This is a genomic window from Aurantimonas sp. A2-1-M11 (genome assembly GCF_036549475.1).
In the GTDB taxonomy this organism is placed as follows: domain Bacteria; phylum Pseudomonadota; class Alphaproteobacteria; order Rhizobiales; family Rhizobiaceae; genus Aurantimonas.
Genome location: NZ_JAZHLI010000013.1, coordinates 1 through 56,535, shown reverse-complemented (window position 1 = coordinate 56,535; position 56,535 = coordinate 1). Strand labels below are relative to the sequence as shown.

Genomic DNA, 56,535 nt, shown 5'->3' with positions numbered 1-56,535 from the left:
GCCGCCGACGACGCACGCCAGCCAGATCGGCCAGAGGCCCGCTCCCCAATCCACCATCAGCCCCCGCTCCGGTCCGGTTCCTGGAAGACTGTGCGGCCGGCGACGAAGGTCCGCAAGACCTGGCCCTGGAAGCGGGCGTTCTCGAAGGCGGTGTTCTTCGAGCGCGAGCGGATGCGATCCTCGCTGAACAGGAACGGCGCCTCGAGATCGACCAGGGTCATGTCGGCCACAGATCCCGGCGCGAGCGTGCCGCGGTCGATCCCCAGCAGCTTCGCCGGCGCGGCGGTCAGACACTCGATGATGCGGGGCAGGGACACGTCGCCGCAATGATGCAGGCGCAGGGCGGCCGGCAGCAGGGTCTCGAGGCCGATCGCGCCGCTCTCGGCTTCGGCGAAGGGCCGGCGCTTGCCGTCGGCGTCCTGCGGATCGTGGGAGGAGACGATGATGTCGATGGTTCCATCGGCCAGGGCCGTGACCATGGCGGCGCGGTCCTCCTCGCGGCGCAATGGCGGCGACAGGCGGAAGAAGGTGCGATATTCGCCGATGTCGTTCTCGTTGAGCGACAGATGGTTGATCGAGATGCCGGCCGTTGCGGCGGTCCCGCGGCGTTTGGCCTGCCGCATGACGGCCGCCGATTCGCCCAGCGAGACCTTGGCCGCATGGTAGCGGCAGCCGGTGAGGGCAGCGAGGCGCAAGTCCCGTTCCAGCGGGATGATCTCGGCCTCAGCGGGCGCGCCGGGCAGACCCAGCCAGGACGCCAGCAGGCCCTCGTTCATGACGCCGCTGCCGGTCAGCGCGGCATCCTGCGTCTCGTGCATCACCAAGGCGTCGAAATCGCGGGCATAGGTCATGATCCGCCGCAGCAGCACCGGATCGGAAATCGTGTGCCGGCCATCGGTGAAGGCCCGCACCCCGGCCGAGGTCAGGAGACCGATCTCGCTCATCTCCTTGCCCTTCAGGCCGCGGGTGAGGGCGGCCGCCGGGAAGACGTTAACGGCGGCCGTGTCGCGCGCCGTGCGCATCACGAACTCGGCGATCGCCACCTCGTCGACCACGGGATTGGTGTCGGGCATGGTCAGGATGGAGGTCACGCCACCGGCGGCCGCAGCGGCAGAGGCCGAGGCGATCGTCTCGCGGTGTTCGCCGCCCGGTTCGCCGATGAACACCCGTGCATCGACAAGGCCGGGCACGAGCAGGAGGCGCCGGCCGTCGACGATCTCGGCGCCGTCGGGCGCGCCCTGGTTGAGGGCATCCGCGCCGGCAGCCAAGATCCGCCCGCCCGCGACGATGACCGTGCCGGTCTCGTCCAGCGACCGGGCCGGATCGACGATCCGCACATGCTCGATGACGGTTGGCGCCGGCGTGCTCATGCCGAGACCTCCGGTCCGCCGATCAGCGCCGACATCACCGCCATGCGGACCGCGACGCCCATCTCCACCTGCTCCTCGATGACGCTCTGCGGTCCGTCGGCGATCTCTGAGGCGATCTCGACGCCGCGGTTCATCGGGCCGGGATGCATGACCAACGCATCGGGCTTGGCGTATCTGAGCTTTTCGGCGTCGAGGCCAAAATAGCGGAAATATTCGCGCACCGAGGGGACGAAGGATCCTTCCATGCGCTCGCGCTGCAGGCGCAGCATCATCACCACGTCCGCGTCCTTCAGCCCGTCCTCCATGCGCCGGAAGACCTCGACGCCCATCGATTCGATGCCGCTGGGCAGCAGGGTCGAGGGCGCCACGACACGCACCCTGGCGCCGAGCGCGTTGAGAAGGAGGATGTTGGAGCGCGCGACGCGGCTGTGCAGGACGTCGCCGCAGATCGTCACGGTGAGCCGGGCGATGCGGCCCTTGTGGCGGCGGATGGTCAGCGCATCCAGCAGCGCCTGGGTCGGATGCTCGTGGGCGCCGTCGCCGGCATTGACCACCGAGCAGGCGACCTTCTGTGCCAAGAGCGCCACCGCACCGGCCGAATGGTGCCGCACGATCAGGATATCCGGCTGCATGGCGTTCAGGGTCATCGCCGTGTCGATCAGGGTCTCGCCCTTTTTGACCGACGAATTGGCGATCGCCATGTTCATGACGTCGGCACCGAGGCGCTTGCCTGCCAGTTCGAACGACGCCTGGGTGCGGGTCGACGCCTCGAAGAAGAGGTTGATCTGGGTGCGTCCCTTGAGCGTCGACTTCTTCTTGTCGCGCCGGCGGCTGACGGCCACTTCCGCCTCGGCCAGATCGATCAGCTGTTCGATCTCGTGGGGTTTCAGGCGGGCGATACCCAGAAGGTGTCGCTGGCCGAACGGGGGGATGGGCAAGGTCGCGCTCATTAAAACGACGCCTATAGGCAATCCGCGGTTTTGCGGCAAGGATCGCGCCGATTGAAGCACAGGAGACGCGCGTGGCCGAGACGACATTCCAGACCCACGAGGTCACCAACCAGTCCTCCGACTACGCCGGTTTCAACGTGTTTCGCAGCGATCCGCTGCTGCGGCTCCTGTCTGCCGGGTTTGGTGAGCCGACGCTGCTGACGCTGGAGCGGCACGGACGATTCTGCGGCTCCTTCGAGGCCCATGACCTAGCCCGGCTCGCCAATGTCGAAACGCCGCGCCTGCGTCGCTTCGACGAGAAGGGCCGGCGCCTGGAGCTCATCGACTACCATCCGGCCTATCACGCGCTGATGCGCCGTTCGATCGCCGACGGGCTGCACGCCTCGATCTGGCAGGGGCCCGATGAAGAGGCCGGGCGGCGCCATGCCGCGCGGGCGGCGCGCTTCTACATGACGGCCGGCGTGGAGTGTGGGCATCTGTGCCCGATCACCATGACCAGCGCGTCGGTCGCGGCCCTGGCCGCAGCTCCCAGGCTGCGCGGTACCTGGCTGCCGGTCATCGCCACGCGCCAGTACGACCCGGGCGTCAAGCCACCCCTGACAAAGGCCGGAGTCACCCTCGGCATGGGCATGACCGAGAAGCAGGGCGGGACCGATGTCAGGGCCAACACGACCAATGCGGTCGATGCCGGCGACGGCCATTACCGCCTGACCGGCCACAAATGGTTCATGTCGGCGCCCATGTCGGACGGGTTCCTAGTCCTCGCCCAGGCGCCGGAGGGACCGACCTGCTTCCTCATGCCCCGCCGCCGTGAAGACGGTTCGCTGAACGGCCTTCATTTCCAGCGACTGAAGGACAAGCTCGGCAACCGGTCGAACGCCTCGTCGGAGATTGAATTCGTCGACGCCGACGCACAGCGGGTCGGAGATCCGGGCAAGGGCGTGAAGACCATCATCGAGATGGTGACGCTGACCCGGCTCGACTGCGCGCTGGCCTCGGCCGGCCTGATGCGCGGCGCCCTGGCCGAGGCGGTCCACCATGCCCGCGAACGGCGCGTGTTCGGCAAGACGCTGATCGAGCAGCCCCAGATGGTGCGAGTGCTCGCCGACATGGCGCTGGACGTCGCCGCCGCCACGGTGCTGTCCTTCCGGCTTGCGGAAGCCTTCGACCGGCGGGCAGGGGAAACGGCGTCCGATACCGATGCCGCATGGGCCCGCGTCATGACGCCGGTGACCAAGTACTGGGTCTGCAAGATGGCACCGGCGGTGACCTACGAGGCGATGGAGTGCCTCGGTGGCAATGGCTATGTCGAGGATGGACGGCTGGCCCGGGCCTATCGCGAGGCTCCGGTGAACGCGATCTGGGAGGGGTCGGGCAATGTCATGGCGCTCGATCTCGCGCGCATCCTGAAGCGCGACTCCCAGGCCTTCGACACCGTGATCGCCACGATCGAGAGCGACATGGCCGAGACCGCCGGCGGCACGCCAGGGGTGCTGCGCGCGGCCATGTCGATGGCGCTGTCGGACGAAGGCGCCTGCCGGCTGCTGGCCGAGCAGCTGGCGCTGGCCGGGGCCAGTGCGTCCATGCGCCGGCTCGGGCTGGGCCGGACCGCCGATGCCTTCACCGAAACGCGGCTCGGGGGCGTCTTCCGCCACACCTACGGCATGCTCGACCTGCGGCACGATTCCCGCCGCATCGTCGAGGACCTCTATCCGCCCATCCGCTGAGCGGCCGGCGGCAACCGAAGCTGTCTGACGGCGTTTCTGGACAGGAAGACCGAGGAGGGGACGCGTTAAGGTTAACAAGCGGTTTCGATTGCGGCGGAGGCCTCGCGACGACAGGGTCGCCGTTAACGGATCGGTAACCGTGACGAGGAGGTTTCATGCGCAGGATGGCGACGACCCTGGCACTCAGCGCCTGGACGGGATTTGCGGGCCTGTGCAGCCTGCGTCTCCTGGCGCATTCGGGCTGGCTCGACCCCCTGGCAGCCAGTCCTGCCGTCCATGGCCTCCTGCAGGAACTGGCACTCGCGCCGGAATTCTTCCTGCCCGGGCAGGCGACGCTGGTCTTCGCCGCCCTGTTCGCAGCACTGGCCACCGGACTGGTCATGGCCATCAGCGGTCTGGCATCGCCGTCCTTCCTCGCCATTCGCCGTGCCGAGCCGCTCGCCGCGGCCGTGCTCGTCGCCCTCTTTGCCTTCTATGCAGCCGCAGCCATAGCCGGTTCGCCCTTGGCAACGCTGTTCGGGGAGGGACCGGGCTTCCTCGTCTCCCTGGCGCTGACCTTCGGCGCGCTGCTGTTCGACCGCCTCGTCGAGGTCGACAACGCGGCCGACGATGCCGCCTTCGAATCGGTCCTGCGTTCCATTCACATGGCTGAGCGCGAAGCGATCATGCGGCGGCACCGCACCCCGTTTACCGACAAAGGCGAGACCCGCTGATGCGCACGCTGCTGGTGCTCTGGATCGGGCCGCTGATCGTTTTCTGGGGCTGGTATTTCCTGTCGCTGAACGATCTCGGTGGACCGCTGTTCTCGCGCGAAACCCATGACCGGGTCTTCATGGTCTACGGCACGATCCTGGGCATCGAGCCTGCGTTGATCCCCGCCATGGTGGCGCGGGCGCTGGCCGTGGACAGCCTCATCCTCGGCGCGATCGTCGCTTTCCGGCGCCGTCGCAAGATTGCCGCCTGGTGGCAGGCGCGCCGCGAGGCCCGCCTCGCTCTGGCCGACGGCCTGGCCTATGAGCGCAGCGACGAGAGCCGGTCCAGCGCCCCCTGAAGGATGAAGGACGCGGCGGCCGAATCGATCCGTTCCGCCCGCTTTCGCCGCGATACGTCGGCCTCGAGCAGCCCACGCTCGGCAGCCACCGTCGACAGCCGTTCGTCCCACAGGAGCACCGGCCGGTCGTCGAAGCGGCCGAAATTGCGCAGGAACGCCCGCGTCGCCTGGGCGCGCGGTCCTTCCGATCCGTCCATGTTCAGGGGCAGGCCGATGACGATGCCGGCGATCCGGTCGTCGTTGAGCGCCGCCACCAGCGCGTTGGCGTCCGCGGTGAACTTGGTGCGCCGCAGGACCTTTCGGGGCGTGGCAAAGCGCTGGCCGAGATCGGAGACCGCCAGACCGATGGTCTTGGTGCCGAGGTCAAGGCCGGCGATGGTCGTGCCGTGCGGCACGCCTGCGGCGAAATCATCCAGCGATACGATGGGCATCGCGCTCTCCTTGACCGTGGGGCGGGGCGGTGCAGTTAGCACGCCCAATGGCGGACCATTTGCAACGAAGTCCAGCCCGACGATCAGACGGCAAGGAGCCTTTCCATGAAGATCACCTATTTCGGCCATTCCGCATTTCGGATCGACACCGGCTCGTCGGTCATCCTGATCGACCCTTTCCTGACGGGGAACCCCCACTTCAAGGGCGATGTCGCCGGTGCCACCGAAGGGGTGACCCATATCGCCCTGACCCACGGCCACGGCGATCATGTCGGCGACACCGTCGACATCGCCAAGCGGACCGGCTGCAAGGTGATCGGCAATTTCGATCTTCTGTCCTGGCTCGGCGGCAAGGGCGTCGAGAACGGCGAGCCGGGCAATACCGGCGGCACGATCAGCTTCGACGATTTCACCGTCACCTTCACCCAGGCGTTCCACTCCTCCGGCGACATTCTGGACGACGGGTCGGTGACCTATCTCGGCATGCCGAATGGCCTGGTCTTCCATTTCCGCGACGGCCCGACCGTCTATCACATGGGCGACACCGACATTTTCGGTGACATGGCGCTGATCGAGGAACTGCACGCACCCAGGATTGCCATGGTACCCATCGGCGACCGCTTCACCATGGGCGCCGCCGTCGCCGCGCTCGCCTGCCGCCGCTATTTCAAGTTCGACACCGTCATTCCGATCCATTGGGGCACGATGCCGATCCTCGATCCCAATCCCGACAAGTTCACGGCCGCGATGGAGGGCGAGGCCGACAAGATCCGCCTGCCAGCCATCGGCGAGGCCTTCGAGGTCTGATCCCGGGACGATCACTGCGCTGCCACATATGAATGAAGCCGGTCGGGCGACGCCGTCGTCCTGCCGGCTGTCGCATGCGGCGTTGCCTCGTGCCGGACGCGCCGCTATAGCTCCGGCAATTCTTCTTGAACCAACAGGGCCGCAATGTCCGTCGATGCTTCAACCGTCCGCCGCGTCGCCCGGCTGTCCCGGATCGCCGTCACCGATGACGAGGTCGCGGCCATGGAAGGCGAGCTCAACGCCATTCTCGGCTTCGTCGAACAGCTCGGGGAAGTCGATGTCGAGGGTGTCGAACCGATGACCTCGGTCATCCCGATGGCGATGAAGAAGCGGACCGACGTGGTCACCGACGGTGCCAAGGCCGACGACATCGTTGCCAACGCACCTGCGAGCGAGGATCATTTCTTCGTCGTGCCCAAGGTCGTGGAATAGTCGCGCCATGACGGTGACGATTGCGGCAGAATCACCGCTGCATGACGAGTTGCGAGGCTTGGTCGCCCAGTTGAACGACTACCTCCGGCCGTTGTCGCCACCGCAGTTCCAGTACCAGCTCACCGCCGAACAGATGGCGGGAGAGGATTCCACGGTTTTCGTGGTGCGCAATGCCGAGGCGGTCGCAGTCGGGATGGGGGCATTGAAGATCCACGGCCCGACGACCGGTGAGGTGAAGCGCATGTACGTCGTGGCCGAGATGCGCGGGACCGGTCTGGGATGGCTGATCCTGCTATCCATCGAGGCCGAAGCCCGCCGTCTGGGTCTGGCACGGCTGGTCCTGGAGACCGGCGCCACCGCCGGCTTCGAGCCGGCCTGGGCCCTCTACGAACGATCCGGCTTCACCCGTTGCGAAGCCGTGCTCGACTACGCCGATTCCGATTACAACCGCTTTTACGAAAAGAAGCTGTCCCGATGACCGAGTTGACGTCTTTCACCATCGCCGAAGCGCGGGACAAGCTCGCGGCGAAGGAGATCTCCGCCACGGAGCTGACGCAGGCCTACAATGCCGCGATCGCGGCCGCCAATCCGCAGCTCAACGCCTATGTGGCGGTGACGCCCGACAAGGCGCTCGCCATGGCCAGGGCGTCCGACGAGCGGCTGGCGAAGGGCGAGGCCGGGGCGCTCGAAGGCATCCCGCTGGGCATCAAGGATCTCTTCGCCACCGAAGGCGTCCACACCCAGGCTGCCTCGCACATCCTCGACGGCTTCGCGCCGCGCTACGAATCGACGGTGACCGCAAACCTGTGGGCTGATGGCGCGGTGATGCTGGGCAAGCTCAACATGGACGAGTTCGCCATGGGCTCGTCCAACGAGACGTCCTATTACGGGCCGGTGAAGAACCCCTGGCGTCGCAAGGGTTCCAATGTCGATCTGGTGCCCGGCGGCTCGTCAGGCGGCTCGGCGGCTGCGGTGTCGGCGCATCTGTGCGCCGGCGCGACGGCCACCGATACCGGTGGCTCGATCCGCCAGCCCGCCGCCTTTACCGGCACGGTCGGCATCAAGCCGACCTACGGCCGCTGCTCGCGCTGGGGCACGGTGGCGTTCGCCTCGTCGCTCGACCAGGCGGGGCCCATCGCCCGCGACGTCCGCGACGCGGCGATCCTGTTGAAATCCATGGCCTCGGTCGACCCCAAGGACACCACATCCGTGGACCTGCCGGTGCCGGACTACGAGGCGGCGGTCGGCCGCTCGGTCAAGGGCCTGCGCATCGGCATTCCCAAGGAATACCGCGTCGACAACATGCCGGAGGAGATCGAGGCGCTCTGGCAGCAGGGCATCGCCTGGCTGCGCGACGCCGGTGCGGAGATCGTCGACGTCTCCCTGCCGCATACCAAATACGCACTGCCGGCTTATTACATCGTCGCCCCGGCCGAGGCCTCGTCGAATCTCGCCCGCTATGACGGCGTGCGCTACGGCCTGCGGGTGCCGGGCAAGGACGTCGCCGAGATGTACGAGAACACCCGCGCCGCCGGCTTCGGGCGCGAGGTCAAGCGGCGCATCATGATCGGCACCTATGTGCTGTCGGCCGGCTATTACGACGCCTATTACCTGCGCGCCCAGAAGGTCCGCACCCTGATCAAGCGGGACTTCGAGACGGTCTATGCCGACGGCATCGACGCGCTGCTGACGCCGGCGACGCCCTCTGCGGCCTTCGGCATCGCCGACCAGGAGATGGCCTCCGATCCGGTGAAGATGTACCTCAACGACATCTTCACGGTCACGGTGAACATGGCCGGACTGCCGGGCCTCGCCGTGCCGGCAGGTCTGACGGGCGAGGGGCTTCCCCTCGGCCTGCAGCTCATCGGCCGTCCCTTCGAGGAAGAGACGCTGTTTGCGCTCGGCAACGCCATCGAGCAGTCTGCCGGCCGGTTCGAACCAGCGAAATGGTGGTAGGCTGATGGCCGATCTTCGCAGCGCGCTCGACCGTCTGGCCGCCGGCGACTGGCATGGCGCCCATGCGGTCGTCCAGGATGATGCATCCGCCGATGCTGCCTGGATCCATGCCCATCTCCACCGGATCGAAGGCGATCTGGACAATGCCGGCTACTGGTATCGCCGGGCCGGCCGGCCACCGGCGTCCGACAGCCTCGACGTCGAGCGCGACGAAATCATCGCCGCGCTTGGCCGCTGATGGACCATCTTCGTCCGATGGACGCCGGGCCGCCATCGACCCGCTCCGTGCATTGAACCAGCCGTTTTGGCAGCACATTTGAAGTTTCTGGACACGCCCATGACCCTCGTCGACACCCGAACGCCCGATCCGAAGAACTTCATCTCCGGCGCCACCGGCGACTGGGAGATCGTGATCGGCATGGAGGTCCATGCCCAGGTTACCTCCGAAGCCAAGCTTTTCTCCGGCGCCTCGACCGATTTCGGTGGTCCGCCGAACGACCATGTCAGTCTCGTCGACGCGGCGATGCCCGGCATGCTGCCGGTGATCAACGAAGAATGCGTGCGCCAGGCGGTGCGGACCGGCCTCGGCCTCAAGGCCGAGATCAAGCATCGCTCGGTCTTCGACCGGAAGAACTATTTCTATCCGGACCTGCCGCAGGGCTACCAGATCTCGCAGTTCAAGGACCCGATCGTCGGCGAGGGCATCGTCTCGGTCTCGGTCGGTCCCGATTCGAAAGGCGCCTTCGAGGAAATCGAGATCGGCGTCGAGCGTCTGCATCTCGAACAGGACGCCGGCAAGTCGATGCACGACCAGCATCCGACGATGTCCTATGTCGACCTCAACCGCTCCGGCGTCGCGCTGATGGAGATCGTCTCCAAGCCCGACATGCGGTCGGCCGACGAGGCCAAGGCCTATCTGACCAAGCTGCGGACGATCCTGCGCTATCTCGGCACCTGCGACGGCAACATGGACGAAGGCTCCATGCGGGCCGACGTGAACGTTTCCGTGCGGCGTCCCGGCGGCGCCTTCGGCACGCGCTGCGAGATCAAGAACGTCAACTCGATCCGCTTTGTCGGACAGGCGATCGAGTCCGAGGCCCGCCGTCAGGTCGCGATCATCGAGGACGGCGGCACAATCGACCAGGAGACCCGGCTCTACGACCCGGCCAAGGGCGAGACCCGGGCGATGCGTTCCAAGGAGGAGGCGCACGATTATCGCTACTTCCCCGATCCGGACCTGCTGCCGCTGGAATTCGATCAGGCCTATATCGACGCGCTGCTGGAAGGCCTGCCGGAACTGCCGGACGACAAGAAGAACCGGCTGATCCGGGACGCCGGCCTGTCGCCCTATGACGCATCGATCCTCGTCTCCGAGAAGGCGATCGCCGACTATTACGAGGACGTCGCCAGGGGGCGCGACGCCAAGCAGGCCGCCAACTGGGTGATCAACGACCTTCTCGGTGCGCTGAACAAGGCCGGCAAGGACATCGGCGAAACGCCGGTGTCGGCCGAACAGCTCGGGGCGATTCTCGACATGATCCGTGCCGAGACGATCTCCGGCAAGATCGCCAAGGACCTGTTCGAGATCGTCTGGAACGAGGGCGGCGATCCGGAGACGATCGTCGACGAACGGGGCATGAAGCAGGTCACCGACACGGGCGCCATCGAGACGGCGGTCGACGAGGTGATCGCCGCCAATCCCGACAAGGTGGAGCAGGCGCGCGCCAAGCCGACCATGGCCGGCTGGTTCGTCGGCCAGGTGATGAAGGCGACGGGCGGCAAGGCCAACCCGCAGGCGGTCAACGCGCTGGTGAAGCAGAAGCTCGGCCTGGAATGATCTTCTTCGTTCGCACCGCCGGCGTGCAGGATCTGGAGGCGATCAGCGGTCTGCTCGGCGAGACCTGGCACGACACCTATGACGGCATCTACGGGGCCGGGCGGGTGAGCGAGATCACCCGCTCCTGGCATTCGGTGGAGGCGTTGCGTCCGCGAATTGCGCGGCTGAACTCGGAGTTCCTCGTCGCCGACGACGGGACCCGGATCGGCGGCATGGCCTATGCCGCCTCGACCGCCGGCGACGGCAAGCTGGTCGTCCTGCACCAGCTCTATGTCCGGCCGGACTGCCAGCGCCAGGGCATCGGCCGCGACCTTCTCGCCGAGATCGCCGGCTGCTTCCCGACGGCGCGCATCATGCGGCTCGAAGTGGAAGAGGCGAACGACGTGGCGGTGGCGTTCTACCGCGCCCACGGCTTCGCCAAGACCGGATCGACGGCCAATTGCGGGTCTGCCGATTCGGGCATCCCGGCCGCCGTCTACGAGAAGCCGCTCGCCGGAGCGTGAGCCGGGCAGGGTGCTGCCGGGTGCAAGGCACCGACGCCATACCGAGGTGGACATTTTGCGGCCGCGGCAGCATAACGTCCCCGCATCGACACGGACTGGAATTCCCATGAAGGAATGGCTGCTGCAGATCTTCACCTGGTGGCAAGGCCAGACGATCGGCACGAGATTCTATACTTGGCGCAAGGGCCAGAAGGTCGGCGAGGACGAGGCCGGCAATCAGTATTATCAGAACGCCGACGGCTCCAAGCGCTGGGTGATCTACAACGGCCCGGCCGAGGCCTCCATGATCGCCGGCGGCTGGCACGGGTGGATCCATCACCGGGTCGACACGCCGCCGTCGGGCGAGCAGTACACGCCGCGCGCCTGGCAGAAGCCGCACCAGCCGAACTACACCGGCACGGCGAAGGCCTATCGGCCGCAGGGCTCGCTCCTGCGCCCGTCCGAGCGCCCGCGCGTCACCGACGATTACGACGCCTGGACGCCGTAACCGCGGCGCACGCTTCGACGTCGGCCGGTTGCCGCGATGACGCCATGTCCGCCCGGATCAATCGCCTGGAAAGCGGCCGATCTCCCCGCCCTTGCCGCATTCTGACGGCACACACTGCGCGTATATGCCGGCCCGACGGGCCGGGAACGTTGAGGACGCATCCATGAACCGTCGGCTATGTGCGTCGATCCTGCTGGCCGTCACGGGCGTGGCGCTGACGCCGGCGGCGGCCCAGCAGCGCATCGCGAACCCGGTCGCGGTGTTTTCCGGTCTCGACAAGATCACCGGGCGGATCACGACCTTCGACGTCTATATCGACGAGACGGTCCAGTTCGGCGCCCTGCAGGTGACGCCCAAGGTCTGCTACACCAGCGCCGAGGGCGAAGCGGCCCGGACAGACGCCTTCGTCAAGGTCGACGAGATCACGCTTCAGCGCGATATCCGCCAGATCTTTTCCGGCTGGATGTTCGCCGCTTCTCCCGGCCTGAACGCCGTGGAGCATCCGGTCTATGACGTCTGGCTGAAGAGCTGCAAGACCGATTCGGACGTGCCGGCGCCGGCCGGATAGAAGGTCGCGTCCCGCGCCACCGCATCGGCCAGCAGCGACTGATAGGTCTCCCGGTCGATTTCGATCGCGCCGAATCGCTCCAGATGGCTGGTCAGGAACTGCGTGTCGAGCAGGCGATAGCCGCCGCGGCTGAGCCGTTCCCACAGATAGGCGAGGGCGATCTTCGAGGCGTCCGTGCGCCGCGAGAACATGCTCTCGCCGAAGAACGCCGCCCCGAGCGAGACGCCGTAGAGGCCCCCGACCAGCTCCTCGCCCTCCCACGCCTCGACGCAGTGGGCGAAACCTTCCTGAAACAGCGCCAGGGTCAGCGACCGGATCTGGCCGTTGATCCAGGTCTCCATGCGCCCCGGCGCCGCCTCGGCGCAGCCGTCGACGACCGCCGGGAAGGCGGTGTCGACGCGAATCTCGAAGGGCGCGCGGCGGATGGTCTTGCGCAGGCTGCGCGGCAGGTGGAAGCCGTCGAGCGGCAGGATGCCGCGTTCGGTCGGATCGATCCAGAAGATGCCCGGATCGTCCGCCTTTTCCGCCATGGGAAAGATGCCGCAGGCATAGGCCTTCAGCAGGATGGACGGGGTGATCTCGAAACGCTGGCCACCACGCCGTGCCATGGTCTTACCCCGCCGCGCGCTGCGCGAGGTACTTCTCCAGCCAATGGATGTCGTAGTCGCCCTTGGCGATATCGGGATTGTCGACGAGGTCCCGGAACAGCGGCAGCGTCGTCTTGATCCCGTCGACGACGATCTCGTCGAGAGCCCGCCGCAGCCGCATCATGCATTCGGTGCGGGTGCGGCCGTGCACGATCAGCTTGCCGATCAGGCTGTCGTAGAAGGGCGGGATCGAATAGCCCTGATAGACGCCAGAATCGACGCGCACGCCGAGCCCGCCGGGCATGTGGTAATGGGTGATCTGCCCCGGCGAGGGCGCGAAGGTCTCTGGATCCTCGGCATTGATCCGGCATTCGATGGCATGGCCGGCGAACTGGATGTCCGCCTGCGTCACCGACAGGCCCTGGCCGCTGGCGACGCGAATCTGCTCATGGACGAGATCGAGACCGGTGATGGCTTCCGTCACCGGATGCTCCACCTGCAGGCGGGTGTTCATCTCGATGAAATAGAACTCCTCGTTCTCGAACAGGAACTCGATCGTGCCGGCGCCGCGATAGCCGAGCTTGGCGATGGCATTGGCACAGATGCTGCCGATCCGGTCACGCTGCTCCTGGTCGAGCGCCGGCGAACTGGCCTCTTCCCAGACCTTCTGGTGGCGGCGCTGCAGCGAGCAGTCGCGCTCGCCCAGGTGGATGGCGTTGCCGGCGCCGTCGCCGAAGACCTGCACCTCGATATGGCGCGGCTTCTTGAGGTATTTCTCCAGATAGACGGCATCGTCGCCGAAGGCCGATCCGGCTTCCGAGCGGGCCGTCGACAGGGCGTTCGACAAATCCTTCGGCGTGTGCGCCACCTTCATGCCGCGTCCGCCGCCGCCGGCCGACGCCTTGACCAGCACAGGATAGCCGATCTCCTCGGCGATCCTGGCCGCCTCGTCGTCGTCGGTGACCGCGCCCGGCGAGCCCGGAACGACCGGAATGCCGAGCCGCTTGGCAGTGCGCTTGGCCTCGATCTTGTCGCCCATGATCCGGATGTGCTCGGCGGTGGGCCCGATGAAGGTGATGTTGTGGGCGTCGAGAATATCGGCGAACCGGGCATTCTCGGACAGGAAGCCGTAACCTGGATGCACCGCATCGGCGCCCGACACTTCGCAGGCCGCCACGATCTGCGGAATGTTCAGATAGCTGTCGCGGGCCGGCGGCGGCCCGATGCAGACGCTCTCGTCGGCGAGGCGCACATGCATGGCCGTGTTGTCGGCGGTCGAATGGACAGCGACCGTGGAGATGCCGAGTTCCTTGCAGGCACGCAGGACGCGCAGCGCGATCTCGCCGCGGTTGGCGATCAGGACCTTCTTGACCATGCCGCGCCCCTTACGCGATCACGACGAGAGGTTCGCCGTATTCCACAGGCTGCGCATTCTCGACCAGGATCTTGGTGACCGTGCCGGCGCGCGGCGCGGGAATCTGGTTCATCGTCTTCATCGCTTCGATGATCAGGAGCGTCTCGCCCTCGGCGACCTTCTGGCCGACTTCCACGAAGGACCTCGCGCCCGGCGCCGAGGACAGGTAGACGGTGCCGACCATGGGCGAGGGGACGGTGCCCTTCTCCGGTCCGGAGGCGACTGCCGGTGCCGCAGGCTGCTCGTGATGCGGGGCGGGCGCAGACGGGGCCGGGCCTGACGGCGCGGGGTAGTGCATCGGCTGCCCGTAGCCGCCGTAGTCCTTCTGGCGGGAAACGCGAACCCGCATCTCACCGTGCTCGACCTCGATCTCGGTCAGATCGGTGTCCTTCAGGATGCTCGCCATCTCGCGCACGAATGACGGGTCGACAGAGTGGTCTTCTTTCGACATGCAATTCCTTCGGTCTTCTCGACTCGATGCTATCACAGGCGCGCCTTGAGGGCCGCAATGGCGAGTTCGTACCCCACCGGTCCGAAGCCGGCGATCATACCGACGGCGACCGGCGCGATCAGGCTCTTGTGCCTGATCTCCTCGCGCGCGTGAATGTTGGACAGATGCACCTCGACGACAGGCTTTCCGAAGACCCGGAGAGCGTCGTGGAGGGCGAGGGACGTATGGGTATAGGCCGCGGCGTTGATGACGATGGCCACGGCGCGTTCCCGCGCCTCGTGGATCCAGTCGACCAGTTCGCCTTCGTGGTTGGACTGCCGGAACGCGATCTCGAACCCGGCCGCTGCCGCGACTTCGCGGCACCGGCCTTCGATGTCGGCGAGCGTCGTCGTGCCGTAGATCTCCGGCTCGCGGGTGCCGAGCGTGTTGAGATTGGGTCCGTTGAGGAAGTAGATCGTCGAGGTCATCGACCCTCGGTCATTTTTTGACAATCGCACACGCCTGGCGCGGCTCACAGCCCCCTATAGAGGCATCGCAGGCGCGGGGAAAGCGCCACAGGCCGCGTTTCGTTCCGTCAGCTGCTCGTCAACAGGCAATGCTGCCGCATTCGCGCACATTGGCGATGCTCGCCGTCAGGTTGTCGAGGCCGACCGCGCCCGGCACCAGTTCCCGGGAGATGACGTAGGACGGCGTCCCGTTGATGCCGAGGCCGGTGGCGAGGTCGTTCGATTCCTGCAGGGCGTCGGCGACCGCGTCCGACGTCATGGCCTCGCGCAACGCGGCCTCATCGACGCCGAGATCCTTCGCCAGCGCGATGGCGCTGGCTTCATCGGCGGTCCCGCGCGAGCCGAGCAACTGCCGGTGAAACTCGCCGTAGCGCGTCGGGGCGATCTCGCGGAAGGCGAGTGATACCCGTGCCGCCTCGTGCGACTGGGGACCGAGGACCGGGATTTCCTTCAGGACGAAGCGGATGTTGGGATCGGACGCGATGAGCGCGTCCATGTCCTGCATCGCCTGTTTGCAGTAGCCGCAATTGTAGTCGAAGAACTCGACTACGGTGATGTCCCCCTCGGGATTGCCGAGCACCGTTCCTTCGGGTGATTCGAACAGTGCCGGGCCGGCATCGGCGATGGCGGCCTTCTGGGCCGCAGCCTGGGCGGACTCCCGCTTGGCCTCGAGCGCGTCCAGTGCCTCGAGAAGCACTTCGGGATGCTCGATCAGATAGGATCGCACGATCGTCTCGATGGCGTCGGTCTGCGTCGCGTCGAAGGACGTCTGCGCCGGGGCGGGGGTGACGTCCTGCGCGGCAGCGCCGCCTACCATCAGCGGGAGGGAGCAGGCGAGGGCTGTCACGGCGGTCAGGCGTCGGATGGAGAGCACGGGCAAAGCGTCCTTCTGTTCGGTTGGATACGGAGCGCGATCAGCGGATGTCCGTCTGGATGATGTCCTGCGCGGCCATCCAGGACGGCGAGCCGGGCTTCAGCTTCTGCTGCGCGCGAATGGCGAAGATCTTGGCCTGCCGGAAGGCACCGCCATGCCAGTAGCCTTCGGCCGTGGCAAGCTCGGCGCGCCCGACCTCGCCGATCCGCCCATAGGCCATGGCGAGGAAACGATAGGCCAGCGAATTGTTCGGATCGGAGCTGAGCCCGTCGCGGATCAGCCGAATCGCCTCCTGCATCTTCGCCGGGTCGCCGCCGGTGACCAGCGCCTGGCCGATCTCGGCCTTCAGGATACCCGAGCCGGACGTATCGAGCTTGGCGGCCCTGGAATAGGCCGCGGCCGCTTCCTGCGGGCGCCCGGCATCGACGAGGATGTCGCCGCGCAATTCCTGGAACCACGGGTTCTTCGGCTGGGCGGCGATCAGCGCGTCGGTCTTCGTCAGGGCAGCGGAGGCCGAGCCGGCGAGATGGGTCGCTATGGCGTCGCCGTAGTAGGCGGCAAGGCTGCGCGGGTCGCGGGCGAACAGGCGACGCACCGCGCCGGCCCCGTCATTGTAGGCGACGATCTTGGCCCGGGCGAGATCGTGACGGGTGGCCAATTCCGCCGAATCGGAGCGGCCGTAATTCCGGCTTTCCTGTGCCAGGCGCTGCAGCGCGGCGATGCGCTCGCGCGGCATGGGGTGCGAGGAGGTGTAGCTGCCGCCGCCGCGGCCACCGAAGAGATTGCTGCGATCGAGGATCTGGAAGGTTTCCACGAGGCCGCGGCCGGACTGGCCGGTGGCGTCGAGATAGGTGAGGGCAGAGCGGTCGGCGGTCGTTTCCTCGCCGCGCTGATAGCTCAGGAGACTGCGCTGGGCGACGCCGCTGCCACCCGCCAAAAGGCCGGCGCCGGCATTGACCGCACCGCCGGCACCCGCCGCGGCGCCGGCTGCGGCCACACCGGCACCCAGCAGCCCGGCGACGACCGCGATGGCCTGGGCGCGCTCGATCTGCTGGCGCAGCCGCTGCTGGTGGCCACCGGCCAGATGGCCGATCTCGTGGGCCAGAATGCCGATGAGCTGGTTGGGGGTCTGCGTCGCGGTGATCGCGCCGGTATTGATGTAGATTCGGCGGCCCGCGACGAAGGCGTTTAAGGCGTCGGAATTGACCAGCACGATCTCGATTCCCGAGCGCGACAGCCCCGCTGCCTTGAGGAGGGGCCGGGCATAATCGGCCACCAGCGCCTCGATCTCGGCGTCGCGCACAATCGGCAGGCTGGCCTTGTCCTTCGATGCAGCCCCGGCGCCGACCGGTGCCAGCGCCACGGCAGCCGCCAGAACGATCGATGTGAAGCGGGCGGAGATCGCGCCGAGCGACATGTTCATGCTAGTCCCCTTCGATGCTGCGCCGGACGGCCGATCGCCATCCTGACGCGATACGGACCCCGTCCGGCAATCCTCACCCCAATCCGGCGAATTCGAGGCGAAACATGCGGTCCGACCTGTCCGAAACCCTCACGATGATGGCATCAAAACGGTCCGACATCGACCCGTTCCGGGCCATGGATGTCCTGGCCGAGGCGAATCGGATGATCGCGCGCGGCGACCGCGTCCTGTCGCTGGCCGTCGGGCAACCCGCCGCGCCNATCGACCCGTTCCGGGCCATGGATGTCCTGGCCGAGGCGAATCGGATGATCGCGCGCGGCGACCGCGTCCTGTCGCTGGCCGTCGGGCAACCCGCCGCGCCGGCACCGGAGGTCGCGCGGGCCGCGGCCCGCGCCATGCTGGACCACGGGCGCGTGGCCTATACCGACGCCCTCGGCCGCCAAGAACTGCGCGAGCGCATCGCCCGCCACTACGCCGATGCCTACGGCCAGACCGTTGATGCCGGGCAGGTGATGATCACCACCGGATCGTCGGCCGGGTTCAACCTGACCTTCCTTGCGGCCTTCGACCCGGGCGACCGGATCGCCCTGGCGGCGCCCGGCTATCCGGCCTATCGCAACATCCTGCGCGCCCTCGGGCTGGTGCCGGTCGAGCTCGAGGTCGACCGCAGCAGCGGCTACGTCCTCACCGCCGACCATCTGCGCGCGGCCCACGAAGAACACAGTCTCGCCGGCGTGCTGATCGCCAGCCCGGCCAACCCGACCGGTACCGTGACGCCGCGCGACGAACTGCGCCGGCTAGTCGAATATGCCGACGCGCAGGACATCCGCTTCGTCTCCGACGAGATCTATCACGGCCTCGCCTATGGCAAGGCGGAGGCGACGGCGCTGGAATTCTCCGACCGTCCGATCATCGTGAACTCCTTTTCGAAATATTACTGCATGACGGGCTGGCGGATCGGCTGGCTGATCCTGCCGCCGGGCCTGCTGCGCGCGGCCGAGCGAATCGGCCAGAGCCTCTACATATCCGCCCCCGAGCTGTCCCAGGTCGCCGCGACGGCCGTCTTCGACGCGACGGCCGAGCTCGACCGGGTGCGCGACGGCTACGTGCACAACCGCGACCTCATCGCCCGACGCCTGCCGGAGCTCGGCTTTCGCGACATCGCCCCCATCGACGGCGCCTTCTACGCCTATGCGGCTATTCCCGAGGGCGAGGCCAGTGCCACGCAATTCGCCGCGGACATCCTCCAGCGCTGCCACGTGGCCATCACCCCGGGCACCGATTTCGACACGCGGCGCGGCGAGCGCTTCGTCCGGCTGTCCTATGCCTGCGATCACGAGACGCTGGCCGAGGCCCTCGACCGGATCTCCGCGCGCCGATCCGCCTGACCATCCGTCCGCCGACACGGACGCTGGCACAGAACGCAGAACGGGCGGCCCGATGGGCCGCCCGTTGCCGTTTCATGGTCGTCGGTAACGCCGCGCTCTGCGCGGGCACACCGCAATTCTCAGAAGAAGCTCCGGCGGGCCCACCAGCCGGTGCGGCGCGGCTTGTCGGGCTTCGCTTCGGCGTCGTCGGTGCTGCTGGACGTCACCACCGGATCCGATGTGACCGGCACGGCGGGCGTGTCGTCGTTGGCCGCTGACGCCGGGGCCTCTTCGGCCTCGACGGTCTGGGCGTCCACCAGGGTGGCAGCTTCGCTGGCCATCTCGGCCGGCGCCTGCGTCTCGGTCGCTACAGCGGTGTCCGCATTGTCCGCAGCGTCATGATGAGCGGCAACAGGCTCCGCAACCGGGGTGTCGGTCGCCACGAATGCATCGGCCTGCGACCGGACCGGTGCATCGCCTGCAACCGGTGCCTGGGACGCATCGTCGTCCGGCTCCGATATCTCCGTCTTGGCGGTGGCGTGGATCGGCTGCGTGTCCGACGGCTGATCGGCTGCGGCCTCTGCCGGCTGCCGGCCCGATTCGGTCTCGCCGTTCTGGTCCTCGCGGTTGCGACGGCCACCCCGGCGACCGCGACGGCGGCGCTTGCGGCCCCGATCGCTGTCGTCGTCGGTCCGGCTGGTGCTGCGACGGGAGCCACCGGTCTCCTCGTCGCCTTCCGCATCGCCGTCATCGTCCGTATCCGACCGATCGTCGCGGGAGGACTGGCTATCGGCAACAGTCTCGTCCTCGTCGCCCGACCGCTTGCGCCGACGCCGGCGCCGGCGCCGGCCGCCGCCTTCCGAATTCTCCGACTCGCCCGCATCGTCTTCGGGGCGGGCCCTGGCAGCAGCCGGCGGTGGCGTATCGTCGGCAATCCGGTCGAGCTCGTCGGCCGAGCGGCGGGCTGCTTCCTCGTCCGCCGCGTCGTCCAGCGCGTCGCTGGCCGCCAGGGCATCCGGCAGGCCCATGTCCAGCGTCGTCTCGGGCTTCGTCGCCTCGGCGCCGTGGGCAATCGTGATCGCCTGGTGGCCGGAGCTGTCGTCCGCCTCGATGATGATCCGCAGACCGTGATGGTGCTCCAGCTCCTCGATCCGCTGGCGCTTCTCGTTCAGCACGTAGAGCGCCGTCGAGGTCGGGACCTTGACGATGAGGTCGTGATCCGCGTGCTTCTGCAGATGCTCCTCGATGGTCCGCAGCACATGCAGCGCCGAGGACGACGACGAGCGGATATGGCCGGTGCCCTCGCAGACCGGGCAGGTCTGCATGGTCGATTCGAGCACGCTGGCGCGGATCCGCTGCCGGCTCATCTCCAGAAGGCCGAAATGCGAGATGCTGCCGACCTGGATGCGGGCGCGGTCGCTCTTCAGGCACTCCTTGATCTTCTTCTCGACGGCGCGGTTGTTGCGCTTCTCGTCCATGTCGATGAAGTCGATGACGATCAGGCCGGCAAGGTCGCGCAGGCGAAGCTGCCGCGCCACCTCTTCCGCCGCTTCCATGTTCGTCTGGTAGGCAGTGTCCTCGATCGAATGCTCCTTGGTGGAGCGCCCGGAGTTCACGTCGATGGCAACCAGCGCCTCGGTCTGGTTGATGATGATGTAGCCGCCGGACTTCAGCGTGACGTGGGGCTGCACCATCTTGTCGAGCTGCGACTCGATGCCCTGCCGCACGAAGATCGGCGTCGGGTCGCGATAGGGCTGCACCACCTTGGCCTGGCTCGGCATCAGCATCCGCATGAAGTCCTTGGCTTCGCGGTAGCCGGTCTCGCCGGCGACCAGGATCTGGTCGATGTCCTTGTTGTAGAGGTCGCGGATCGATCGCTTGATCAGGCTGCCTTCCTCGTAGACGAGGGCGGGCGCGATCGAGGCGAGCGTGACGCTGCGCACCGTTTCCCACAGGCGCATCAGATATTCGTAGTCGCGCTTGACCTCGGGCTTGGTCCGGTTCGCACCGGCCGTCCGCAGGATGATGCCCATGCCGCGCGGCACGTCGAGATCGCGCACCACGTCCTTCAGACGCTTGCGATCGGCCGCACTGGTGATCTTGCGCGAGATGCCGCCGCCCCGTGCCGTGTTCGGCATCAGCACCGAATAGCGGCCTGCCAGGGACAGGTAGGTGGTCAGCGCGGCGCCCTTGTTGCCGCGCTCTTCCTTGACGACCTGCACGAGCAGGATCTGACGACGCTTGATGACTTCCTGGATCTTGTACTGGCGGCGCGGGCGGTTCTGGCGGACCGGAACCTCTTCCATGGCGTCCTCGGAGCCGATCTGGTCGATCTGCTCTTCGCCGTTCTCGTCGTCGCCGTTGCTCTCTTCGTCGCCGGGCGACCGGTTGCGACCTCGCCGACCACGACCGCCGCGGCGACCCCGCGAAGAGCGCTCGGACCCGTTGTCCTCGCCATCGTCTTCGGCTTCGCCCGAGGTCGAGATCTCGTCGGATTCGTCCCCTGCGTCTTCGCCGCGGGCGTCGCCCTCGCTGTCGTCGTCGTGATTCGACGGACCGGCTTCGTCGTCGTTCCCGTCGAGATCCGTTGTCTCGGATACGCTGTCGTCGCTGCGGGCGGCCGACTTGCTGCGCGAGCCCCGGCGCGGGCGGGGGGTCGGCTTAGGCTCGTCGGCCTCTTCCTCTTCCAGCGCGCGGGCGAGGTCTTCCTCGACCAGCGCCTGACGGTCAGCCTTGGGGATCTGGTAATAGTCGGGATGGATCTCGCTGAAGGCGAGGAAGCCGTGGCGGTTGCCGCCATATTCGACGAAGGCGGCCTGGAGCGAGGGTTCGACCCGCGTCACCTTCGCCAGATAGATATTTCCCTTGAGCTGCTTCTTGTGTTCGGATTCGAAATCGAATTCCTCGACCCGGCTACCCCGGACGACGACGACGCGCGTCTCTTCCTGGTGGGACGCGTCGATCAGCATTTTGTTTGCCATGAAAGAACTCCCGGGCGCTCGCACCGGGCCGCGGCAAGGCGTCATGCGCCTGCCTGCCGGCGGGTGGGCGCGAGCCCGTAAGGGGCGAACCCTGCAAGCCAGCATGGCCGCGACTCGACGACGCCACGCGCCCCTGACGGGGGTGCGGCGCGTATCTGAGAACGGAGGCTGGTGACAAGATTCGACCTGTAACAACTACATGGCCGCTCGGGCGGCCGACGAAACGGGCGAAATGGCGGCTTGCGAGCCGGGCACATTCGCGGCGTTGGATATTCGCCGGCAGGAAACGCCCTGCGGCGAAATGAAAATTCTGCCTGAGGCTCGGTAACTGCTTGCAGGACCGCAAACTTGCCGCGACGTCATCGCCGCAAGCATGCCGATATCCGCGGGGCACTCGTGCCTGCGATTCGGCAGCTGCATGTGATTCCGCATCACCAAGCCTCGGTACGATTTTATGATGGGCAGGCTTAATAAACAAGTGCGGCTGGGCGATTGTGGTCGCAAGGTAAGAGATCGCGCGAGGTGATGGCGCGGATGCGACAAACGCCGGGTGGCACGGGGTGCGCATGAGGAGACGGTCCGCCCGTGCCGCTTCTGACCGTGACCGCCAAAGTCTCATCATGATTGTCGCGTCATCAGGATTCGCCTATCGGCAGGTATAGATACCGTCGCAGCGGCGCGGCGAGCACAGGGGGTGGAATGGCGGGACGAGGTCGCAATCCGGGAGGGCCGCTTCTGGGCATGGCATGGTTGGCGGTCGCCGTATTCGTTCTCGTCGCTGGCTGTCTTCACCCGGCAGCAGCCGAAGAAAGGATCATCACCGCCGTCACGCAATCGGCCGCCGACGATGCCTTCACGGTCGAGTTCGACGTCATCGGCCAGCCCGACGCGCGCATTCTGCGCCTGCGCAATCCGGATCGCATCGCCGTCGACTTCCAGGACACGCTGTCGGCCGCCTCGCTCGACACGTCGCCCGACAACCCGCTCGTCGCCGGCAGCCGGCACGGCCTTGTCGCCGCGGACCGCTACCGGTTCATCTTCACGCTCAAACGATCCGCTGTCGCCGAACTCGCCCGTGCCGAAACCAGTACTGGGGAAACCCTGTCGCTGACCATAAGGGCTGCCGCGTCCGAAGCCCAAGCGGCCGCGCCGTCGCTCGCGGCGCGGCCGGGCGGGGCGCCGAAGGTGCCGGTCGACCCGGCCGCCATTTCCGCCGACAAGACGCTCAAGGTCGTTCTCGACGCCGGCCATGGCGGCGTCGACAGGGGGGCTGTGTCCGAGAGCGGCACGCTGGAGAAAGACATCAACCTGGCCATGGCCCTGGCCCTGCGCGACGCCCTGCAGGCGCGCGGCGATGTCGACGTCGTGCTCACCCGGGACGACGACACCTTCATCCCGCTGGAAGAGCGGGCCGCCATCGGCCGCCGCGAGCGCGCCGATCTGTTCATTTCTATCCACGCCGACTCGATCCGCTATGCCAATCTGCGCGGCGCGACGGTCTACACCCTGTCGGAAACCGCATCGGACGAGCTCTCCCGCGAGATCGCGGCCTCGGAAAACGCCGCGGACCGATTTGCCGGCGCGGAATGGCAGCGCGACGAGCCGACCGTGTTCGACATCCTCCTCGACCTCACCCGGCGCGAGACGGTGAGCTTTTCCGAGCATTTCGCGACATCCCTGGTTCAGGACCTGCAGCGCGAGGACATCCGGCTGATCAAGCGGCCGAAGCGGTCCGCCGGCTTCAAGGTCCTGACCGCACCGGACGTGCCGTCTGTCCTCGTCGAACTGGGCTTCCTGTCGAACCGCGAGGACGAGCGGCTGCTGACCGATCCCGCGTGGCGCAAGGACGCGGCCGCGGCCATCGCCCAGGCCGTGGTCGATTTCTTCGGGGAAAAGGTCGCCGAACCGCGCAAGCCCGGCTGATCGGGCGAGGCGCCAGTGGCCAAATGTGATAAATCCACAACGCATGCCTGCAATTGCGTGTCACACGGGCCCAGGCGTCCATGGGCTCGCCGCATTTGCGCAGCAGGAAAAGCGTGACATGGACCTTCGCTGACCGACAAATGGCGGCGGATGTTGAATATTCCCGATCGAGGCCTGCGTGGGCCGCTGCCGGGAACATGAGACCGGACCGGCGGCCGGCGTTGGACGGACGGAGTTTCGATGATCAGACTGCTCGGCTATTTCTTTGCCATCGGTGCCGTCTTCTTCCTCGTGGTGGCGGGCGGTTTCGCTTGGTACATCGAGAAGATGGGCAGCGACCTGCCGGACTATCAGGTGCTAGCTGCCTACGAGCCACCGGTCACCACGCGCGTGCACGCCGCGGACGGATCGCTGATGGCCGAATATGCCCGCCAGCGCCGCCTGTTCCTGCCAATCCAGGCCGTGCCGGATCTGGTCAAGAACGCCTTCCTGTCTGCCGAGGACAAGAATTTCTACCAGCATCCTGGCGTCGACATCGAGGGCGTTGCGCGTGCCGTGATGGTGCTGGCCAAGGGCGGCCGCATGCAGGGGGCCTCGACGATCACCCAGCAGGTCGCCAAGAACTTCCTCCTGACCAACGAGCGCACCTTCGACCGCAAGATCAAGGAAGCGATCCTGTCCCTGCGCATCGAGCAGGCCTATTCGAAGGACAAGATCCTCGAGCTCTACCTGAACGAGATCTATCTGGGTCTCGGCGCCTACGGCGTCGCTGCTGCTGCGCTGGCCTATTTCGACAAGTCCGTGAACGAACTGACAATCGAGGAGGCGGCCTACCTCGCCGCACTGCCGAAGGCGCCGGAAAACTACAATCCGTTTCGCGACACGGACCGGGCAATCGAGCGCCGGAACTGGGTCATCGACCAGATGACCGCCAACGACATCATCAGCGCCGAGGCGGCGAGCGAGGCCCAGGACAAGCCACTCGAAGTACATCCCCGGCCGACCGGTACCTATCTGGCGTCATCGGAATACTTCACCGAGGATGTGCGCCGCGAGGTCATCCAGCGTTACGGCGTCGATGCGCTCTATGAGGGCGGTCTGTCGGTCCGCACGACGCTCGACCCGGAGTTGCAGGCCGAGGCCCGCAAGGCGCTGCAGCACGGGCTGATCGAATATGACCAGGCCCGCGGCTGGCGCGGCCCGGTGACCCGGGTCGAGATCGGCAGTGACTGGGGCCAGCCGCTGGCCAAGATCGAGCCGCTGGCCGACGTGCCCGAATGGCGTCTCGCGGTCGTCCTGACGGCCGATGCCGGCCGCGTCGAGATCGGCGTCCAGCCGCCCCTGGACATCTCCGGCGCCCGCGGCGCCGAACGCGAGTTGGCGACTATCGCCACGGACGACATGAAATGGGCGCTGCGCCTCGACCTGCCGGAGCGCACGGGCAGTGTGAATTCCGCGGCAGAAGTGCTGTCGCGCGGCGACGTCGTCTATGTCGAGAAGAAGGAGGAGGGCGACGGCTACCGGCTGCGCCAGCCGCCCAAAATCCAGGGCGCGCTTGTCGCGATGGAACCCAAGACCGGCCGCGTGGTGGCCATGGTCGGCGGCTTCTCCTTTGCACAGTCGGAGTTCAACCGCGCCAGCCAAGCCTATCGCCAGCCCGGCTCCTCCTTCAAGCCGTTCGTTTATGCCGCAGCGCTCGACAATGGCTACACGCCGTCCTCGGTGGTCATGGATGCCCCGATCTCGCTGCCGGACGGCAACGGCGGGGTCTGGGAGCCGTCGAACTACGGCGGCGGCTCAGCCGGGCCCTCGACCCTGCGTCTGGGCATCGAGAAGAGCCGCAACCTGATGACCATCCGGCTCGCCAAGGACATGGGCATGGACCTTGTCGCCGAATATGCAGAGCGTTTCGGCATCTACGACAATCTGGGCAAGTACCTGCCGATGGCGCTCGGAGCGGGCGAAACGACCGTGCTGCGCATGGTGTCGGCCTACTCGGTCATCGCCAATGGTGGCCGTTCGCTGGAACCCTCGCTGATCGACCGGGTCCAGGACCGCTACGGCAAGACCATCTACAAGCACGACCAGCGCATCTGCCAGGGTTGCGACGCCGCCACCTATGACGGTCAGCCGGAGCCGGAGCTCGTCGACGAGCGCGATCAGGTGCTCGATCCGATGACCGCCTACCAGATCACGTCGATGATGGAAGGTGTCGTGCAGCGCGGCACTGCGACCCGCGTTGCCGAGCTCGGCGTGCCGATCGCCGGCAAGACCGGCACCACCAACGAGGAAAAGGATGTCTGGTTCGTCGGATTTACCCCGGATCTCGTGACCGGCGTGTTCCTGGGCTACGACAATCCCACCCCGATGGGCCGCGGGGCGACCGGCGGCGGCATGGCTGCGCCGGTGTTCATCGACTTCATGGAGGACGCGCTCAAGGGCGTGCCTCCGGTCGAGTTTAAGGTGCCCGAGGGCATGGATCTGATCGCGGTGAACCGCAAGACCGGCATGCTGTCCAGCGGCTCGGGCGGCGACGTGATCATGGAAGCCTTCAAGCCTGGTACCGGTCCGTCCGACACCTTCAGCATCATCGGTGCCGATGAGATGGCCGGCGGCTTCGGCTCGGGCGAGGTGTCTCAGGAAGCCGAGCAGGCGATCGTCCAGGGTGCCGGCGGCGGCGGCCTGTTCTAGCCAAGCCGGGGCAGGGACGTTATAGACCGTCCCCAGCTGCCGGTCGTTCCGGCCCTGTCCCGCAGCCTGCTGCCGCATGGCCGCAGGCTGCCGGTGTCAGACCCCTTCCTCAGGAAGCAGGAGATTGCGGCTTGCGCGCCGAGATCGAGAACCTTGTCGACGAAATCAAGCAGGCCATAAGCCTGCTGAGGAGGCATCTTTGACTGGGAGAAATCCCTCAAACGCCTCGACCTGCTGAACAACAAGGCGGAGGATCCCACCATCTGGGAGGATCCCGCCGAAGCGCAGAAGCTCATGCGCGAACGCCAGTTCCTGGACACCGCGATCGGTGCAGTGAACCGCCTCGAACAGTCGCTGCAGGACAATATCGAACTTATCGCCATGGGCGAGGAGGAGAAGGACGTCGAGATCGTCAGGGAAGCCGAGACCGCGATCCGCGAGATCAAGGCCGAGGCAGACAAGCGGCAGATCGAGACGCTCCTCTCCGGCGAGGCCGATTCCAACGACACCTACGTCGAGGTTCATTCCGGTGCCGGCGGCACGGAGAGCCAAGACTGGGCGGCGATGCTTTTGCGCATGTACATGCGCTGGGCCGAGCGCGCCAAGTTCAAGGTCGAGGTCCTGGAAGAGCATTCCGGTGAAGAGGCGGGCATCAAGTCCGCCACGCTGCTCCTCAAGGGGCACAATGCCTATGGCTGGATGAAGACCGAGTCCGGCGTGCACCGCCTGGTGCGGATCTCGCCCTATGACAGCCAGGCGCGGCGGCATACGTCCTTCGCCTCGGTCTGGGTGTATCCGGTGGTCGACGATTCGATCGACATCGACGTCAACGAGTCCGATGTGCGCATCGACACCTATCGGGCGTCCGGCGCTGGCGGCCAGCACGTGAACACGACCGACTCGGCGGTGCGCATCACGCATCTGGAGACCGGTATCGTCGTCCAGTGTCAGGCCGAGCGCTCACAGCACAAGAACCGGGCAACCGCCTGGAACATGTTGCGCGCCCGTCTCTACGAGGCCGAACTGGAGCGTCGCGAAAATGCGGCGAACGCCGAGGCGGCATCGAAGACGGACATCGGCTGGGGTCACCAGATCCGATCCTACGTCCTGCAGCCCTATCAGCTGGTCAAGGACCTGCGGACCGGCATCGAGAGCACCTCGCCCCAGGACGTTCTGGATGGCGAACTCGATCCGTTCATGGAGGGTGCGCTGGCGCACCGGGTCCATGGCGGCGACGCCGAGGTCGAGGACATCGACTGACGATACGAAAAGGGCCGCCGGCTATGGCGGCCCGTTTCGGTTCAGCGGTCCGGCCCAGGACCCGTCAGGAGGGTAGCCGGATCCTGTCGCGGATGCGCAGGAAGCGCATGGGATCGACGGCCTGGCCGTCGCGCCGCACTTCGTAGTGGAGATGCGGGCCGGTACTGCGGCCGGTGCTGCCCACCGCGCCGATCCGTATGCCTCGAACGATCTCCTGGCCGACCGTCACGTCGATACGCGACAGATGTCCGTAGCGCGTGGTGATGCCGTTGCCGTGGTCGATCTCGACCATGTTGCCGTAGCCGCCCGCACGACCCGCCCGGACGACCGTGCCCGGCGCGACCGCCGAGACCGCGGAACCGCTCGGGCGCGCATAGTCGATCCCCGCGTGCAGGGCGCGCTTGCCGAGGAACGGATCCTTGCGGATGCCGAAGGTGCTCGACCGCGTACTCGCCGGCATCGGCTCGGTCAGCGGGAGGCGGGTGGCGACGTCATGAAGCGTCTTGAGGGCGTCGAGCGCCGCATCGAGTTCTGCGTAGGATTCCTCGAAGTCGTAATCGACGTGCGCAGGCTCGTATGGACCGCCGACCGCGCTGCTCGCGCTCGCCGGCGGCAGGTCGATCCCGATGGCGGTGAGGGCCGAGGCAATCCGTACGCTCCGTGTCCGAGCTTTCGCGGCGAGGCTCTGCAGGTCCTCGATCTGCCGCAGCTCGGCGAGATCGATGGAGCGGCCGATGTCGCGAATCGCGGCCTCGGAGACGTCGAAGCGCGGACCGCCGTGCATGCCTGCGACCATCGGCGTTTTCGAGGTCATGCGCCAGGCGGCGGTGTCGATCGCGCTGGTGCGGATCGCGTCGACGGCAGGCGCGTCGTCTTCAACCGGATCGACCGGCACGTCGAGCGCGGTATCGATTGGGGCCGGCGAATCATCCGTTGCAGCCGAGCGGGGATTATGGGTCGGCAGCGGCACCGCTGTCGCTATGATTCCGGTCTCCTTGGCACGTTCCAGCAGCGGCTGCAGCTTGTCGTAGCGGGCGGTGAGTTCTTCCTGCTGGTCGAGGAGGACCTCCACCTTGGTCTCGACCATCTTCTCCGAGAGGAACTGTCTGCTGGTCGCCGTATCGAGTTGGGCGCGCAGCGCCGCGATGCGCTGCTCGTAGTCGCGCGTCACCTTCCACTGCCGCTCGGCATAGCGCACGGCGAGGTCCTCCTGGAGGAGGTAGTAGGAGGGGATGGCGACGCAGGTGACGGCCACGAGAGCGGCGACGGCAGCGCCGAGCATCAGCGCCTTGCGGCCGATCGTGAAGTAGCGAACCTGTTCGCCGCGCGCGATGATGATCGTATGGGGTTCGCGCCGGTCGCCGAATGTTCGCCTGTGCTTCACCGCTGCCATGACCCATCCCCGGACTTCGGAACGCGATGTCCCGTCGACGGCGCGATTACATCCCGGTAAGGTTAACATTCCTTTGATGTCCGGCTGGGAGCGCCCTGGCGAAGGCCCGGGAAGGCGCCTTCTCGGGCCGGACGACGGGCTGCTTCGAGGCGGCGTGACGCCCGGAAGCGTCAGCTCGAAAGCGACGACAGGGACCGGTAGAAGGTCGGCGTCAGGCCTGCCTCGGCACGGGCGCGGTCGTTGAACGGCGCCTTCACGTCACCCCGGAAGCTCGCCCGCACCAGTTCCTGGAACCGCTGCGCCGGATTGCGGCCCTCCCGGGCACACAGGAAGCGGAACCATTTGGCGCCGATCGCAACGTGCTTCTTCTCGTCCCGGTAGATGATCTCCAGGATGGCGGCCGTCTCGTCGTCGCCCACCTCCTGCAGCTTGGCGAGCAACGAGGGCGTGACGTCGAGGCCGCGCGCTTCCAGGATCAGGGGCACGATGGCCAGCCTCGCGCCGAGATCATGGGCAGTCACCTCGACCGCCTGCCAGAGCCCGTCATGGGCCGGCAGGGCGCCATAATGGCTGCCGAGCGTATCCAGTCGCCGCGACAGCAGGCGGAAATGCTTCGCTTCCTCCAGCGCGACGGTCATCCAGCCATCGAAGAACGACCGGGGCACGCGCTCGCTGGCAAAGCGCGCGACGATATCCAGAGCCAGGTCGATGGCATTGAGCTCGATATGGGCGAGGGCGTGGATCAGCGCGATCCGCCCGGCCTCGGAGTGGACGGAGCGGCGCTTGACCGTTCGCGGCGAGACGAGGACCGGCTCGGCAGGACGACCGGGGCGGTCGGGCAGGGCCGGATCGTGCGGCGCATGCAGGCCGAGACGCCGGCCGAACCACAGGCGGCAGGCGAGATTGGTGCGGTCGACCTTGTCGTCCAGGTCCGCCGCCAGCAGCGCCTCGATGGCGGCCTGCCGCAGCGTCGCCGGGGCGTTCGCCTCGCGTGGCTGGCTCATGCGGGGGCGGTGAGCTGGCGCGCCGCCTCGAGCACCTCTTCGGCATGGCCGGGAACCTTCACCTTGGGCCAGAGCCTGGCGATGGTCCCGTCGGATGAGACGAGCGCCGTGGTACGCTCGACCCCCATGTATTTGCGGCCGTACATGCTCTTTTCGACCCAGATGCCGAAGGCCGACAGGAGGACCTTCTCCTCGTCGGACAGGAGCCGCACCGCGAGTTCGTGCTTGTCGCGGAACTTGCCGTGCTTCTTCACCGGGTCCGGCGAGACGCCGAAGACAGGAACACCGATCGCCTCGAATTCGCCCTTCAGCCGGGTAAACTCGACAGCTTCGAGCGTGCATCCGGATGTATCGTCCTTGGGATAGAAATAGAGGACGAATGGCTGGCCCACGAGGTCGTCGGAGGCAACCATTTCGCCGCGGTCGTCGGGCAGGCGAAACGTCGGACAGGTGTCACCGGGTGCAATCGGCATCGCGTGTCATCCTTTCGGGCAAATCGTGCGTCAGGAGTGTGTGACTGGACGAATCAGCGCGCGGCTGACGGTCTGGGAGCGAAGATGCCGGATGGCAGCGGTGGGCGATAGCGTCGCCCGCGCGACGAATTGTTCAACGAGCGGCGGCCGTGTCTGGCTGGTGCCGTCCAGGGAGCGTGACACGGAATGCCTGCACCCCTCGCATGCCGCTGCCCGGGCGACGCCGGCCATGGTCCCGGGGCCGCTTGGCGCCGATGAGCATCGTCGTCCGCATCATTGCCGGCACGGCCAGCATCGCGATCTGCGCATTCCTCATCCTGGCCGGCCTCGCCGCGGCAGTCCTGTGGACCGGGCCCGGCCAGGACCTTCTGCGGCGCGAAACGGCGCGGCTGGCCTCGCACGCGCTTGGACCCGACTACATCGTCGCTCTCGGCCAGCAGACGATCGGCATCGGGTCGACCGGCAGGATCGGCCTCGGGTTCACGGATGTTGCCGTTCGCGATCGCCGAACCAACGAAGTGGTCGGCTCGGCCGGTCTGGTGCGGGCGGGCGTCAGCTTGACCCGCCTCCTGACCGGAAGCCTCGCGCTGGAGACGCTGGCGGTGGAATCGGTCCGGCTTGCACCCGGCCTCCTGGATCTGGAGAACGGCGACCGCCCGTTTGCGCCCGACGACCTCTTCCTCGGCGCCGACCGCATCTTCGTCGCGCTGGATCAGGCCGGGCTGCGCGTCCTCGACGTCTCGGATATCGAGGTCCTGGATGCCGATGGGGACACGCGGCTCGATCGCCTGACCGTGAGCCGTGTCGGCGGCGGCGCGACGGCGATCGACCTTGGCGGCCAGCTCGACAGCCGTGCAGTCGCGATGACCGGACGGGCTGCCCTGTCCACAGACGGCAGCCGCCTCGCCAGCCTGTCGCTCGAGACTGCCCCCATCGACCTGTCGTTCGGCGACCCACCGGCAGATCCTCGGGACCGTTCGGTCGCCTTCGAAGGGGAAGGCAGACTGGCCGCCGAGATCGAGACGACCGAATCCGGCCGTGTGCTGCGCGCACGCTTCGAGGCCGGCGGTGGACGAATCCTGGGGCACATGCCGGTGGACGTCCGGACAGCCCTCCTGGAACTGCGCCTCGAAGAGGGCCGAAGCACCGCCACCATATCCCAGGGACGCATCGAGACCGCTTCGGTCGTGGCCAAGTTTACCGGCGGGCTCGATCTCGTCGCCGATGCTGCCGGTCGTCACGACTTTGATCTGACGACGTCGCAGCTGAGATCGACCGCCGGCGACGCCGATGCCGCGCCGAGATCCGCCGACTTCGCGCTCGGCGGCTGGATCGACGTGGCCGATGGCGCGGCCGAGATCGAGCGTTTCCTCCTCGATACCGGTGACGGTCGGGTGAGTGGCGCCGCAATGGTGGGCGGGCTGGAGGCCGGGGATCGCATCCGCGCCGACGTCGCGCTGGACAATCTCGACGCGGCGGTCGTGAAGGCCTTCTGGCCGATCTTCCTGGCGCCGGAAGCGCGCGACTGGGTCAGCGACCGTGCGGCAGATTCCGGGCGGGTGCAAAGCGGAGCCTTCACCCTCGACATCGCTGCCGACCGCCTGCCGCAGGTCATGCAGCCCGATATCCCCCCGGCCGCCGAAGAGATGCACCTGACCCTCGCGATCGACAACGCGGCCTTCGCGACATTCGGCGGTCTGCCGAAGCTGTCGGCCGTGACGGGAGATCTGGACTTCAGGGCCGGCAAGACGCTGATCGCGGTGAAAACCGCCGAGGTTGCAGGCTTTGCCGACGTCGCTCTCCTGCCGTCCTCCATCCAGTTCGAGCGCGAAGACGAGGGTGTCATTGCTTCGCTGTCGCTGAACATCGGCGGCGAGGCCACGTCGCTCCTGGCGATCGCCGACCGCGATCCGGTCAATGCGCTGGCAAAGATCGGGTGGACGAGCGACGAGGTGTCCGGCAAGGCGACGGCCGGAGTGAATGCCCGCATACTGCTCGGCAGCCCGGGCGAGAAGTCGGTCCTGCAGAACTGGACCGTGATGGCCGATCTCGACGGGGTCGACCTGAAGCGCAAGCTCGAAGGCCGGCAGATCGGCGCGGTGACGGGGCTTGCGAGCCTGTCGCCCGGTACGGTCTTCGGCGACGTCAGCGCGACCATCGACGGCTTCCCGGTCAAGATTGCCTTCTCCGAGCCGCTGGAGCCCGATCCCGTCGGCGAGCGGTCGTTGACCATCTCGGCGTCGCTGGAAACGCAGCAACTGCAGGTGCTTGCGCCGGCGCTTGGCAACATAGTCGACGGCGCCCTGTCGGCGACGCTCGTACGCTCCGGCGAGACTTACCGCGCCGCCATCGACCTGTCGGCCGCCCGTCTGCGGATTCCTGCCACCGGCTGGAGCAAGGGCCCCGGCGTGCCGGCTTCGCTGTCATTCGATCTGTCGGCGGACGGTGATGCCATCACCCTGCGCAACGCCCGGCTGGAGGGCGAAGGGTTCCATGCCGAGGGCCGGGTGGCAGCCGACGGCAACGGCCTGAAATCGGTGACGATCGACAAGGCGGCCTTCAGCCGGGGCGACGATTTTTCCGCAAGTGTCCAGCGCCAGGGCGCCGGCTATTCGGTGGAGATCAAAGGCAAGAGTCTCGACGCGCGAGCCGGCCTCGCCCGCCTTCGCGCCAACGGCGAGGCGTCGGCCGCCGCCGGGTCGTCCCCGCTGGACCTGTCGATCGCGGTCGACCGCATCATCGGCTTCGGCGGCGAGGAATTCCGCAACGCCACCGTCGCCTATCGCCAGCCGGCGTCGGGCGCACCGGTGGCCGACATCGCGGCAATTGCCGTGGACGGCTCGCCGCTGCGGCTGGTGTTGGAGAAGCGGGGCGAGGGCCGCAATGTCGAACTCGGCACCGACAATGCCGGCGCGCTGCTGCGCTTCACCGGCCTCTATTCCAAGATGTACGGCGGCAAGGCGCGCCTCGCCATGGCCGGCAACCAGCCGAACCAGTATGGCGGCCAACTGGTACTGCATGACTTCACGCTGGTGGACGAATCGCGCCTGGCGCGGCTCGTCGGCACCACCCGCGACCGCGAAGCCAGCCTTGCCGGTGCGGTCGGCCAGGAACTGCAGACGTCGGACGCCTATTTCGACGCCGCCTCGGCGCAGCTGTCCTGGAACGGCGAACGGCTGGTGGCGGGCGACGGCATCGTGCGCGGGCCGATCTTCGGGTCGAGTTTCGAAGGCGTGATCGTCGATGGCGAAAACAGGATCGCCATCGACGGCTCGTTCATGCCGGCCTATGGGGTGAACCGGCTGTTCGGCGCGATCCCCTTCTTCGGCGGCATTCTCGGCAATGGCCAGGAGGGCGGCCTGATCGGCATCACCTACCGGCTTGCCGGCCCGCTCGCCGACCCGACGCTGTCGGTCAATCCGATCTCCGCCATCGCGCCCGGCATCTTCCGCCGGATCTTCGAATACTGACACCGCGGGCGAAGGGAGCGTCCAGGCTCATCCGCCGGCTGGGCGCACCAGCACATGCTTCTTGCGCCCGACCGACAGCTTGACGACACCCTGCACCAACGCGTCGGTGCCGACGGTCAGGCGCTCGTCCGTCACCGGCGCATCGTTGACCCGCACTGCGCCGCCCTTGACGTGGCGGCGCGCTTCGCCGTTCGACCCGGCAAGTCCGGCCGACACCAGCAGCGAGAGAAGGCCGATACCGTCCGCCACCGAGGCCGCCGGGACCTCGATGGTCGGCAGGCTCTCGGCCAGGGCGCCTTCCTCGAAGGTCTTGCGCGCGGTCTCGGCCGCCGCCTCGGCCGTTTCGCGGCCGTGCAGCATCGTCGTCACCTCGTTGGCGAGGATCTTCTTGGCGTCGTTGATCTCTGACCCGCCCAGCGCTTCCAACCGCGCGATCTCGTCCATCGGCAGGGTGGTGTAGAGTTTCAGGAAGCGACCGACATCGGCATCCTCGGTGTTGCGCCAGTACTGCCAGAAATCATAGGCGCTGAGCATGTCGTCGTTGAGCCAGATCGCGCCGGAGGCGGTCTTGCCCATCTTCGCGCCCGAGGACGTGGTCAGCAGCGGCGAGGTCAGGGCGTAGAGCTCCGCGCCCTCCATGCGCCGGCCGAGATCGATGCCGTTGACGATGTTGCCCCACTGGTCCGACCCGCCCATCTGCAGCCGGCAGCCCGTCAGCTTGTAGAGCTCGACATAGTCGTAGGCCTGCAGGATCATGTAGTTAAATTCGAGGAAGGAAAGCGACTGCTCGCGATCGAGCCGCAGCTTGACCGAATCGAAGGACAGCATCCGGTTGACGGAGAAATGCCGGCCCACATCGCGCAGGAACGGGACATATTGCAGCCCGAGCAGCCAGTCGGCATTGTCGACCATCACCGCGTCGGTGGGCCCGTCGCCGAAGCGGATATAGGGCTGGAACGAGCGCTTGATGCCGGCGAGATTGGCCGCGATCGTGTCCTGCGTCTGCAGCTTGCGTGCCTCGTCCTTGAAGGACGGATCGCCGATCATGCCGGTCCCGCCACCCATCAGCGCGATCGGCCGGTGCCCGGTCTGCTGCATCCAGTGCAGCATCATGATCTGCATCAGCGACCCGACATGCAGGCTGGCGGCCGTGGGGTCGAAACCGATATAGCCGGTGACGGTCTCGGTGCGGAACAACGCGTCGAGGCCGTTGTCGTCCGATGTCTGGTGGATGAAGCCGCGCTCGGCGAGCGTCGCCATGAACTCGGACTTGAAGCGGGTCATGGAATGATGATCCTGTCGTTTCGTCGCTGGAGCGCCGGGCGCTCCGCAAGGTGTGGGGTGCGGTTTATCAGCCCTGCGCGAGATTTCCAGTTGTGGAGCCGAATTTGCGCCAACCGAAGCTGCGCCGCGCCATCGGCCTGATGAGCGGCACCTCGCTGGACGGCATCGACGTGGCGCTGGTCGACACCGATGGAGACGCGCAGGTCGATCGCGGACCAGCCCGTGTCTACGCCTATGACGCCGCCTTCCGGGACCGTCTGGCCGCTGCCCTGGAATCGGCCAAGGGGATCCGTCAGCGGGCCGAGCGTCCCGGCGACATCGCGGCGCTGGAGGTCGAACTGACGCGCCGCCATGCTGATGCGGTGGACCGCTTCCTGCACGATTGCGCCATCGACAGGGCGAGCATCGACGTCGTCGGCTTCCACGGGCAGACGATCCTGCATCGTCCGGCCGAGGCGCTGACGATCCAGATCGGCCGCGGTGACCTCCTCGCCGACCGGCTCGGCCTGCCGGTGGTCCACGACATGCGCGCGGCCGACATGCTGGCCGGCGGGCAGGGGGCCCCGCTGGTGCCTGCCTATCATGCCGCGCTCGCCCGCAGCCTGCCCGCGGATCGCCGGACCTATCCCGTGGTCTTCGTCAATATCGGCGGGATCTCGAACGTCACCTGGCTCGACGGAACGAGCGATCCGGTCGCCTTCGATTCCGGTCCGGGCAATGCGCTTCTGGACCAGTGGCTGCAGCGCGAGGCGGGCATTCCCTATGACCAGAATGGCGCCGTCGCCAGCGAAGGGGGCATCCTGGAGACCATGGCCGAGCGCTATCTGGCGTCGCCATTCTTCGCCAGGCCGGCACCGAAATCCCTCGACCGGTTCGACTTTCCGGTGCCGCCGGGGGGCAGCGGTGCACTGGAAGATGTCGCGCGCACGCTCTGCTACATCAGCGCCGCAGCGATCCTGAAATCGGCCGACCATTTCCCGGCAGCGCCGAAGCTCTGGATCATCTGCGGCGGCGGGCGTCACCATCCCGCGATCATGGCCGACCTGAAGGCCGGCGCCGCAAGCGATGCGGCGGTCGTGTCCGCAGAAGACGCCGGCTTCGACGGCGATGCCATGGAGGCGGAGGCCTGGGGCTATCTGGCGGTGCGATCGCTCGATGGCCGGCCGCTCACCTGGCCGACCACGACTGGCTGCCGCCAGGCGACATGCGGCGGCGTGCTGGCCATGCCGGGCACGCCCCGCAGCACGAAAGCCGGGGGCGCGCGGCGACAATCCTGACGCGGACCGGCCTGACTTGGACCGGATCCTGGCAGGCCGTTAGCGCAGGCGCTTGGGCCGCGGATCGCTCAGCTCGCCGGCAAGCCGCCGGTCGAGATAGTCCGAGCATTCGGTGATGAGCTCGTCCGTGTGCTCGCTGTAGAAGTGGTTCGCCCCTTCCATCGTCTTCTGGGTGATGACGATGCCCTTCTGGGTCTTCAGCTTGTCGACGAGGGTCTGCACATCCTTCGGCGGTGCCACCCGGTCCTTGTCGCCATGGATGATCAGGCCCGAGGACGGGCAGGGGGCGAGGAAGGAGAAATCGTAGGAGTTCGGCTGCGGCGAGATCGAGAAGAACCCCTCGATCTCCGGACGGCGCATGAGAAGCTGCATGCCGATCCACGAGCCGAAGGAATAGCCGGCGACCCAGCACTGCTTGGAATCGGGATGCAGGCTCTGGACCCAGTCGAGGGCCGATGCCGCGTCCGACAATTCGCCCGAGCCATGGTCGAACTCGCCCTGGCTGCGGCCGATGCCGCGAAAATTGAAGCGCAGTGTCGTAAAACCGCGCTCCACGAACATGTAGAAGAGCTTGTAGACGATCTGGTTGTTCATCGTACCGCCGAAGCGCGGATGCGGGTGCAGCACGATCGCGATCGGGGCGTTCTTCTCCTTGGCGGCCTGATAACGGCCTTCCAGGCGGCCGGCAGGGCCATTGAAGATCACTTCGGGCATAATAATGTTCCTTGGCGAGCGGAATGGCTCGACTGGACCGACTTGACGAAGCCGAAGTGGCCTCGTAGGGTCCAGTTTAGAATGATTCAAAACTACGGGGCGTCTGTCAGGCGTCTTGTAGTCCGGGCTCCGCCAAAAATTCAAGATTTTTGCACATTGCGCCCCGGACCGAACCGTTGCGAGAGGCAATGAGCAGAGGCGAGCGTCTCTATCTGGACCACAATGCCAGCGCTCCGCTGCTGCCTGAGGCGCGCGCAGCGCTGGTGGCGTCGCTCGATGCCGCCAATCCGTCCTCTGTTCACAGCGAAGGCCGCAGGGCCCGGGCGTTGGTCGAAAATGCCCGTGACGAACTGGCACGGCTTCTGTCCTGCAATCGGGAGCACGTCACCTTCACCAGCGGCGCCAGCGAAGCTGCGACGACCTGCCTGTCGCCGCGCTGGCTGGTGGATGGTGCGGAGACGCGCATGTCGCGGCTCGCGGTCATCGACACCGACCATCCCTGCATCCGGGACGGCGCCAGCTTTGACCCGGGCACCGTGACCCGGCTGCCGGTGGACGGCAACGGGCTGGTGAACTGCGAAGCACTGGCGGCATGGGCCGATGGAACGGAAGAGGGCACGACCGGTCTTCTGGCGCTGACCCTGGCCAATTCCGAGACTGGTGTCCTGCAGCCCATGGACCGCATCCTTGCGGCGATCGCCGGGCAGCCGGTGCGTCTCGTGATTGATGCCGTCCAGGTGATCGGCCGGACGGCGTTCGACTTCGCTTCGAGCGGCGCCGATGCGGCCTTCGTCTCCGGGCACAAATTCGGTGCGGCCAAGGGGGTCGGCGCGCTCATCCTGAGCAATCCCGCTACCCGGCCGTTCCCGCTGGTCCGCGGCGGCGGCCAGGAAAGCGGCCGTCGTGCCGGCACGACGGCCGTTCCGGCGATCGCAAGCCTGGGCGCGGCGGCGCGCCATGTACGTGCCCGGCTCGAACAGGCTCCCGACGAATTGATGGCGCTGCGCCGGCATCTGGAAGCAGAGCTGACCGCGCGCGTTTCGGGGGGAACGATCCTCGGTGGCCGCGTGCCGCGCCTGCCCAATACGGTCGCCATTGCGTCGCCCGGCCTGCGCGGCGAAACCGCCCAGATCGGTCTCGATCTCGCCGGACTGGCCGTTTCGGCCGGATCGGCCTGCTCGTCGGGCAAGGTTGGCCGCAGCCACGTGGTCGACGCGATGGTGGCAGGCGGCCTCGACATTTCTGCCGATGACGGTGCCATCCGCGTCAGCTTCGGCTATGAGACCACCATCGCCGATCTCGATCGCTTCGTTCGCGAATATGCCGCACTGGCGGAACGCGCGGCCCCGACGGCGCGGGAGCCCCGCGCCGCGTGACGATACGAGTTCGCATGACATGGGATACGCCCTAAAAACTGGGGCGCTTCGTTGCTATCTACACCGCGCGGCCGGTCTCTCCGGCGGCGCGCCGACCACCGGACCTTGAATCCGGCGAGTATGGAGAATCGGAATGCCAGCAGTTCAGGAAACCATCGATCAGGTCCGCAAGATCGATGTCGATCAGTACAAATACGGATTCGAGACGCTCATCGAGATGGATGTGGCGCCCAAGGGTCTCAACGAGGACATCATCCGGCTGATCTCCGCCAAGAAGGACGAGCCGCAGTGGATGCTGGACTGGCGTCTGGAGGCCTTCGAGCGCTGGAAGACGATGGAGAGCCCGTCCTGGGCACGCCTCGACTATCCCGAGATCGATTTCCAGGACATCCACTACTACGCCGCACCGAAATCCATGTCAGGGCCGGCCTCGCTCGACGAGGTGGATCCCGAAATCCTTCGGACCTACGAGAAGCTGGGGATCCCGCTGCGCGAGCAGGAAATGCTGGCGGGCGTCGTGAAGCCGGCGGCCGCGCCGACGTATGACGACGACGGCAACGAGGTCGCGCCGACCGAGCGCCGCGTGGCGGTCGACGCCGTCTTCGATTCGGTCTCGGTCGCCACCACCTTCAAGAAGGAACTCGAGAAGGCCGGCGTGATCTTCATGCCGATCTCCGAGGCGATCCGCGAACACCCGGAACTGGTCAAGAAATATCTCGGCTCGGTCGTCCCGGTGTCCGACAACTTCTTCGCCACGATGAACTCCGCGGTCTTCACCGACGGGTCCTTCGTCTACGTGCCCAAGGGCGTGCGCTGCCCGATGGAGCTGTCGACCTATTTCCGGATCAACGAGAAGAACACCGGCCAGTTCGAGCGCACGCTGATCATCGCCGACGAGGGCTCTTACGTCTCCTATCTGGAAGGCTGCACCGCGCCCCAGCGCGACGAGAATCAGCTCCATGCGGCGGTGGTCGAACTGATCGCCCTCGACGACGCCGAGATCAAATATTCGACGGTCCAGAACTGGTATCCCGGAGACAAGGACGGCAAGGGCGGCATCTACAATTTCGTCACCAAGCGGGGCGATTGCCGCGGCAAGAACTCTCGCATTTCCTGGACGCAGGTCGAGACCGGCTCGGCGATCACTTGGAAGTACCCGTCCTGCATCCTGCGCGGCGACAATTCCCGCGGCGAGTTCTACTCGATCGCCGTCTCCAACGGTCGCCAGCAGATCGACAGCGGCACCAAGATGATCCATCTGGGCAAGAACACCACCAGCCGCATCATCTCCAAGGGCATCTCGGCCGGCAATTCCAACAACACCTATCGCGGCCTGGTCTCGGCCAACCGCAAGGCGGCCAATGCCCGCAACTTCACCCAGTGCGACTCGCTTCTGATCGGCAACGACTGCGGCGCGCACACCGTGCCCTATATCGAGGTGAAGAACGCCACCGCGCAGTTCGAGCATGAGGCGACCACGTCGAAGATCTCGGACGACCAGCTGTTCTACTGCATGCAGCGCGGCATCCCCGAGGAAGAAGCCGTGGCACTGATCGTCAACGGCTTCGTCAAGGACGTGATCCAGCAACTCCCGATGGAGTTCGCCGTCGAGGCGCAGAAACTGATCGGCATCAGCCTCGAAGGCTCGGTGGGATGATCAAGCGGATCTGGCATGGATACACGACGCCGGAGAACGCCGAAACGTACGAATCGATCCTTCGCTCGGAGGTGATCAAGGGCATCGAAGGCAAGGCCATTCCCGGGTTCCGCCGCATCGAGGTGTTGCGTCGCCCGCTTGCCGACGAGGTCGAGTTCGTCACCATCATGGAGTTCGATTCCATCGACAACGTGAAGGCCTTTGTCGGCGATGACCACGAGCGCAGCTACGTCCCCGACGAGGCGCGGCGCGTCCTGAAGCGGTTCGACAAATGCTCGCAACACTATGAATTGCGCGACACGCGCAGCTACTGATCGCAGGAACTGACATGCTTGAAATCAAGAACCTTCACGCCCGCGTGGCCGACGACGAGACCGAGATCCTGCGCGGCGTCAATCTGACCGTGCAGGACGGCGAGGTCGCGGCGATCATGGGGCCCAACGGCTCCGGCAAGTCGACGCTGTCCTATATCCTGGCCGGCCGCGACGACTACGATGTCACGGAGGGCGACATCATCTACAACGGCGAGTCGATCCTGGAGATGGACCCGGCCGAGCGCGCCTCCTCCGGCGTCTTCCTGGCCTTCCAGTATCCGCTGGAGATCCCGGGCGTCGCCACGATGACCTTCCTGAAGACGGCGCTGAACTCCCAGCGTAAGGCGCGCGGCGAGGGCGAACTGACCACGCCCGACTTCATGCGCCGGGTGAAGGCGGCGGCGGCCGACCTGAAGATCGATGCGGCGATGCTCAAGCGTCCGCTCAATGTCGGCTTTTCTGGCGGCGAGAAGAAGCGCGCCGAGATCCTGCAGATGGCGCTGCTGGAGCCCAGGCTCTGCGTCATGGACGAGACCGATTCCGGCCTCGACATCGACGCGCTGAAGATCGTCTCCGACGGCGTCAACGCGCTGCGCTCGCCCGAGCGGTCGTTCCTGATCATCACCCATTACCAGCGCCTGCTCGACTACATCGTGCCGGATTCGGTCCACGTCCTCTACAGGGGGCAGATCATCAAGACGGGCGACAAGGATCTGGCGCTGCAGCTTGAGAATGAAGGCTACGGCCAGCTGATCGACGAGGCCGCCTGATCATGACGGTGCATCAGCTCAGAACCAGAAGTCCGGCCGAGGCGGCGCTGCTCGAAAGCGCCGAACGGGCCGGCAACGTCGGGTCGGCGGCGGCGTCCGCCATTGACGCATTGCGCCGCGAAGGCCTGCCGAACCGGCGCACCGAGGCGTGGCATTATACGGACCTGCGGGGCCTCATGGGCCGCCTGCCGGGCGCCGAGGCCGGGGCCGTTGAAGCAACGCGGGACCAGGACGCGGCGCTTCTCGCGCCGCTCCTGCACAACAGCCATGTCGTCGAGATGAGCGCCCCCGAGGCGACCGGCACGGTCGAGGGCGTGCGCATCACGGCGCTGGACGAGGCTGCTGACTGGAACCGTTCGCCGAACCATCTGGACCGGCCGATCGACACCGTCCGCCTCGTGAATGCCGCCTTCGGTGCGCCGGGCGTTGCGGTCGATGTGGCTGCCGACACGGCGCTGGCCGCGCCGATCGAGTTGCGCTCCGGCACCGGGGACCGGGGCCACGGCTTTGCCCGTTGCAGGGTCGGCGAACGCGCCAGGGCGACGTTTGTCGAACGGATCGAAGGCAATTCCACCGGCACACCGTCGACCGGCGTGTCGCATCTGGTGATCGCCGATGGGGCCGAGGTGCTCTGGATCATCGATCAGGCGAAAGGGCCGTCGGCTGCCCATCTGGGCCAGCTCAACGTGACCGTCGGGGCCGATGCGGTGTTCAAGCTCTTCGTCCTGAACAGCGGCGGCGCGCTGGTGCGCAACGAGGTGCATGTCGAATCGATCGGCGAGAACAGCGAGATCCGCATTCGCGGCGTGAACCTCCTCAGCGAGGGCCAGCATGTCGACGTGACCACGACGCTGCGCCATCAGGTGCCCAACACCACCGCCACGGAGACCTTCCGGAACGTGGTCATGGGCGGGCATGGCGTATTCCAGGGCATGATCAAGGTCGCCAAGGACGCCCAGAAGACCGACGCCAAGATGGCGTGCAACACGCTGCTTCTGTCGGAGAACGGCGACTTCTCGGCCAAGCCCGAGCTTGAGATCTTCGCCGACGACGTGCAGTGCGGACACGGAGCCACCGCCGGCGAGATCAACGCCGATCACCTGTTCTACCTGATGTCCCGCGGCATTCCGGAGAAGCCGGCACGGGCATTGCTCGTGAAGGCCTTCGTCGCGGAAGTCGTCGAGGAACTGGAAGACGAGGCGGCCGGGGACGCGCTGATGGAGCGCATCGACGCCTGGCTGACCCAGCAGCGATAATGCCGCTCTGGCGGGTGCGCCGGCATGTCCGGCCGCACCCGTCCCCCTCCTCGGCCCAGCCGAGGCGAAACGCGCGCAAACGGAGTTCCTGAGCCATGAAGGCTGACGTGATGGCTGCCGCCGGTCCCGCCTACGACATCGACGCCATCCGGCGCGATTTCCCGATCCTGTCGAAGGAAGTCTACGGCAAGCCGCTGGTCTATCTCGACAACGGCGCATCGGCCCAGAAGCCGCGGGCGATGCTCGACGCGGTCCAGAAGGCGTATTCGGAGGACTATTCCAACGTCCATCGTGGCCTGCATTTCCTGTCCAACAAGGCGACGGAGGAGTTCGAGGCGGCCCGCGGCAAGGTGTCGGACTTCCTGAACGCCGGGAGCGCCGAGGAGATCGTCTTCACCCGTTCGGCCACCGAGGCGATCAACCTGGTGGCCTATGGCTACGGCATGAACGAGATCGGGGAGGGCGACGAGATCGTCCTGACGATCATGGAGCACCACTCCAACATCGTCCCCTGGCATTTCATTCGCGAGAAGAAGGGCGCCAGGCTGGTCTTCGTGCCGGTCGCGGAAGATGGCTCCATCGACGTGGCGGCCTTCGAGCGTGCGATCACGCCGCGCACCAAAATGATCGCCACGACCCACATGTCCAATGTCCTGGGGACCGTGGTCGATGTGAAGGCGGTCTGCGCGATGGCGCATGCCAAGGGCATTCCGGTGCTCGTCGACGGCAGCCAGGCAGCCGTGCATCTGCCGGTCGATGTCCAGGATCTGGACTGCGATTTCTATGTGTTCACGGGACACAAGGTCTACGGCCCCACCGGGATCGGCATCCTCTACGGCAAGCGCGAGATGCTGGAGCGCACGCAGCCCTTCAACGGCGGCGGCGAAATGATCGTCGAGGTGACAGAGGACACGGTCACCTACAACGCCCCGCCGCATCGCTTCGAGGCGGGCACGCCACCCATCGTCCAGGCGATCGGGCTCGGCGCGTCGCTGGACTACATGAACGGCATCGGGCGCGAGGCCATTGCGACTCATGAGGAAACGTTGCGCGACTACGCCCATGAGCGATTGCGCGCAGTGAATTCCTTGCGCATCTATGGCGACGCGCCAGGGAAGGGGGCCATCGTCTCCTTCGACCTTGAGGGGATACACGCCCACGACGTCTCGATGGTCATCGACCGCGAAGGCATCGCGGTCCGCGCCGGCACCCATTGCGCCCAGCCGCTCTTGAAGCGTTTCGGGGCGACCTCCACATGCCGGGCGTCCTTTGGTATGTATAATACGACCTACGAGATCGACCGCCTGGCCGAGGCGCTCGAAAAGGCGAGGCGGTTCTTCGCCTGAACGAGTCCGCCGCAAGACTGAATTCGAAGGCATTGACCCGCAGGATCGCGACCGCGCGAGACCGGGAGATGCCGCAGGGATGAGCGCATGACTGATCAAGCCGACCCCAAGCCCGCAGCGGACGACACGGCGGCCGCCAACGTTGCCATGGCGTCCGGCGACGGTGGCACGCAGTCGGCGATCCCGGCCGAGGAGCTCACGCGCCTCACCGATGACATCGTCGGCGCCCTGAAGACCGTCTACGATCCGGAAATTCCGGCCGACATCTACGAACTCGGCCTGATCTACAAGATCGACATCGACGACGAGCGCAATGTCGACGTCCAGATGACGCTGACCGCACCGGGCTGCCCGGTCGCCGGCGAGATGCCGATCTGGGTGGAGAATGCCGTCAGTTCCGTGGACGGCGTCGGCCAGGTTCGCGTCGACCTCGTCTTCGATCCGCCCTGGACACCCGAGCGGATGAGCGAAGAGGCGCAGGTCGCCGTCGGCTGGTTCTGACGCCGCGGCGATGGCACCGCCTCTGTCCGGATTGCTGGAGACCTGCCTCTATGTCGACGACATGGCGCGGTCCCGGTCGTTCTACACGTCCGTCCTCGGACTGGCGCCGCTGTTCGAGGAAGACCGTATCTGTGTCTTCCGGCTGCCGGACGGCACCGTCCTGATCCTGTTTGCCCGTGGATCGACGCTGGAGCCTGTCGTCATGCCGGACGGCACGATCCCGCCGCATGACGGGCAGGGGCCGATCCATTTCGCCCTCGCAATACCCGAGGGCTCGGTGGAGGAATGGCGCCGGCATCTGGATGATTGCGGCGTGGCGGTGGAGAGCGAGGTTGAATGGTCGCGGGGCCGCGGGCACAGCCTGTATTTCCGCGACCCCGACGGCCATGCCGCCGAACTTGCCACCGGCGAACTCTGGTCGCGGTCCTGAGCGGCCGGTGGCGAGCGACACCGCCGACGCAGCCTTCGCCTTGTGGCGCCTCGCGGAACGCCCCATCTTTCTGCTAGTGTCCGCGTGACGGAATTTCTCGAAAGGAGGCTGCCATGAGCCGCTTCACCGTGATGAGCATGACCGATGCCGCCGCCGAACGGGTCAAGGCGATCACGTCGAGCAAGGGCGCGGACGCGCTCGGGCTGCGGATCGGCATCAAGAAGGGCGGCTGCGCGGGCATGGAATACACCATCGATCTGGCGACCGAGGCCCAGCCGAACGAGGACCTGATCGAGAAGGACGGCGCCAGGGTGCTGGTGGCGCCGGAAGCTGTGCTCTTCCTGCTGGGCACCGAAATGGATTACGAGGAGACCGTTCTGCGGTCCGGCTTCACCTTCCGCAATCCCAATCAGACCTCGGCCTGCGGCTGCGGCGAATCCGTCGAGCTGAAGCAGGCCGACCTCGCTGCGCTTGCGGGGCAGCCGGGATGATCGCTCACCGCCGGGCCTGAGCGGCCCGGTCGGCGCGCCGGTCCTGCGCGGTCCGGACGCAAGCGAACCCGGACCGCATGTCCGGCGGGCAGGGTGCCCATGCCGGATCAAGTTCACCGCCTATCCCATCGCCGTGAGATCGACCTCGCCCGAGCCCTGTCTCGGCGCTCTGCACAGTTCATCCATACCGCGCCAACGGTAGTCGCCAGGGATCAGGTGACCGCCGGCTACTTGCGGGTCTTGGCCGCGACCCAGAGCGCTTCCATTTCGTCGAGACCGGCGGTATCCAGCGAGCGTCCTGTCGCCGCAAGCTCCTGTTCGATATAGCGGAACCGGCCCCGGAACTTGCGCACGCAGCGCCGTAGCGCAGCTTCCGGATCGATCTCGTGATAGCGCGCCAGATTGACGGCACTGAACAAAAGGTCGCCGATCTCGCCCTCCAGCGCATCGCGATCGCCGCTGTCCGCAGCCTCGGCGACTTCGTCGATCTCCTCGTTGATCTTGCCGACGATCGGCTCCGGCCGGTCCCAGTCGAACCCGACCTTCGCGGCCTTCTGCTGCACCTTCAGCGCCAAGGTCAGCGCGGGAAATCCGGACGGCACGCCATCGAGATGCCCGGTTTGGGCCGCGTCGGCCCCACCGCCGCCGGCATCGGATCGCATGAGCGCGACGGATGCGGTCTTCGCGCGCAAGGCCGCGCGCTCGGCCTTTTCCTCCGCCTTGATGCGGTCCCATTGGCCCTTGGCCGAGCCTGCAGACCGCGCAACGGCATCGCCGAAGACATGCGGATGGCGTCGGATCATCTTTCGGGTAATGCCCTCGACCACGTCGTCGAAGCCGAAATGGCCGGCCTCGGCCGCCAGCTGCGCGTGATAGACGACCTGCAGCAGGAGATCGCCCAGTTCCTCGCGCAGATCGACCGCGTCGTTCCGCTCGATGGCGTCGGCGACCTCGTAGGCTTCCTCGATCGTATAGGGCGCGATCGTCGCAAAATCCTGCTCGACATCCCACGGGCATCCCGAGACCGGATCGCGCAGCGCCGCCATGATTTCGACTAGGCGGGCCACGTCGTTTGATGGCGTCATGTCAAAACTCCGAAGCGCTCATGCGGATCGCTTCCGCTTAGCCGCGAGCGTGCGCCGAGGGAAGGGCCGCGGATCGGTGTGTCGGAGACACATTCGCGACAGTTCCAGCCACTGCGACAACCACACCAATGTCTGCACCCCATATCAGAAAGTTGCATAAGATAGATTATGGAACCAGATATGTGAGACCGCGGGGGCCTGCTGCCGTGCGTGGACGTGCAGAACGCTCCCGCTGGCCTGAGATCCGAGATTGCGATGCCGCTCCTAGCCGAGGGTCCCGGGCTCAGTCTTCGAGCGGCCATTCCAGCGTCAGGCCGTCATGACCCGGGCGCACATGGTCCGGCAGCTCGCGGCAGAGCGTGTCGTAGTCCAGCGGAGTGTGCATGTGGGTCAGCGTCGCGCCGGGAACGCCGAGGCGTGCGATCCAGTCGAGCGCCTGCGCCACCGACAGGTGGCTGGGATGCGTCCGGTACTGGAGCGCGTCGATGACAATGTGGCGCGCGCCGGAGATCGCGGCGATCGCCGGCGCGCGAAAGTCGCTGACGTCGCTGCAATAGGCCAGCGGTCCGACCCGGTAGCCCAGCGAGTGGATCGAGCCGTGTTCCTGCCGGAACGGCGCGAATGTCAGCGTCCCGCCGGCACCGTCGACGGTGAAGCGTTCGCCGTCGCTGATCTCGACATGCCGTGCGATGGGCGGATAGGCGCTGCCCGCCGGTGTCTCGTAGCAGTAGCGGAACGCGTCCAGCACCCGCACATGGGTCGCGCTGTCGGCATGGACCGGGATCCGCGACTTCTGGGTCAGCATGTACCCGCGCAGATCGTCCAGACCGTGAATATGGTCGGCATGCGGATGCGTCAGGACCACGGCGTCCAGATGTCGGACGCCGGCCATCAGCATCTGCTCGCGAAAGTCCGGGCCGCAATCGATGGCGACGACGGTACGGCCCTGGCTTCCGATGCGCTCGATCAGCGCCGATGACCGCATGCGGCGGTTCTTCGGGTTGGTCGGATCGCATGCGCCCCAATCGCCATTGATGCGCGGAACGCCCGGCGACGAAGCGCAGCCCAGTATGGTCAGCCGTAGCGTGTCGCTCACCCGCGTCTCCGATTAAGCCGGTCTCGGATCGGAAATTTTGGCGAACAGCGCAAAGAAATTGTCCGACGTCTGGCCCGCGATGGTCGCCAGATCGACGCCCTTCGTCTCCGCCAGAACCTCGGCGGTATGGCGAACATAAGCCGGCTCATTGCGCTTGCCACGATACGGCGGCGGCGCGAGATACGGCGCGTCGGTTTCCACCAGCAGCCGCTCCATCGGGACGTCGGCGGCGATGGCGCGGATCTCTTCGGACTTCTTGAAGGCCAGGATGCCGGAAAACGAGACGTAACCGCCGAGCGCCACGCCGACTTCGGCGAGGCGGCGCCCCGAGGAAAAGCAATGGAGGATGAAGGGGAACGTCCCCTTCCCGCTTTCGTCCTCGAGGATACGGATCATGTCCTCGTCCGCGTCGCGCGCGTGGATCACCAGCGGCAGGCCGGTTTCGCGCGCCGCGGCAATGTGCCGGCGGAACACCGTCTCCTGGATGTTGCGCGGCGCCTTGTCGTAGAAATAGTCGAGCCCAGCCTCGCCGATGGCGACGATCCGCTCGTCCTGCGACAGTCGCACCAGCGTCTCAACGCTGGTGTCCGGCTCGGCCGCGGCATTGTGCGGATGCGTGCCGACCGAAGCGAAGACTTCCTCGTGATCGCGCGTGATCGCCCTCAGCGTCTCGATCTTGGAGACGAAGGTCGAGATCGTTACGAACAGGCCAACCCCCTCGTTCTTCGCGCGGGCAATCAGCTCCGAGCGATCGTCGGCGAAATCGGGAAAGTCCAGGTGGCAGTGACTGTCGACGAGAAAGGGCATCATGATGCGGCGTCGTCCACCTCGACGAAACGCGGGAAGATCGCCTGCGGCGCGGGCAGGTCGTGGCCGGCGACGAGCCGAACGTCCGGCGTCAGTTCGGTGAAGGTACGGGCGTCCGGGCCGATGCCGAGAATGTCGAGCAGCTTGCCCGCGCTCTCCGGCATGAAGGGCTGCAGCAGGATGGCCACGCGGCGCAGGATTTCGGCCGTGACGAACAGCACCGTCTCCATGCGGGCCGGATCGCTCTTGCGTAGCGCCCAGGGCTCCTGCCCTGCGAAATAGCGGTTCGCCTCGCTGACGACGGCGATGATCGCGGCCAGCACGCCGTGCAACTCCTGGCGGTCGATCAGGGGCCGGATCTTCGGCAGGAGATCGTCCGCCGCCGTCAGGATCGCGGTGTCCGTTTCGGCAAAGGCGCCGGGCGTCGGAACCTTGGCGCCGCAATGCTTGGCCACCATCGACAGCGAACGCTGCGCCAGATTGCCGAGATCGTTGGCGAGCTCGGAGTTGGTGCGGTTGACGATCGCCTCATGGGAGTAATTGCCGTCCTGGCCGAACGGGACCTCGCGCAGCAGGAAATAGCGCAGGCGGTCGAGACCGTAGACCTCGACCAGCGCGTCCGGATCGATGACGTTGCCGACCGACTTCGACATCTTCTCCCCGCGGTTGAACAGGAAGCCGTGGGCGTAGACCCGGCGCGGCAGCGGCAGGCCGGCGGACATCAGGAAGGCCGGCCAGTAGACCGTGTGGAACCGGACGATGTCCTTGCCGATGACGTGCAGGTCCGCCGGCCAGTAGGGCGAGCGCTCGCCCTCCTGCGGAAACCCGGTGGCGGTCAGATAGTTGGTCAGCGCATCGACCCACACATACATGACGTGCTTCTCGTCGCCGGGCACGGGAATGCCCCAGTCGAATGTGGTGCGCGAGATCGACAGGTCCCTCAGGCCCGAGCGCACGAAAGACATGACCTCGTTGCGACGTTCGGACGGGCCGATGAAATCCGGATTGTCTTCGTACAGCGCCAGCAGCCGGTCCTGAAATTCCGACAGCTTGAAGAAATAGCTTTCCTCCGCCACCCATTCGACCGGCGAACCCTGCGGGCCGTAGCGCTTGCCGTCCTCGCGCAGCTCGGTCTCGTCCTCGCCGTAATAGGCCTCGTCGCGAACCGAATACCAGCCGGAATAGGCGTCCTTGTAGATGTCCCCGGCGGCAGCCATCTTGGTCCAGATCGCCTGGCAAGCGGCCACGTGCCGGTCTTCGCTGGTCCGGATGAAGTCGTCATTGGTGCCGCCGAGAGTGGCGGCCATCTTCTCGAACTCGGCGGAATTGCGCCGGGCCAGTTCGGCCGGGCTGACGCCCTGCTCCCGCGCACTCTGCAACATCTTGATGCCGTGCTCGTCGGTGCCGGTCAGGAAGAACACGTCGTAGCCGTCGAGTCGCTTGAACCGCGCCAGGGCGTCGGTCGCGATGAACTCGTAGGCGTGACCGATATGCGGACGACCATTCGGGTAGGAGATCGCGGTGGTCAGGTAGAAGCGTTCGGCCATGGGGCTGTCGTCAAACTCCGTACGATAGGCGACGTGGTCCGTGCGACATAGTGCATTGCCGGCGGGGGCTCAATCGACCGGGGGGCAAAACCTGCCGCGGTGGAGGCTCAGGCGGCCCTCGCCGTCGCGCGGCAGCGATAGAACCGGTCGAACAGGGTCAGCAACGCCTGCTTGCGGTCGAGATTGTAGGCCGCCGCTTCGCGCAGCCTGGCGGTCTCGTCCTGCCACAGCGCCGCAAGCGCGGCTGCGCCCGCGCCGTCGCCTGCATCCAGGCACGCTTCGCTCGCTTCCGCCGTCGCCGACAGGAGCGCGGCGATCAGGAATTCGTAGGCCTGCTCCCGCCCCTTCTGAGTCAGGGTGTCGGCCATGGAATGGATGGTGTTCCAGTCCGGCCTGTCCGCGGCGACAAGGGTCTGCAGCGACTGGCGGATCTCGATTCCCCCATGGGCAATCAGCGAGATGGCCTGCCGCACGCTGCCTTCGCTGAGCGCCGCCGCGGCGACGATCTCCTCACGGCCGGCGCCTGGCAGCGCCGCCGCGACCGCCGCCGCCAGCGCATCGTTGCCGAGAGGGTCGAAGCGCAGAGTGCGGCAGCGCGACCGGATGGTCGGCAGGAGCCGGCCGGGCGCGTGGTTCATGATCAGGAAGACCGAGCGTGCCGGTGGTTCCTCCAGGATCTTCAGGAGCGCATTGGCTGCGCTGCGGTTCATGTCGTCCGCCGGGTCGATGATGGCGACGCGCCAGCTCGCCTGCGCGCCGGTGGCCTGGAAGAACCGGTTGAGCTTTCTCACCCCCTCGACGGTGATCTGGGTGCGGAAACCGGTCCCCTTCTCGACCGGCGGCCGGGTAAGATGGACAAGGCCGGGAAAGGTGCCGAGCGCGATCTGGCGCATCACCGGATCCGACGGATCGAAGGCCGGCGGCTCGGTGCGGTCGTCCCCTCGGGTCGAAAGGAGGTGGCGGGCGAAGGCGAAGGCGGTCGTTGCCTTGCCGACACCGCGCGGCCCCTGGAACAGCCAGGCATGGTGCAGCCGCCCTGCCCGTTCCGCGGCCACCAGCTCGCCATATTCGGTCCGGTGGCCGACAAGGGCCGGTGTGGCGGACGGTGGCGGAACCCCGTCGAAATCGTCGTGGCTGACCGGAAGCTCCAACGCCACGTCGCTCATCGGCCGGTCTTTCCCGCCCCCAGCGACTGGCCGAGAGCCTCAAGACGCGCCGCGCCCAGGCGATCGTCGACCAGTGCGCCGATCTCTTCGGCCACGGTCTCCTCGTCCTGCGTCCCGTCCACGACGACGCAGCGCTCCGGCATGTCCTCGGCCAGTTTCAGGAAGGCCTGCCGGCGCCGCTCGTGCAGTGCCTCGTCCTCCTTCTCGAAGCGGTCCGGCGAATGGTCGGAGCGGCGCTGGCGCGCCCGCTCGACGCCGATGCTTGCCGGCACGTCCAGGATGATCGTCAGGTTCGGCAGAAGATCGCCCAGGGCAGCGCGTTCCAACGCGTCCATGGTACCGGGATCGAGGTCCGAATCCAGGAACTGATAGACGCGGGTGGAATCGTGGAACCGGTCGCAGAGGACGATCTTGCCTGCCTCGAGCGCCGGGCGGATCAGCGTATCCACGTGGTCGGCGCGCGCGGCGGCAAACAGCATGGCTTCGACCTCGACACCGAGCCGCTCCGCGGCGCCGGACAGGATCACGTGCCGCAACGCATTCGCACCGGGCGATCCGCCGGGCTCGCGGGTCGTGACGACCTCCTGGCCCTCGGCGCGCAGGTGGTTGGCGAGGCGGGCAATCTGGGTCGTCTTGCCGCTGCCCTCGCCGCCCTCGAATGTGATGAAGTATCGGGTCAAATGCGGTCCGCGTCGAAGGTCAGAACTGCCGGAGCCAGCCGACGGCCAGTTCCCTGACCGCGCCGAGCGCGCGGTCGGTGAAGCTTCCGGCAGCCACCGCATGGGCGGCGTGGAGATCGCGCGAAAGCACCGGCTCTCCTTCTACCAGAATGTCCAGCGAGGCAACGGCCTGGCCTTCCGCGATCGGCGCGAGCAGCGGCTCCAGATAGCGGATCTGCAGGCTGACGAGCTCCGGCGCATCGGCGGGCAGCAAGGCCTCGACCGGCTCGCGCGCAGCCAGCGCGACACTGCCCGAAACACCCCCGAAGACATTGGCCGAGCCGACGATCTCATCGGCCGGAAACAGAGTTTCCGTCGCGAAGGAGTCCTTGGCCCAGAGCAGCAGCTTCCGGGCTTCCGTCGCCCGGTCGCGCGCGGTCTCCGTGCCGCTGATCGCCACGAAGGTGACGCGTCCCGCGTCGCGCGTCGCGCCGACGAGACTGTAGCCCGACGCTTCGGTGAAGCCGGTCTCGATCCCGTCCGCGCCGATATCCATCGACAGCAGGGGATTGCGATTGCGCTGGAAGATCTTGTTCCACTCGAAGGCCGGCTCGGCATAGATCGCGTAGAGTGCGGGATAGGTCGAGCGGATGTGCCGGGCCAGCGTGATCAGGTCGCGGGCGGTGACATACTGGTCGTCCGCCGGCAGGCCGGTCGGGTTGGCAAAGCGCGAATTGATCATGCCGAGTTCCCGCGCCCGGGCGTTCATGCGTTCGGCGAAGGCCGCCTCCGAGCCTTCCATCCCCTCGGCGATGACGATCGCCGCGTCGTTGGCCGACTGGATGATGGCGCCGCGTATCAGCGCCGAGACCGGCACCTGCGACTTCAGTTCGGCGAACATGGTGGACGTGCGCGAGGGCGCGCCGCCCGTCCGCCAGGCATGCTCGCTGACCGGAAACTCGGTGTCGAGGGACAGCGAGCCGTCCGTGATCGCCGCGAAGACGATTTCCATCGTCATCATCTTGGCGAGCGAGGCCGGCGGGAACGGCGCGTCGGCATTCTTGGAGAACAGCACCGTGCCGGTCTTGCCGTCGACCAGCAGCGCTTCGCGCGCCGTGGTCTCGATGCGCGGAACGGCGTCGTCTGCCTGGGAAAAGGCACGATCGCTCATTCCTGCCAGCGGCAGCACCAGGCTGGCGACGAACAGGATGGTCTTGAACGAAAATGCGTCTGTCATCGGTGTCCAGCTTGCGTGCCGGCGGGGGAATCCGCGGGCACTGGAAGTGGCCGGACTGTAGGCCGGTGCCGGAGGCCTTCGCAACCGGTCCGCCGGTGCATTCGTCCAGCCGGGTTGCAAAGCCGGTACCGGGCAAGGACTGGGCCACAGCCGGGAAGCTCCGCTACGCAGCCACCGCGGCATGGCGGAAGCGTCTCCGCTGACGGTCGCCTCAGTCGCGGACGACGAAGGCATCCTCGGCGCCCACCTGCCACAGCCGGCGCAGCAGCGCGTCCGTGTCGACGTCGCGATCGACGACGAGCGTCGCGGCAAGGCCAGCCTCGCCGGGGACACCGTCTTCGACGAGGCGGCCGTGACCGAGAACGACGCTGCGAACCCGCGCGGCGAGATCGCCGGCGATGGTCCCGATGGCGATGCGCTCGGGTTCGGCATCGATCGCCGCCGACAGGGCATCGCCGGCGCCGCCGCCGGACGGTACCGGGGCGTAGGAACTGGTGAATGACGAAAGGCCGTCCAACGGCAGCAGCCGGCGCAGGTCGAAGCCCTGGCCCGACCCGGCTCCCCTGCCCTCGCTCTCGCCCACCATCGGACGGACGCCGGGCAGCCCGGCCTGTGCACCATAGGCCGTCACGCTGGCACCGATGCCCCGCTGCGGCCCGATCGCCCCCTCGGCCGATGCGACCATGATCGTGTCGCCATAGGGCTCGCTGCCCGGGGCCGGCTCGTAGCTCGCCATCAGCATCTGGGTGTCGTCGCCCTCCAGCGGCGCGCGGCCGACATAGTCGACCTTCACCTCGGCGGTCCCGGCATTCTGGAAATCGAGCAGATCCGCCGCAACGGCGGACAGGTCGATCTCGCGGCCATGGGCGAACGGACCGCGATCGTTGACGCGGACCATCACGCGGCTGCCGTTCTCCAGATTGGTGACCATGGCGTAGGACGGCAGCGGAAAGGTCTTATGCGCCGCCGACAGGCCATGCATGTCGTAGACTTCGCCATTGGCGGTCAGGCGGCCATGGAAGTTCGGTCCGTACCAGGACGCGGTTCCGGTCTTCGAATAGCCCGGGTCGTCCTTGGGATAGTACCATTTGCCGCGCACCTTGTAGGGCTTGCCGACCTGCGAGCGACCGCCGCCCTTGGGTACGCGCTTGGCAGTCGTGACGCGCGGACTGGCCGGCACGCCGAAGGTGCGGGAATCGAACTTCACCGTGGTACTGATGTCGGCAAGTTCCTCGACCGGCGACTGCGCCCCCGTGCAGCCCGCCATAAACATCCCGGACGAAACGACCAGACCTGTTATCAGCCCGTCTCGTTTCAGTCTCGCAGCGGCAATGCCCATGCTGCGCCCCTTCCATTCACTCGATACACAGCAGGGTACACCTGATCGGCAGCCCCGGCACCTGTGCCCCCATGCAGGCTGGACCTTACCAAAGACTGAACTCCTCGGGCAAACCGGCAGAGAGCCCAGAGTGGTTTCCGCGGACTGGATCCGGCTTGACTTGTCATGGCGCACGGCGCAGCGCTCATCGCACTTGCGGCCGGATGACCGCCCGCTCCAAGAGCGACCCGTACCGGCGCCGATGCTCGCGAAATGCCCCTAACGCGTTGACTCCGAACAGCCGCGCATCGTCTGGCTGGTGACTGCGCGGACGCCATCTCATGTGTACGCGACCGCCTTTTCCGGTACGAAACGCCACAATCCCGCCATAGTCGGACCGGCATCGCGAGCGCATCATCGTAAGTTCACGAATTGTTACAGTCACGCCTTGGCGTCCGGTCGACCATCGGACCTCGGCCTTGGCAAAAACCCGCCGGTTTGTTGCTGGATGCGCAACTCGCGATCCGCGAGGGACGGCGTGCCTCGACCGTCCCACATTGTCGATGCCGCAATGTTCCCGCGCAACGCCTGCAGCGGGCCGACGCTGACCTTTGTGATTTGCGGGGCGACGGCGCCGAGCAGTCCGTCCTGTCATGCCGAGAGCCGGCTGATCATGGCAAACAGGGGCGACGCTGCGAACGCTCATCCATTCAGGCGAGATCGGAACAGGACGCGGGTGCAGTCGTTGGGTTACTCGTCGACAACGGAGACCTGCATGCTCGCAAGCCTGGGACACGCCGATATTCTCATCCGGAGGCTCGAGCGTTCTTCCGGGCTGAGCGCCTCTGACCTGCAGGATCTTCATATGTTGCCCGCCATTGTGCGGGAGTACGGAAGAAACGAGACGATCAGCCACGAAGGCGACCGCGTCGAGCATTGCTTGCTCGTTCTCGAAGGGTACGTCGCCCGGTTCCAGGACACCCGGGACGGCAGGCGCCAGATCCTCTCCTTCTATGTGCCCGGCGACATTCCGGATCTCCAGACGCTGCATCTGCCCACAATGGATCACAGCGTAGCCAGCATCACCCCCGCTACGCTCGCCAAGATTCCGCACGCGGCCATTCTGGATCTGTGCGATCGCAACCGCATCGCAGCGGCTGCGCTCTGGCGGGAAACGCTGATTGATGCGTCGATCTCCCGCACATGGGTGCGCTGCGTTGGCCGGTTGCCGGCACATGCCCGTATCGCCCACATCCTGTGCGAACTCTATACCAGGCTCGATGCCGTGGGCCTGGCGGAAGACCCCATCCGCATGCCGATCACCCAGGAGCAGTTTGCCGACGCGATGGGTCTGAGCATCGTTCAGGTCAATCGGACCCTGCGTGACCTCCGCGAGGAAGGGCTGATCACCGTTCAGAAGCGGGAGATGATCGTGCATGATCTGACGCGGCTGCAGAAGGTCGCGCAGTTTGATCCCCTCTATTTGCACCTTGATCCCGCCCTGCGCAGGTAGTCCTGGATCATTTCTTTCGCCCTGCCGGCTCGAAACGGGCGCCGGAACGTTACGGACGACCGCAATGCATCGGCTGGAGACATTGATGCCCCTCTATTTCTTCGACGTCCAGGATCGGGACGCGTTCATCGAAGACGATATCGGCTTTGAATGCGCAAACCGGGAAGCTGTGCGCAACACCGCACTCGAGGCACTTCCCGACATGGCGAGGGGTCTGGATCCCGAAGGCAGACAGCATACGATCACGGTGACCGCGCGCGACGAGGCCGGCAGGTACGTCTTCCGGGCATCGCTGACCATGGAGGCGGGCTGGCTGGAAGAAAGTTGACGGCGCGGGTGCCCCGGTCGGCCAGCTTGACCTTGCGATCCGGCAGGCGGTAAAGCCAGCGCGCATGACCGCTCGACGGCAAGCCGGCAGCCAAGGCCGTTTCGGCCAACCGCAACCCCGTGGCATGCCAGCGAGATCGAGGCACGGATGGGTGGCCGAGCGGTTGAAGGCACCGGTCTTGAAAACCGGCGTGCGGGAGACCGTACCGTGGGTTCGAATCCCACCCCATCCGCCACTTGCCCATCGCTAACCCGAGACGAGGTCCCTGACGGTGCCTTTTTTCTTTTTGTTGCAAAGGGGTTTAGCGAGGCCATCGGTCGTGTCCCCACAGGTGGTGTAGCTCGGCGATAGCGTCGCCAATCTCGTCCGCGCCTTTCATCGCGCTGTAGGACGAGATTGGCGGCGCGGTGGTCACCAGCGGTTTCCG

The 56,535-nt window shown here is 66.6% G+C and carries 52 protein-coding genes, 1 tRNA gene and 1 pseudogene (1 of these 54 only partly in view); 30 read left to right on the top strand and 24 right to left on the bottom strand.

Annotated elements, in window-relative coordinates; all coding sequences use genetic code 11:
- The 3 genes in view from plsY to VQ042_RS08450 are tightly spaced (each overlapping or abutting the next) and all read right to left on the bottom strand, a layout consistent with a single transcriptional unit that may run on beyond the window.
- On the bottom strand, positions 1-57 hold the beginning of the coding sequence (gene plsY / locus VQ042_RS08460; protein WP_331817497.1) for a glycerol-3-phosphate 1-O-acyltransferase PlsY. It extends 552 nt beyond the left edge of the window; only the first 57 of its 609 coding nucleotides appear in the window; the start codon lies at positions 55-57; its stop codon lies beyond the left edge, outside the window.
- The gene (locus tag VQ042_RS08455; RefSeq protein WP_331817495.1) at positions 57-1,370 is read right to left on the bottom strand and encodes a dihydroorotase; all 1,314 of its coding nucleotides are present in this window, start codon (positions 1,368-1,370) and stop codon (positions 57-59) included. The genes plsY and VQ042_RS08455 overlap by 1 nt, the downstream gene beginning before the upstream one ends.
- Positions 1,367-2,320: an aspartate carbamoyltransferase catalytic subunit gene (locus tag VQ042_RS08450; protein ID WP_331817493.1), complete on the bottom strand. Its 954-nt coding sequence runs from the start codon at positions 2,318-2,320 to the stop codon at positions 1,367-1,369. Before VQ042_RS08450 ends, VQ042_RS08455 begins: the two co-directional genes overlap by 4 nt.
- A gap of 71 nt (positions 2,321-2,391) precedes the next feature.
- On the opposite strand from VQ042_RS08450, the gene VQ042_RS08445 reads away from it, so the two are divergent.
- From VQ042_RS08445 to VQ042_RS08435, 3 genes are all read left to right on the top strand, one after another.
- On the top strand, positions 2,392-4,047 hold the full coding sequence (locus VQ042_RS08445) for an acyl-CoA dehydrogenase family protein (protein ID WP_331817491.1): 1,656 nt from the start codon (positions 2,392-2,394) through the stop codon (positions 4,045-4,047).
- A 164-nt stretch (positions 4,048-4,211) separates the two neighbouring features.
- On the top strand, positions 4,212-4,760 hold the full coding sequence (locus tag VQ042_RS08440; RefSeq protein WP_331817489.1) for a hypothetical protein: 549 nt from the start codon (positions 4,212-4,214) through the stop codon (positions 4,758-4,760).
- The gene (locus VQ042_RS08435) at positions 4,760-5,098 is read left to right on the top strand and encodes a DUF6105 family protein (RefSeq protein ID WP_331817487.1); all 339 of its coding nucleotides are present in this window, start codon (positions 4,760-4,762) and stop codon (positions 5,096-5,098) included. The genes VQ042_RS08440 and VQ042_RS08435 overlap by 1 nt, the downstream gene beginning before the upstream one ends.
- Here VQ042_RS08435 and ruvX read toward each other — a convergent pair.
- Positions 5,059-5,529: a Holliday junction resolvase RuvX gene (gene ruvX, locus VQ042_RS08430; protein WP_331817485.1), complete on the bottom strand. Its 471-nt coding sequence runs from the start codon at positions 5,527-5,529 to the stop codon at positions 5,059-5,061. The two genes, VQ042_RS08435 and ruvX, sit on opposite strands and share 40 nt — an antisense overlap.
- A gap of 105 nt (positions 5,530-5,634) precedes the next feature.
- Here ruvX and VQ042_RS08425 point away from each other — a divergent pair, with 105 nt between their 5' ends.
- The 9 genes from VQ042_RS08425 (at position 5,635) to VQ042_RS08385 (ending at position 12,119) form a co-directional block, all read left to right on the top strand.
- On the top strand, positions 5,635-6,336 hold the full coding sequence (locus VQ042_RS08425) for a metal-dependent hydrolase (RefSeq protein WP_331817483.1): 702 nt from the start codon (positions 5,635-5,637) through the stop codon (positions 6,334-6,336).
- 144 nt (positions 6,337-6,480) lie between these two features.
- Positions 6,481-6,768, top strand: a complete 288-nt coding sequence (gene gatC / locus VQ042_RS08420) for an Asp-tRNA(Asn)/Glu-tRNA(Gln) amidotransferase subunit GatC (RefSeq protein WP_331817481.1) — start codon at positions 6,481-6,483, stop codon at positions 6,766-6,768.
- A gap of 7 nt (positions 6,769-6,775) precedes the next feature.
- Positions 6,776-7,246, top strand: coding sequence for a GNAT family N-acetyltransferase (locus VQ042_RS08415; protein WP_331817479.1), 471 nt, complete (start codon positions 6,776-6,778; stop codon positions 7,244-7,246).
- Positions 7,243-8,724, top strand: a complete 1,482-nt coding sequence (gene gatA / locus VQ042_RS08410; protein WP_331817477.1) for an Asp-tRNA(Asn)/Glu-tRNA(Gln) amidotransferase subunit GatA — start codon at positions 7,243-7,245, stop codon at positions 8,722-8,724. The genes VQ042_RS08415 and gatA overlap by 4 nt, the downstream gene beginning before the upstream one ends.
- Before the next feature lie 4 nt (positions 8,725-8,728).
- Complete coding sequence (locus VQ042_RS08405; RefSeq protein WP_331817475.1) at positions 8,729-8,962, top strand: hypothetical protein; 234 nt, start codon at positions 8,729-8,731, stop codon at positions 8,960-8,962.
- Positions 8,963-9,061: 99 nt separating this feature from the next.
- Entirely contained in the window at positions 9,062-10,561 is a 1,500-nt protein-coding gene (gene gatB, locus VQ042_RS08400; RefSeq protein WP_331817473.1) for an Asp-tRNA(Asn)/Glu-tRNA(Gln) amidotransferase subunit GatB, read from the top strand.
- Positions 10,558-11,064 carry a GNAT family N-acetyltransferase gene (locus VQ042_RS08395; protein WP_331817471.1) on the top strand — a complete coding sequence of 169 codons (507 nt, stop codon included), beginning with the start codon at positions 10,558-10,560 and terminating at the stop codon, positions 11,062-11,064. The genes gatB and VQ042_RS08395 overlap by 4 nt, the downstream gene beginning before the upstream one ends.
- A 106-nt stretch (positions 11,065-11,170) precedes the next feature.
- On the top strand, positions 11,171-11,551 hold the full coding sequence (locus VQ042_RS08390) for an NADH:ubiquinone oxidoreductase subunit NDUFA12 (RefSeq protein ID WP_331817469.1): 381 nt from the start codon (positions 11,171-11,173) through the stop codon (positions 11,549-11,551).
- Between the two features lie 163 nt (positions 11,552-11,714).
- Positions 11,715-12,119, top strand: a complete 405-nt coding sequence (locus tag VQ042_RS08385; RefSeq protein WP_331817467.1) for a DUF2155 domain-containing protein — start codon at positions 11,715-11,717, stop codon at positions 12,117-12,119.
- Here VQ042_RS08385 and aat read toward each other — a convergent pair.
- The 6 genes from aat to VQ042_RS08355 all read right to left on the bottom strand — a co-directional run bounded on the left by aat (position 12,059) and on the right by VQ042_RS08355 (position 17,374).
- Positions 12,059-12,727 (bottom strand): leucyl/phenylalanyl-tRNA--protein transferase, encoded by a 669-nt coding sequence (gene aat, locus VQ042_RS08380; protein WP_331817465.1) that lies wholly within the window; start codon positions 12,725-12,727, stop codon positions 12,059-12,061. The two genes, VQ042_RS08385 and aat, sit on opposite strands and share 61 nt — an antisense overlap.
- 4 nt (positions 12,728-12,731) lie before the next feature.
- Positions 12,732-14,081 carry an acetyl-CoA carboxylase biotin carboxylase subunit gene (accC, locus tag VQ042_RS08375; RefSeq protein ID WP_331817463.1) on the bottom strand — a complete coding sequence of 450 codons (1,350 nt, stop codon included), beginning with the start codon at positions 14,079-14,081 and terminating at the stop codon, positions 12,732-12,734.
- A gap of 10 nt (positions 14,082-14,091) precedes the next feature.
- The gene (gene accB / locus VQ042_RS08370; RefSeq protein ID WP_331817461.1) at positions 14,092-14,571 is read right to left on the bottom strand and encodes an acetyl-CoA carboxylase biotin carboxyl carrier protein; all 480 of its coding nucleotides are present in this window, start codon (positions 14,569-14,571) and stop codon (positions 14,092-14,094) included.
- A 32-nt stretch (positions 14,572-14,603) separates the two neighbouring features.
- A complete protein-coding gene (aroQ, locus tag VQ042_RS08365) occupies positions 14,604-15,038 on the bottom strand; it encodes a type II 3-dehydroquinate dehydratase (RefSeq protein WP_331817459.1) in 435 nt (144 codons plus the stop codon).
- 118 nt (positions 15,039-15,156) lie between these two features.
- Positions 15,157-15,894: a DsbA family protein gene (locus tag VQ042_RS08360; protein WP_442880060.1), complete on the bottom strand. Its 738-nt coding sequence runs from the start codon at positions 15,892-15,894 to the stop codon at positions 15,157-15,159.
- 97 nt (positions 15,895-15,991) lie between these two features.
- Entirely contained in the window at positions 15,992-17,374 is a 1,383-nt protein-coding gene (locus VQ042_RS08355; protein WP_331817455.1) for a M48 family metalloprotease, read from the bottom strand.
- Positions 17,375-17,577: 203 nt separating this feature from the next.
- Here VQ042_RS08355 and VQ042_RS08350 point away from each other — a divergent pair, with 203 nt between their 5' ends.
- On the top strand, positions 17,578-18,762 hold the full coding sequence (locus tag VQ042_RS08350) for a pyridoxal phosphate-dependent aminotransferase (RefSeq protein ID WP_331818219.1): 1,185 nt from the start codon (positions 17,578-17,580) through the stop codon (positions 18,760-18,762).
- A 119-nt stretch (positions 18,763-18,881) separates the two neighbouring features.
- Here VQ042_RS08350 and VQ042_RS08345 read toward each other — a convergent pair whose 3' ends face one another.
- Positions 18,882-21,722 carry an Rne/Rng family ribonuclease gene (locus VQ042_RS08345; protein ID WP_331817453.1) on the bottom strand — a complete coding sequence of 947 codons (2,841 nt, stop codon included), beginning with the start codon at positions 21,720-21,722 and terminating at the stop codon, positions 18,882-18,884.
- Positions 21,723-22,463: 741 nt separating this feature from the next.
- Here VQ042_RS08345 and VQ042_RS08340 point away from each other — a divergent pair.
- The 3 genes from VQ042_RS08340 to prfB all read left to right on the top strand — a co-directional run bounded on the left by VQ042_RS08340 (position 22,464) and on the right by prfB (position 27,596).
- A complete protein-coding gene (locus VQ042_RS08340; RefSeq protein ID WP_331817451.1) occupies positions 22,464-23,645 on the top strand; it encodes an N-acetylmuramoyl-L-alanine amidase in 1,182 nt (393 codons plus the stop codon).
- 240 nt (positions 23,646-23,885) lie between these two features.
- Positions 23,886-26,336, top strand: coding sequence for a penicillin-binding protein 1A (locus tag VQ042_RS08335; RefSeq protein WP_331817449.1), 2,451 nt, complete (start codon positions 23,886-23,888; stop codon positions 26,334-26,336).
- Between the two features lie 131 nt (positions 26,337-26,467).
- Positions 26,468-27,596, top strand: a protein-coding gene (gene prfB, locus VQ042_RS08330; RefSeq protein ID WP_331817447.1) for a peptide chain release factor 2 whose coding sequence is annotated in 2 segments (ribosomal slippage) — positions 26,468-26,536 and positions 26,538-27,596 — 1,128 coding nt in all. Because the reading frame shifts where the segments join, the coding sequence is not laid out codon by codon here.
- Between the two features lie 64 nt (positions 27,597-27,660).
- Here the strand turns inward: prfB and VQ042_RS08325 are convergent.
- The 3 genes from VQ042_RS08325 to VQ042_RS08315 all read right to left on the bottom strand — a co-directional run bounded on the left by VQ042_RS08325 (position 27,661) and on the right by VQ042_RS08315 (position 30,466).
- Positions 27,661-28,989, bottom strand: coding sequence for a M23 family metallopeptidase (locus tag VQ042_RS08325; RefSeq protein WP_331817445.1), 1,329 nt, complete (start codon positions 28,987-28,989; stop codon positions 27,661-27,663).
- Between the two features lie 170 nt (positions 28,990-29,159).
- Positions 29,160-29,993, bottom strand: a complete 834-nt coding sequence (locus VQ042_RS08320; protein WP_331817443.1) for a ferritin-like domain-containing protein — start codon at positions 29,991-29,993, stop codon at positions 29,160-29,162.
- Complete coding sequence (locus VQ042_RS08315) at positions 29,990-30,466, bottom strand: peroxiredoxin (RefSeq protein ID WP_331817441.1); 477 nt, start codon at positions 30,464-30,466, stop codon at positions 29,990-29,992. Before VQ042_RS08315 ends, VQ042_RS08320 begins: the two co-directional genes overlap by 4 nt.
- Before the next feature lie 254 nt (positions 30,467-30,720).
- Here VQ042_RS08315 and VQ042_RS08310 point away from each other — a divergent pair, with 254 nt between their 5' ends.
- Positions 30,721-33,936: a hypothetical protein gene (locus tag VQ042_RS08310; protein WP_331817439.1), complete on the top strand. Its 3,216-nt coding sequence runs from the start codon at positions 30,721-30,723 to the stop codon at positions 33,934-33,936.
- A gap of 27 nt (positions 33,937-33,963) precedes the next feature.
- Here the strand turns inward: VQ042_RS08310 and tyrS are convergent, their stop codons facing one another.
- On the bottom strand, positions 33,964-35,220 hold the full coding sequence (gene tyrS / locus VQ042_RS08305) for a tyrosine--tRNA ligase (protein ID WP_331817437.1): 1,257 nt from the start codon (positions 35,218-35,220) through the stop codon (positions 33,964-33,966).
- Between the two features lie 104 nt (positions 35,221-35,324).
- Between tyrS and VQ042_RS08300 the strand changes: the two genes are divergently transcribed.
- Positions 35,325-36,497, top strand: a complete 1,173-nt coding sequence (locus tag VQ042_RS08300; protein ID WP_331817435.1) for an anhydro-N-acetylmuramic acid kinase — start codon at positions 35,325-35,327, stop codon at positions 36,495-36,497.
- 39 nt (positions 36,498-36,536) lie between these two features.
- Here VQ042_RS08300 and VQ042_RS08295 read toward each other — a convergent pair whose 3' ends face one another.
- Complete coding sequence (locus VQ042_RS08295; RefSeq protein ID WP_331817433.1) at positions 36,537-37,211, bottom strand: alpha/beta hydrolase; 675 nt, start codon at positions 37,209-37,211, stop codon at positions 36,537-36,539.
- A 188-nt stretch (positions 37,212-37,399) separates the two neighbouring features.
- On the opposite strand from VQ042_RS08295, the gene VQ042_RS08290 reads away from it, so the two are divergent.
- The 9 genes from VQ042_RS08290 (at position 37,400) to sufA (ending at position 45,352) form a co-directional block, all read left to right on the top strand.
- Positions 37,400-38,587: a cysteine desulfurase family protein gene (locus tag VQ042_RS08290; protein WP_331817431.1), complete on the top strand. Its 1,188-nt coding sequence runs from the start codon at positions 37,400-37,402 to the stop codon at positions 38,585-38,587.
- 133 nt (positions 38,588-38,720) lie between these two features.
- Entirely contained in the window at positions 38,721-40,244 is a 1,524-nt protein-coding gene (gene sufB / locus VQ042_RS08285; protein WP_331817429.1) for a Fe-S cluster assembly protein SufB, read from the top strand.
- Positions 40,241-40,558, top strand: a complete 318-nt coding sequence (locus VQ042_RS08280; protein ID WP_331817427.1) for an antibiotic biosynthesis monooxygenase family protein — start codon at positions 40,241-40,243, stop codon at positions 40,556-40,558. The genes sufB and VQ042_RS08280 overlap by 4 nt, the downstream gene beginning before the upstream one ends.
- 14 nt (positions 40,559-40,572) lie before the next feature.
- On the top strand, positions 40,573-41,328 hold the full coding sequence (gene sufC / locus VQ042_RS08275; RefSeq protein ID WP_331817425.1) for a Fe-S cluster assembly ATPase SufC: 756 nt from the start codon (positions 40,573-40,575) through the stop codon (positions 41,326-41,328).
- 2 nt (positions 41,329-41,330) lie between these two features.
- Positions 41,331-42,584: a Fe-S cluster assembly protein SufD gene (sufD, locus tag VQ042_RS08270; RefSeq protein ID WP_331817423.1), complete on the top strand. Its 1,254-nt coding sequence runs from the start codon at positions 41,331-41,333 to the stop codon at positions 42,582-42,584.
- A gap of 110 nt (positions 42,585-42,694) precedes the next feature.
- The gene (locus VQ042_RS08265; protein WP_331818217.1) at positions 42,695-43,930 is read left to right on the top strand and encodes a cysteine desulfurase; all 1,236 of its coding nucleotides are present in this window, start codon (positions 42,695-42,697) and stop codon (positions 43,928-43,930) included.
- Positions 43,931-44,077: 147 nt separating this feature from the next.
- On the top strand, positions 44,078-44,431 hold the full coding sequence (locus VQ042_RS08260) for an SUF system Fe-S cluster assembly protein (protein ID WP_442880059.1): 354 nt from the start codon (positions 44,078-44,080) through the stop codon (positions 44,429-44,431).
- Between the two features lie 10 nt (positions 44,432-44,441).
- Positions 44,442-44,861: a VOC family protein gene (locus VQ042_RS08255; RefSeq protein ID WP_331817419.1), complete on the top strand. Its 420-nt coding sequence runs from the start codon at positions 44,442-44,444 to the stop codon at positions 44,859-44,861.
- Positions 44,862-44,974: 113 nt separating this feature from the next.
- Positions 44,975-45,352, top strand: a complete 378-nt coding sequence (gene sufA, locus VQ042_RS08250; protein WP_331817417.1) for a Fe-S cluster assembly scaffold SufA — start codon at positions 44,975-44,977, stop codon at positions 45,350-45,352.
- Between the two features lie 227 nt (positions 45,353-45,579).
- On the opposite strand, the gene mazG is transcribed toward sufA, so the two are convergent.
- The 8 genes and pseudogenes from mazG to VQ042_RS08210 form a co-directional block, all read right to left on the bottom strand.
- Positions 45,580-46,437: a nucleoside triphosphate pyrophosphohydrolase gene (gene mazG / locus VQ042_RS08245; RefSeq protein WP_331817415.1), complete on the bottom strand. Its 858-nt coding sequence runs from the start codon at positions 46,435-46,437 to the stop codon at positions 45,580-45,582.
- Between the two features lie 283 nt (positions 46,438-46,720).
- Positions 46,721-47,533: an MBL fold metallo-hydrolase gene (locus tag VQ042_RS08240; RefSeq protein ID WP_331817413.1), complete on the bottom strand. Its 813-nt coding sequence runs from the start codon at positions 47,531-47,533 to the stop codon at positions 46,721-46,723.
- A 12-nt stretch (positions 47,534-47,545) separates the two neighbouring features.
- Positions 47,546-48,340, bottom strand: coding sequence for a TatD family hydrolase (locus VQ042_RS08235; RefSeq protein ID WP_331818215.1), 795 nt, complete (start codon positions 48,338-48,340; stop codon positions 47,546-47,548).
- Positions 48,340-49,905, bottom strand: a pseudogene (metG, locus tag VQ042_RS08230) (methionine--tRNA ligase); the annotation flags it as partial. The pseudogene metG and the gene VQ042_RS08235, both read right to left, overlap by 1 nt.
- A gap of 89 nt (positions 49,906-49,994) precedes the next feature.
- Positions 49,995-51,053, bottom strand: a complete 1,059-nt coding sequence (locus VQ042_RS08225; RefSeq protein ID WP_331817411.1) for a DNA polymerase III subunit delta' — start codon at positions 51,051-51,053, stop codon at positions 49,995-49,997.
- Positions 51,050-51,733, bottom strand: a complete 684-nt coding sequence (gene tmk, locus VQ042_RS08220) for a dTMP kinase (protein WP_331817409.1) — start codon at positions 51,731-51,733, stop codon at positions 51,050-51,052. The genes VQ042_RS08225 and tmk overlap by 4 nt, the downstream gene beginning before the upstream one ends.
- Positions 51,734-51,752: 19 nt before the next feature.
- Complete coding sequence (locus VQ042_RS08215) at positions 51,753-52,949, bottom strand: D-alanyl-D-alanine carboxypeptidase family protein (RefSeq protein ID WP_331817407.1); 1,197 nt, start codon at positions 52,947-52,949, stop codon at positions 51,753-51,755.
- A gap of 211 nt (positions 52,950-53,160) precedes the next feature.
- A complete protein-coding gene (locus tag VQ042_RS08210; RefSeq protein ID WP_331817405.1) occupies positions 53,161-54,216 on the bottom strand; it encodes a septal ring lytic transglycosylase RlpA family protein in 1,056 nt (351 codons plus the stop codon).
- An 826-nt stretch (positions 54,217-55,042) separates the two neighbouring features.
- Between VQ042_RS08210 and VQ042_RS08205 the strand changes: the two genes are divergently transcribed.
- From VQ042_RS08205 to VQ042_RS08195, 3 genes are all read left to right on the top strand, one after another.
- Positions 55,043-55,780: a Crp/Fnr family transcriptional regulator gene (locus tag VQ042_RS08205; RefSeq protein ID WP_331817403.1), complete on the top strand. Its 738-nt coding sequence runs from the start codon at positions 55,043-55,045 to the stop codon at positions 55,778-55,780.
- A gap of 64 nt (positions 55,781-55,844) precedes the next feature.
- Entirely contained in the window at positions 55,845-56,108 is a 264-nt protein-coding gene (locus VQ042_RS08200) for a DUF6894 family protein (protein ID WP_331817401.1), read from the top strand.
- A gap of 145 nt (positions 56,109-56,253) precedes the next feature.
- A tRNA-Ser gene (locus VQ042_RS08195) sits at positions 56,254-56,343 on the top strand.
- Positions 56,344-56,535 lie beyond the last annotated feature (192 nt).

Bases quoted from the DNA above. Each gene is read 5' to 3' on its own strand.
- VQ042_RS08295 (WP_331817433.1), bottom strand. From the start codon at position 37,211: ATGCCCGAAGTGATCTTCAATGGCCCTGCCGGCCGCCTGGAAGGCCGT.
- VQ042_RS08210 (WP_331817405.1), bottom strand. From the start codon at position 54,216: ATGGCGGGCTGCACGGGGGCGCAGTCGCCGGTCGAGGAACTTGCCGAC.
- VQ042_RS08225 (WP_331817411.1), bottom strand. From the start codon at position 51,053: ATGAGCGACGTGGCGTTGGAGCTTCCGGTCAGCCACGACGATTTCGAC.
- VQ042_RS08320 (WP_331817443.1), bottom strand. From the start codon at position 29,993: ATGAGCCAGCCACGCGAGGCGAACGCCCCGGCGACGCTGCGGCAGGCC.
- VQ042_RS08450 (WP_331817493.1), bottom strand. From the start codon at position 2,320: ATGAGCGCGACCTTGCCCATCCCCCCGTTCGGCCAGCGACACCTTCTG.
- VQ042_RS08260 (WP_442880059.1), top strand. From the start codon at position 44,078: ATGGCGTCCGGCGACGGTGGCACGCAGTCGGCGATCCCGGCCGAGGAG.
- VQ042_RS08355 (WP_331817455.1), bottom strand. From the start codon at position 17,374: ATGAACATGTCGCTCGGCGCGATCTCCGCCCGCTTCACATCGATCGTT.
- VQ042_RS08200 (WP_331817401.1), top strand. From the start codon at position 55,845: ATGCATCGGCTGGAGACATTGATGCCCCTCTATTTCTTCGACGTCCAG.
- VQ042_RS08290 (WP_331817431.1), top strand. From the start codon at position 37,400: ATGAGCAGAGGCGAGCGTCTCTATCTGGACCACAATGCCAGCGCTCCG.
- sufA (WP_331817417.1), top strand. From the start codon at position 44,975: ATGAGCCGCTTCACCGTGATGAGCATGACCGATGCCGCCGCCGAACGG.
- VQ042_RS08265 (WP_331818217.1), top strand. From the start codon at position 42,695: ATGGCTGCCGCCGGTCCCGCCTACGACATCGACGCCATCCGGCGCGAT.
- VQ042_RS08315 (WP_331817441.1), bottom strand. From the start codon at position 30,466: ATGCCGATTGCACCCGGTGACACCTGTCCGACGTTTCGCCTGCCCGAC.
- gatC (WP_331817481.1), top strand. From the start codon at position 6,481: ATGTCCGTCGATGCTTCAACCGTCCGCCGCGTCGCCCGGCTGTCCCGG.
- VQ042_RS08280 (WP_331817427.1), top strand. From the start codon at position 40,241: ATGATCAAGCGGATCTGGCATGGATACACGACGCCGGAGAACGCCGAA.
- accC (WP_331817463.1), bottom strand. From the start codon at position 14,081: ATGGTCAAGAAGGTCCTGATCGCCAACCGCGGCGAGATCGCGCTGCGC.
- ruvX (WP_331817485.1), bottom strand. From the start codon at position 5,529: ATGCCCATCGTATCGCTGGATGATTTCGCCGCAGGCGTGCCGCACGGC.
- aroQ (WP_331817459.1), bottom strand. From the start codon at position 15,038: ATGACCTCGACGATCTACTTCCTCAACGGACCCAATCTCAACACGCTC.
- VQ042_RS08415 (WP_331817479.1), top strand. From the start codon at position 6,776: ATGACGGTGACGATTGCGGCAGAATCACCGCTGCATGACGAGTTGCGA.
- sufC (WP_331817425.1), top strand. From the start codon at position 40,573: ATGCTTGAAATCAAGAACCTTCACGCCCGCGTGGCCGACGACGAGACC.
- VQ042_RS08335 (WP_331817449.1), top strand. From the start codon at position 23,886: ATGATCAGACTGCTCGGCTATTTCTTTGCCATCGGTGCCGTCTTCTTC.
- mazG (WP_331817415.1), bottom strand. From the start codon at position 46,437: ATGACGCCATCAAACGACGTGGCCCGCCTAGTCGAAATCATGGCGGCG.
- VQ042_RS08360 (WP_442880060.1), bottom strand. From the start codon at position 15,894: ATGGTAGGCGGCGCTGCCGCGCAGGACGTCACCCCCGCCCCGGCGCAG.
- VQ042_RS08435 (WP_331817487.1), top strand. From the start codon at position 4,760: ATGCGCACGCTGCTGGTGCTCTGGATCGGGCCGCTGATCGTTTTCTGG.
- VQ042_RS08215 (WP_331817407.1), bottom strand. From the start codon at position 52,949: ATGACAGACGCATTTTCGTTCAAGACCATCCTGTTCGTCGCCAGCCTG.
- gatB (WP_331817473.1), top strand. From the start codon at position 9,062: ATGACCCTCGTCGACACCCGAACGCCCGATCCGAAGAACTTCATCTCC.
- sufB (WP_331817429.1), top strand. From the start codon at position 38,721: ATGCCAGCAGTTCAGGAAACCATCGATCAGGTCCGCAAGATCGATGTC.
- VQ042_RS08345 (WP_331817453.1), bottom strand. From the start codon at position 21,722: ATGGCAAACAAAATGCTGATCGACGCGTCCCACCAGGAAGAGACGCGC.
- VQ042_RS08440 (WP_331817489.1), top strand. From the start codon at position 4,212: ATGGCGACGACCCTGGCACTCAGCGCCTGGACGGGATTTGCGGGCCTG.
- VQ042_RS08455 (WP_331817495.1), bottom strand. From the start codon at position 1,370: ATGAGCACGCCGGCGCCAACCGTCATCGAGCATGTGCGGATCGTCGAT.
- VQ042_RS08405 (WP_331817475.1), top strand. From the start codon at position 8,729: ATGGCCGATCTTCGCAGCGCGCTCGACCGTCTGGCCGCCGGCGACTGG.
- VQ042_RS08395 (WP_331817471.1), top strand. From the start codon at position 10,558: ATGATCTTCTTCGTTCGCACCGCCGGCGTGCAGGATCTGGAGGCGATC.
- VQ042_RS08425 (WP_331817483.1), top strand. From the start codon at position 5,635: ATGAAGATCACCTATTTCGGCCATTCCGCATTTCGGATCGACACCGGC.
- VQ042_RS08390 (WP_331817469.1), top strand. From the start codon at position 11,171: ATGAAGGAATGGCTGCTGCAGATCTTCACCTGGTGGCAAGGCCAGACG.
- VQ042_RS08310 (WP_331817439.1), top strand. From the start codon at position 30,721: ATGAGCATCGTCGTCCGCATCATTGCCGGCACGGCCAGCATCGCGATC.
- gatA (WP_331817477.1), top strand. From the start codon at position 7,243: ATGACCGAGTTGACGTCTTTCACCATCGCCGAAGCGCGGGACAAGCTC.
- sufD (WP_331817423.1), top strand. From the start codon at position 41,331: ATGACGGTGCATCAGCTCAGAACCAGAAGTCCGGCCGAGGCGGCGCTG.
- accB (WP_331817461.1), bottom strand. From the start codon at position 14,571: ATGTCGAAAGAAGACCACTCTGTCGACCCGTCATTCGTGCGCGAGATG.
- VQ042_RS08205 (WP_331817403.1), top strand. From the start codon at position 55,043: ATGCTCGCAAGCCTGGGACACGCCGATATTCTCATCCGGAGGCTCGAG.
- VQ042_RS08340 (WP_331817451.1), top strand. From the start codon at position 22,464: ATGGCATGGTTGGCGGTCGCCGTATTCGTTCTCGTCGCTGGCTGTCTT.
- tyrS (WP_331817437.1), bottom strand. From the start codon at position 35,220: ATGACCCGCTTCAAGTCCGAGTTCATGGCGACGCTCGCCGAGCGCGGC.
- VQ042_RS08255 (WP_331817419.1), top strand. From the start codon at position 44,442: ATGGCACCGCCTCTGTCCGGATTGCTGGAGACCTGCCTCTATGTCGAC.
- aat (WP_331817465.1), bottom strand. From the start codon at position 12,727: ATGGCACGGCGTGGTGGCCAGCGTTTCGAGATCACCCCGTCCATCCTG.
- VQ042_RS08385 (WP_331817467.1), top strand. From the start codon at position 11,715: ATGAACCGTCGGCTATGTGCGTCGATCCTGCTGGCCGTCACGGGCGTG.
- VQ042_RS08325 (WP_331817445.1), bottom strand. From the start codon at position 28,989: ATGGCAGCGGTGAAGCACAGGCGAACATTCGGCGACCGGCGCGAACCC.
- VQ042_RS08235 (WP_331818215.1), bottom strand. From the start codon at position 48,340: ATGCCCTTTCTCGTCGACAGTCACTGCCACCTGGACTTTCCCGATTTC.